This window comes from Candidatus Eremiobacteraceae bacterium, from assembly GCA_035710745.1.
In the GTDB taxonomy this organism is placed as follows: Bacteria; Vulcanimicrobiota; Vulcanimicrobiia; order Eremiobacterales; family Eremiobacteraceae; genus JANWLL01.
In genome coordinates, this window is record DASTCX010000016.1 from 115,343 (window position 1) to 173,013 (window position 57,671).

The 57,671-nt window shown below is 63.8% G+C and carries 46 protein-coding genes (2 of these 46 running past the window's edge); 23 read left to right on the forward strand and 23 right to left on the reverse strand.

Translation table 11 applies throughout. From position 1 onward, the window contains the following. On the reverse strand, positions 1 to 185 hold the 5' end (the start) of the coding sequence (locus VFO25_06260; protein ID HET9342497.1) for a zf-HC2 domain-containing protein. The gene continues 346 nt to the left of window position 1, outside the view; 185 of the gene's 531 nt are visible here — the first part of the coding sequence; the start codon lies at positions 183 to 185; its stop codon lies beyond the left edge, outside the window. Continuing rightward, complete coding sequence (locus VFO25_06265; GenBank protein ID HET9342498.1) at positions 166 to 825, reverse strand: RNA polymerase sigma factor; 660 nt, start codon at positions 823 to 825, stop codon at positions 166 to 168. Before VFO25_06265 ends, VFO25_06260 begins: the two co-directional genes overlap by 20 nt. A 99-nt stretch (positions 826 to 924) precedes the next feature. Here VFO25_06265 and VFO25_06270 point away from each other — a divergent pair, with 99 nt between their 5' ends. The 10 genes from VFO25_06270 (at position 925) to VFO25_06315 (ending at position 14,978) form a co-directional block, all read left to right on the forward strand. Next, positions 925 to 1,455, forward strand: coding sequence for an acyl-CoA thioesterase (locus VFO25_06270; protein ID HET9342499.1), 531 nt, complete (start codon positions 925 to 927; stop codon positions 1,453 to 1,455). Next, the gene (locus VFO25_06275; protein HET9342500.1) at positions 1,452 to 2,339 is read left to right on the forward strand and encodes a DMT family transporter; all 888 of its coding nucleotides are present in this window, start codon (positions 1,452 to 1,454) and stop codon (positions 2,337 to 2,339) included. Before VFO25_06270 ends, VFO25_06275 begins: the two co-directional genes overlap by 4 nt. A gap of 16 nt (positions 2,340 to 2,355) precedes the next feature. Further along, positions 2,356 to 4,371 carry a GDP-mannose 4,6-dehydratase gene (locus tag VFO25_06280; protein HET9342501.1) on the forward strand — a complete coding sequence of 672 codons (2,016 nt, stop codon included), beginning with the start codon at positions 2,356 to 2,358 and terminating at the stop codon, positions 4,369 to 4,371. Further along, complete coding sequence (locus VFO25_06285) at positions 4,371 to 5,339, forward strand: GDP-mannose 4,6-dehydratase (GenBank protein ID HET9342502.1); 969 nt, start codon at positions 4,371 to 4,373, stop codon at positions 5,337 to 5,339. The genes VFO25_06280 and VFO25_06285 overlap by 1 nt, the downstream gene beginning before the upstream one ends. Positions 5,340 to 5,353: 14 nt before the next feature. After that, a complete protein-coding gene (locus tag VFO25_06290) occupies positions 5,354 to 5,977 on the forward strand; it encodes a methyltransferase (GenBank protein HET9342503.1) in 624 nt (207 codons plus the stop codon). 448 nt (positions 5,978 to 6,425) lie between these two features. Next, positions 6,426 to 7,739 carry a hypothetical protein gene (locus tag VFO25_06295; GenBank protein HET9342504.1) on the forward strand — a complete coding sequence of 438 codons (1,314 nt, stop codon included), beginning with the start codon at positions 6,426 to 6,428 and terminating at the stop codon, positions 7,737 to 7,739. Positions 7,740 to 7,754: 15 nt separating this feature from the next. Next, positions 7,755 to 8,972 (forward strand): acyl-CoA dehydrogenase family protein, encoded by a 1,218-nt coding sequence (locus VFO25_06300; GenBank protein ID HET9342505.1) that lies wholly within the window; start codon positions 7,755 to 7,757, stop codon positions 8,970 to 8,972. Between the two features lie 57 nt (positions 8,973 to 9,029). Beyond that, positions 9,030 to 10,193 carry an ADP-forming succinate--CoA ligase subunit beta gene (gene sucC / locus VFO25_06305; protein HET9342506.1) on the forward strand — a complete coding sequence of 388 codons (1,164 nt, stop codon included), beginning with the start codon at positions 9,030 to 9,032 and terminating at the stop codon, positions 10,191 to 10,193. Positions 10,194 to 10,203: 10 nt separating this feature from the next. Further along, positions 10,204 to 11,088 (forward strand): succinate--CoA ligase subunit alpha, encoded by an 885-nt coding sequence (gene sucD, locus VFO25_06310; protein ID HET9342507.1) that lies wholly within the window; start codon positions 10,204 to 10,206, stop codon positions 11,086 to 11,088. A gap of 305 nt (positions 11,089 to 11,393) precedes the next feature. After that, a complete protein-coding gene (locus tag VFO25_06315; protein HET9342508.1) occupies positions 11,394 to 14,978 on the forward strand; it encodes a carboxypeptidase regulatory-like domain-containing protein in 3,585 nt (1,194 codons plus the stop codon). A 99-nt stretch (positions 14,979 to 15,077) separates the two neighbouring features. Here the strand turns inward: VFO25_06315 and VFO25_06320 are convergent, their stop codons facing one another. From VFO25_06320 to VFO25_06330, 3 genes are all read right to left on the reverse strand, one after another. Further along, on the reverse strand, positions 15,078 to 15,263 hold the full coding sequence (locus tag VFO25_06320; GenBank protein HET9342509.1) for a hypothetical protein: 186 nt from the start codon (positions 15,261 to 15,263) through the stop codon (positions 15,078 to 15,080). Next, on the reverse strand, positions 15,260 to 15,847 hold the full coding sequence (locus VFO25_06325) for a hypothetical protein (protein ID HET9342510.1): 588 nt from the start codon (positions 15,845 to 15,847) through the stop codon (positions 15,260 to 15,262). Before VFO25_06325 ends, VFO25_06320 begins: the two co-directional genes overlap by 4 nt. 68 nt (positions 15,848 to 15,915) lie before the next feature. Further along, positions 15,916 to 16,650: a hypothetical protein gene (locus tag VFO25_06330; GenBank protein HET9342511.1), complete on the reverse strand. Its 735-nt coding sequence runs from the start codon at positions 16,648 to 16,650 to the stop codon at positions 15,916 to 15,918. 233 nt (positions 16,651 to 16,883) lie between these two features. Between VFO25_06330 and VFO25_06335 the strand changes: the two genes are divergently transcribed. Then, the gene (locus tag VFO25_06335) at positions 16,884 to 20,183 is read left to right on the forward strand and encodes a TonB-dependent receptor (GenBank protein ID HET9342512.1); all 3,300 of its coding nucleotides are present in this window, start codon (positions 16,884 to 16,886) and stop codon (positions 20,181 to 20,183) included. Positions 20,184 to 20,399: 216 nt separating this feature from the next. After that, positions 20,400 to 21,557: a hypothetical protein gene (locus tag VFO25_06340; GenBank protein HET9342513.1), complete on the forward strand. Its 1,158-nt coding sequence runs from the start codon at positions 20,400 to 20,402 to the stop codon at positions 21,555 to 21,557. 84 nt (positions 21,558 to 21,641) lie between these two features. Here VFO25_06340 and VFO25_06345 read toward each other — a convergent pair whose 3' ends face one another. Beyond that, positions 21,642 to 22,859 (reverse strand): acyl-CoA dehydrogenase family protein, encoded by a 1,218-nt coding sequence (locus tag VFO25_06345; GenBank protein ID HET9342514.1) that lies wholly within the window; start codon positions 22,857 to 22,859, stop codon positions 21,642 to 21,644. Here VFO25_06345 and ftsE point away from each other — a divergent pair. The 7 genes from ftsE to VFO25_06380 all read left to right on the forward strand — a co-directional run bounded on the left by ftsE (position 22,858) and on the right by VFO25_06380 (position 34,270). After that, on the forward strand, positions 22,858 to 23,547 hold the full coding sequence (ftsE, locus tag VFO25_06350) for a cell division ATP-binding protein FtsE (GenBank protein ID HET9342515.1): 690 nt from the start codon (positions 22,858 to 22,860) through the stop codon (positions 23,545 to 23,547). The genes VFO25_06345 and ftsE overlap by 2 nt on opposite strands. Continuing rightward, positions 23,534 to 24,418, forward strand: a complete 885-nt coding sequence (gene ftsX / locus VFO25_06355) for a permease-like cell division protein FtsX (protein ID HET9342516.1) — start codon at positions 23,534 to 23,536, stop codon at positions 24,416 to 24,418. The genes ftsE and ftsX overlap by 14 nt, the downstream gene beginning before the upstream one ends. 2 nt (positions 24,419 to 24,420) lie before the next feature. Further along, complete coding sequence (locus VFO25_06360; GenBank protein ID HET9342517.1) at positions 24,421 to 25,683, forward strand: peptidoglycan DD-metalloendopeptidase family protein; 1,263 nt, start codon at positions 24,421 to 24,423, stop codon at positions 25,681 to 25,683. Positions 25,684 to 25,848: 165 nt separating this feature from the next. Continuing rightward, positions 25,849 to 27,258: a S41 family peptidase gene (locus tag VFO25_06365; GenBank protein ID HET9342518.1), complete on the forward strand. Its 1,410-nt coding sequence runs from the start codon at positions 25,849 to 25,851 to the stop codon at positions 27,256 to 27,258. Positions 27,259 to 27,271: 13 nt separating this feature from the next. Further along, positions 27,272 to 28,609: a S41 family peptidase gene (locus VFO25_06370; protein ID HET9342519.1), complete on the forward strand. Its 1,338-nt coding sequence runs from the start codon at positions 27,272 to 27,274 to the stop codon at positions 28,607 to 28,609. Between the two features lie 202 nt (positions 28,610 to 28,811). Next, positions 28,812 to 30,749: an AMP-binding protein gene (locus tag VFO25_06375; protein ID HET9342520.1), complete on the forward strand. Its 1,938-nt coding sequence runs from the start codon at positions 28,812 to 28,814 to the stop codon at positions 30,747 to 30,749. A gap of 44 nt (positions 30,750 to 30,793) precedes the next feature. Next, positions 30,794 to 34,270 carry a homocysteine S-methyltransferase family protein gene (locus VFO25_06380; protein HET9342521.1) on the forward strand — a complete coding sequence of 1,159 codons (3,477 nt, stop codon included), beginning with the start codon at positions 30,794 to 30,796 and terminating at the stop codon, positions 34,268 to 34,270. Positions 34,271 to 34,430: 160 nt separating this feature from the next. Here VFO25_06380 and VFO25_06385 read toward each other — a convergent pair whose 3' ends face one another. From VFO25_06385 to VFO25_06415, 7 genes are all read right to left on the reverse strand, one after another. Beyond that, on the reverse strand, positions 34,431 to 35,585 hold the full coding sequence (locus tag VFO25_06385; protein ID HET9342522.1) for an acyl-CoA dehydrogenase family protein: 1,155 nt from the start codon (positions 35,583 to 35,585) through the stop codon (positions 34,431 to 34,433). A gap of 79 nt (positions 35,586 to 35,664) precedes the next feature. Beyond that, positions 35,665 to 36,633, reverse strand: a complete 969-nt coding sequence (locus VFO25_06390) for a hypothetical protein (protein HET9342523.1) — start codon at positions 36,631 to 36,633, stop codon at positions 35,665 to 35,667. A 64-nt stretch (positions 36,634 to 36,697) separates the two neighbouring features. Continuing rightward, positions 36,698 to 36,961 (reverse strand): MerR family transcriptional regulator, encoded by a 264-nt coding sequence (locus VFO25_06395; protein ID HET9342524.1) that lies wholly within the window; start codon positions 36,959 to 36,961, stop codon positions 36,698 to 36,700. Beyond that, entirely contained in the window at positions 36,961 to 37,965 is a 1,005-nt protein-coding gene (locus tag VFO25_06400; protein ID HET9342525.1) for a DnaJ C-terminal domain-containing protein, read from the reverse strand. The genes VFO25_06395 and VFO25_06400 overlap by 1 nt, the downstream gene beginning before the upstream one ends. Before the next feature lie 55 nt (positions 37,966 to 38,020). Further along, positions 38,021 to 38,569: a nucleotide exchange factor GrpE gene (locus tag VFO25_06405; protein HET9342526.1), complete on the reverse strand. Its 549-nt coding sequence runs from the start codon at positions 38,567 to 38,569 to the stop codon at positions 38,021 to 38,023. Between the two features lie 7 nt (positions 38,570 to 38,576). After that, positions 38,577 to 40,451: a molecular chaperone DnaK gene (gene dnaK / locus VFO25_06410; GenBank protein ID HET9342527.1), complete on the reverse strand. Its 1,875-nt coding sequence runs from the start codon at positions 40,449 to 40,451 to the stop codon at positions 38,577 to 38,579. A 66-nt stretch (positions 40,452 to 40,517) separates the two neighbouring features. Next, positions 40,518 to 41,717, reverse strand: coding sequence for a trypsin-like peptidase domain-containing protein (locus VFO25_06415; GenBank protein HET9342528.1), 1,200 nt, complete (start codon positions 41,715 to 41,717; stop codon positions 40,518 to 40,520). Between the two features lie 389 nt (positions 41,718 to 42,106). Here VFO25_06415 and VFO25_06420 point away from each other — a divergent pair, with 389 nt between their 5' ends. Further along, positions 42,107 to 44,806 carry a TonB-dependent receptor gene (locus VFO25_06420; protein HET9342529.1) on the forward strand — a complete coding sequence of 900 codons (2,700 nt, stop codon included), beginning with the start codon at positions 42,107 to 42,109 and terminating at the stop codon, positions 44,804 to 44,806. Between the two features lie 72 nt (positions 44,807 to 44,878). On the opposite strand, the gene VFO25_06425 is transcribed toward VFO25_06420, so the two are convergent. The 9 genes from VFO25_06425 to VFO25_06465 are packed head-to-tail and all read right to left on the reverse strand — an operon-like array spanning position 44,879 to position 53,838. Beyond that, entirely contained in the window at positions 44,879 to 45,595 is a 717-nt protein-coding gene (locus tag VFO25_06425) for an ABC transporter ATP-binding protein (GenBank protein HET9342530.1), read from the reverse strand. Next, a complete protein-coding gene (locus tag VFO25_06430; GenBank protein ID HET9342531.1) occupies positions 45,588 to 46,796 on the reverse strand; it encodes an ABC transporter permease in 1,209 nt (402 codons plus the stop codon). The genes VFO25_06425 and VFO25_06430 overlap by 8 nt, the downstream gene beginning before the upstream one ends. Beyond that, complete coding sequence (locus VFO25_06435) at positions 46,789 to 47,988, reverse strand: ABC transporter permease (GenBank protein HET9342532.1); 1,200 nt, start codon at positions 47,986 to 47,988, stop codon at positions 46,789 to 46,791. The genes VFO25_06430 and VFO25_06435 overlap by 8 nt, the downstream gene beginning before the upstream one ends. Beyond that, positions 47,985 to 49,556 (reverse strand): efflux RND transporter periplasmic adaptor subunit, encoded by a 1,572-nt coding sequence (locus tag VFO25_06440; GenBank protein ID HET9342533.1) that lies wholly within the window; start codon positions 49,554 to 49,556, stop codon positions 47,985 to 47,987. The genes VFO25_06435 and VFO25_06440 overlap by 4 nt, the downstream gene beginning before the upstream one ends. Positions 49,557 to 49,558: 2 nt before the next feature. Further along, on the reverse strand, positions 49,559 to 50,893 hold the full coding sequence (locus VFO25_06445) for a TolC family protein (protein HET9342534.1): 1,335 nt from the start codon (positions 50,891 to 50,893) through the stop codon (positions 49,559 to 49,561). Between the two features lie 4 nt (positions 50,894 to 50,897). Next, entirely contained in the window at positions 50,898 to 51,617 is a 720-nt protein-coding gene (locus tag VFO25_06450) for a YIP1 family protein (protein HET9342535.1), read from the reverse strand. 10 nt (positions 51,618 to 51,627) lie between these two features. Next, on the reverse strand, positions 51,628 to 52,353 hold the full coding sequence (locus tag VFO25_06455; protein HET9342536.1) for a hypothetical protein: 726 nt from the start codon (positions 52,351 to 52,353) through the stop codon (positions 51,628 to 51,630). A 4-nt stretch (positions 52,354 to 52,357) separates the two neighbouring features. Continuing rightward, on the reverse strand, positions 52,358 to 53,431 hold the full coding sequence (locus VFO25_06460) for a slipin family protein (GenBank protein ID HET9342537.1): 1,074 nt from the start codon (positions 53,429 to 53,431) through the stop codon (positions 52,358 to 52,360). 26 nt (positions 53,432 to 53,457) lie between these two features. Next, complete coding sequence (locus VFO25_06465) at positions 53,458 to 53,838, reverse strand: GntR family transcriptional regulator (protein HET9342538.1); 381 nt, start codon at positions 53,836 to 53,838, stop codon at positions 53,458 to 53,460. Positions 53,839 to 54,071: 233 nt separating this feature from the next. On the opposite strand from VFO25_06465, the gene VFO25_06470 reads away from it, so the two are divergent. From VFO25_06470 to VFO25_06480, 3 genes are all read left to right on the forward strand, one after another. Beyond that, complete coding sequence (locus tag VFO25_06470) at positions 54,072 to 54,431, forward strand: hypothetical protein (GenBank protein ID HET9342539.1); 360 nt, start codon at positions 54,072 to 54,074, stop codon at positions 54,429 to 54,431. Between the two features lie 69 nt (positions 54,432 to 54,500). After that, positions 54,501 to 56,231 (forward strand): ribonuclease J, encoded by a 1,731-nt coding sequence (locus tag VFO25_06475; GenBank protein HET9342540.1) that lies wholly within the window; start codon positions 54,501 to 54,503, stop codon positions 56,229 to 56,231. A gap of 4 nt (positions 56,232 to 56,235) precedes the next feature. Then, positions 56,236 to 57,135 (forward strand): ABC transporter permease, encoded by a 900-nt coding sequence (locus VFO25_06480; GenBank protein ID HET9342541.1) that lies wholly within the window; start codon positions 56,236 to 56,238, stop codon positions 57,133 to 57,135. Between the two features lie 97 nt (positions 57,136 to 57,232). Here the strand turns inward: VFO25_06480 and VFO25_06485 are convergent, their stop codons facing one another. Then, on the reverse strand, positions 57,233 to 57,671 hold the 3' portion of the coding sequence (locus VFO25_06485) for a hypothetical protein (GenBank protein ID HET9342542.1). 176 nt of this gene lie beyond the right edge of the window; 439 of the gene's 615 nt are visible here — the last part of the coding sequence; its start codon lies beyond the right edge, outside the window — the gene reads right to left on this strand; the stop codon is at positions 57,233 to 57,235.

Below are 57,671 nucleotides of genomic sequence, written 5' to 3' on the forward strand. Positions count from 1 at the left end.
AAGTCCTGCCGCGGCTCGATGCGCGTCAGGCGGACGAGTGACGCTTCGACGGCGTCCAACCGGCTGGCGAATGCGCGGCACGAAGCGCAGCTCGAGAGGTGCGACTCGACGAGGCGGGCGTCGCGCGCCGGCAGTTCGCCGTCGCGGAGCGCTCCTATCCTTGCCTTACATGCAGAGCAGTTCACGGCTGGTGACCTCCGCTTCGAGCGTCGCGTGCGCGGTGTGATCGGCCGAGCCCTCGGCCTCGAGCGCGCGCGCGAGCGCTGCTTTGCCCCTGTGGATGAGCGTCTTGACGTTGCCGAGCGAGACCTGCATCGTGTCGGCTATCTCCTGATATTCCATATGTTTGAAGTAACGCAGCGCGAGCGCGGCTCGCATCTTCTCCGGCACGCGCAACAGCGCGTCGCGGACGCTGCGCTCGTCGTCCGCCGCAAGAGCCATCGCCTCGGGTGCCGCCTCGCGGCGCGTATCCGGCAGGCGCTGGTCGAGCGTCTCGTCTTCGAAGAGATCCTCGGTCTTCGGGCGGCGGCTCTCTTTGCCCAAGTGCGTCCGAGCCACGTTGCGGGCGATCTGATAGAGCCAGGTCGAGAACTTCGCGATGTTCGGGTTGAAGGTCCGTAGGTGCGCGTATGCTCGCATGAAGGTTTCCTGTGCCAGGTCGTTCGCGTCTTCGGCGGACCGGACGCTCGCGAAGATGAAGTTGACTATCCCCCGCTTGTGCCGCTCGACGAGCGGCGCAAAGGCGTTTGCGTCTCCCTTGAGGACGAGCCCGACGAGGGCTTCGTCCGCCACCTGCGCGCCGATCTGAGGACCTCCCGTCTGCACGATATACCTAAATTCTGAAGAAAAGTTGCGCCGCCCGTCGGCTGGGAATCGGCCGTCCCACGACACGGATTCCGCGTCCTTTGGTCGAAAACCCGGCCCATGCACCACAAGCAAAGCACGGACGAGCTGGCCGGAAAGCCTACTTCGCAGTCGGCGACCGTCCTCGCGACGCTCGTCGAGCCATCACAAACGAACGCGATGGGCAACATCCATGGCGGCACGATCATGAAGCTCGCAGATCAAGCGGCCGGAGCGGCAGCGATCCGCCATGCCGGCCGCATCTGTGTGACGGCGAGCATCGATCGCCTCGACTTCTTGAACGCCGTCCACGTCGGCGATCTCGTGACGCTCAAATCGGCGGTGAACTACGTTCATCGGACCTCGATGGAGGTCGGTGTCCACATCGAGGCCGAGAACATGACGACCGGCGTCGTCAAGCACGTCGCGAGCGCGTATCTCATCTTCGTGGCGCTCGACGAGAATTGCAAGCCGGTGACCGTCGCCCCGGTCATCCCGCAGACCGAATCTGAGAAGTTGCGCTACCGGCAAGCCGAGCTGCGCTACAGACAGCGTCAAGAAAACCGCGCGCAGCAGCGCGCACTGCTCGAGGCTCAGCGGACGGCTCGATGACGGCGGGCGCGCGCTACGGCCTGCTGTTCGTTGGAATAGCAGGCTTGTCGCTCGCCGGCGTCTTCTACCGCGCCGCATCCGCGCCGCCTATCGCGATGGTCGCGTGGCGCATGCTCATCGGCGCCGCCGTGCTCCTGCCGGTCACGGCAGTCACATCGGCGATGCATCGCCGCTATCGTATCGCATCGAACGATCTCATCTGGAGCATCGTCTCGGGGACGTGCTTTTGCATCGATCTCGTGTTGTGGGCGATCAGTCTTCGTTATACGTCGATCGCGAGCGCTGCGCTCTTCGTGAGCACGCAGCCGATCTTCGTCGCCGCGTTCTCCACGACGGCACTCGGCGAGCGCCCATCGCGCGCGACGATCGTGGGTATCTCGCTCGGGATCGTGGGCATGGTGGTCGTCGGAGCAGTCGACCTCCGGCTCGCAGGTCATGCGCTCGTCGGCGACCTGCTCGCGGTGAGCGCAGCGTTCGCGGAGACCGCCTATTTATTGATCGGACGTCGCGTCCGCCGTCACGTCGACGCGCCTCGCTACGCGCTCGTCGTCTACACGACATGCGCGGCGTGCTGCTGGATCGCATTGGCCGCGTTGCGCGTGCCGGCATCGATGAGCGGCCACGACATGATGATGGCGCTCGGCGTCGCGCTGTCGGCGACCGTCATCGGGCACACGCTCGTCTCGTTCTCGCTCGGGCACATGCCCGCGCCGGTCGTCGCGGTCTCGTTTCTCGCGCAGCCGCTGCTCGCAGCGTTTTTCGCTTATGCCATCTTGCATCAGTCGATCCCATGGACGACCGCGGCCGGCGGCCTGATAGCGCTCGCGGGGATAGGCATCGTGGCGTACGCGAACGAACGGCAACCGCTCGCCGCGGGCATGTGAACGCGGGGGGAAGTCATTGCAAAAACGCGCGCTCATAACCGGCATCACCGGTCAAGACGGATCGTATCTCGCCGAGCTCTTGCTCGAAAAGGGCTACGACGTCTTCGGCATCACGCGGCGCTCGAGCACGAACTCGTTCGACCGCATCGAGCATATCATCGATCGCATCACGCTGCTGTCGGGCGATCTGCTCGACGAGCATTCGCTCGTCGCCGCCGTGCGGGAATCGCAGCCAGACGAGATCTACAATCTCGCCGCGCAGAGCTTCGTTCCGACGTCGTGGTCGCAGGCCGTTCTCACCGCGGAATTCACGGCCGTCGGCGTGACGCGCATGCTGGAAGCGATGCGCGCGGTCAAACCCGATGCGCGCTTCTATCAGGCATCGAGCAGCGAGATGTTCGGCAAGGTCGTCGAGACGCCGCAGACGGAGAAGACGCCGTTCTATCCTCGCAGTCCGTACGGCGTCGCAAAAGTGTACGGCCATTGGATCACGGTGAACTATCGCGAGTCGTACGGATTGTTCGCGTGCTCAGGAATACTTTTTAACCACGAAAGCTTATCGAGCAACAGCCCGGTTATCATCCGCGAGCGCGGTCTCGTAGACATCCTACCGATCAGCGAAGTGGTGTCGGTGCTGCCAAAGGGACCGGCCTATCAGCGCTTTGATACAAGCGGGCTAGAGGTGTGGGATGGCGACAGCTTCGTTCGAGTTCTGGGTGGAACGGCTTATCATCATGCGCCGCTTAAGCGCAACAAGGACGTTCGCCGGATCGAGGCACGATGCGGGAGCGTGACGACCACCGGCGATCACGTCGTTTTTCTGGACGATGAAGAACGAGCCAATCGCGACGTTCGTCAAGGTGATAGAATGCTGCGAGCTTCGTTGCCGCCGGCGCCCGGCGTTACGACAGTGAGCAGCGAACTTGCTTGGCTCCTAGGGGCTTTCGTCGGCGACGGAAGCGCCTATCTTCAAAGGGGTAACGCTAGGGCCAAATTCGTCAACAATGACTTGTCCCTACGGCGCCGCTTTGCAGAAGCGTGGCAGCGAGTGACCTGCGGATGGTCTTCCGAGGCACGGGGAGTGTCGGGCTTCAGGGCAGGCGCCGTCGTGGGTGCGCTTGCGCTAAACGGAGCGTCGACGTTCGTCCAGTGGTTGCGCGACGAGTGCTACACCGACGACGGATACAAGCGGATACCGCGCATCGTCCTCAACGCCGATGAGCAGACGATGGTCGCGTTTCTCGAGGGGTACAACGCGACGGACGGGCTCAAAGCCGGCAGCCCCCGTTACCAATTCAAGAACTTCAAGACGAACTCGCCGACGCTTGCGATGGGCCTTTGGTGGCTCGCTCGAGTCGCTCTCGATCAGCAGCCGGTGCTCAACGTCGATGTCGGACCACGCGAGCGTCCAGGACCGTTCTACTCCATGAACTTGCGGACGCCGGTAATCTCGAATCAGGGAGCGCACCTCCGGAGGGATCTTGCGGAAGTCAAGCGAGTTGTGTCGATACCCAACTACGACGGTTGGCTCTACGATCTCACGACCGAGTCGGGCAAATTCCACGCCGGCGTCGGCGAGTGCGTCATACATAACTCGCCGCGTCGCGGTCTGGAGTTCGTCACGCGCAAGGTAACCGATGGGGTTGCTCGCATCAAGCTCGGGCTCGCTAAAGAACTACGTATGGGTAACCTCGACGCGCAACGCGATTGGGGTTACGCGCCCGACTACGTACGTGCGATGTGGATGATGCTGCAGCAGCCCGATGCGGACGACTACGTCATCTCGACGGGGCGCACGCACAGCGTGCAGCAGCTCGTCGAGACGGCGTTCTCGCATGTCGGGCTAGACTGGAAGAAACACGTCGTCATCGATCCGAAATTCATCCGCCCTGCCGAAGTGGACATGCTGATCGGCGACGCCACGAAAGCGCGCACGAAGCTCGGGTGGCAGCCCGAGGTGTCCTTCGAACAGCTCGTCGCCATCATGGTCGACGCCGACCTAGCGCGCCTCAAGCAGCAGCATCGAGCCTGATGAAGGCGTTCGTCACCGGCCTCGACGGCTTCGCCGGCCAGTGGCTGGCGCGCGAACTCATAGCGGCCGGAGCCGACGTCGCAGGAGGCTCGCGCGTCGCTCTTCCTTCCTATAGTATTCTGTCGCAGACGGAGGCCGGTGCACTCGGCTGGTTTGGGTTCGAACTGACCGACCGCGAATCCGTTGAGAGAGCTCTGGCCGGCGCACGACCCGACACGGTCTTCCATCTCGCCGCGCAGGCGTCGGTGAGCGAGTCGATCGCCGACCCCGTCGCGACGTACGAGACGAACGTCGTCGGCACCGCGATGCTGCTCGAATCGATCGCGACGGTGACTCCCGACGCGACGGTCGTGTGCGTCGGCTCGGCGGACGCCTACGGACCCGTCAAGCCTGAAGAACTGCCGCTACGCGAAACGGCGGAGCTGCGGCCGACGAATCCGTACGCCGCGAGCAAAACGGCGGCAGAATCGATCGCGATGCAGTACGCCCGCTCCGCGCGGCTCAGAGTCATCGCGACGCGCTCGTTCAACCACACGGGTCCGGGTCAACGCCCCGCGTTCGCGGTCCCGGCGTTCGCGAAGCAGATCGCGGACATCGCCATAGGGTCCGCTCCTCCCGTTCTCCGCGTCGGCAATCTCGATGCGCGTCGCGACTTGTCGGACGTGCGCGATGTCGTGCGCGCGTATCGCCTCCTCGCGGAACGCGGCGAGTCCGGCGTCGCTTACAACGTCTGCAGCGGGTCATCGGTCTCGATGCGCTCCATCGTCGACCGGTTGGTGAGCATCGCCGGTATCAATGTCACGATAGAGATCGACCCGCAGCGCCTGCGCCCGTCGGACACGCCCGAGCTCGTCGGCGACAACAGCCGCCTGTGCGAAATGACCGGCTGGACGCGGCAGATCCCGCTCGAGCAGACGTTGCGCGATGTCTACTCATGGTATGCGGCAAAGGGCACGAACGCTCGTTAGTCAATTCCCGTCGCATGCAGGTCAGATCGGGCGGCTGGCGGACGATCGTCTTCAAGAACCGCGGGGCGCTCCTCGTGCCGGTCGCGCTCGTCTTGCTCATTTTCGGAAGACCGTCGATGCTGAGCGCGCAGATCGGCATCGCCGTCGCCGTGCTCGGCGAAGTGCTGCGTATCTGGGCTGTCGGCTATTCGGGCGAGACGACGCGGGCCGACATCGTCACTGCGCCCGCGCTCGTGACGGCCGGGCCGTACGCCCTGACCCGAAATCCGCTTTACGTGGCGAACGCGATCATCGCGCTCGGGTTCTGGTATGCGTTCGCGGGCGGCATCTCGATCGCCGAAGCGTCGATGACGTTCGTCGTCGTCGTCGCACTCGTCGTCGGCGTGTACGCGATCATCATCCCGCTCGAAGAAGCATACCTCGCCGGCCACTTCGGCGACGCGTATCGCCGCTATGTCGAGACGGTGCCCCGCATCGTACCCACCGGCAGCTCGCTCGCACCGGCTGACCGTTCGGGCACATGGAAGCCCAACGTGATCATGAGAGCGGAGATCATCACGCTCATCTTTTTCATCCTGATGCTGACGATCGTTTACCTCAAGCTCGGCCAGTGGGCTGATTGGGGGATCTACTTCTAGGACGGCTCCAGCGAAAGAGCTCCCGAGCCGGCGCGAGCTCTAAGGCGAAATCGCGGCGGTCGACCGTAAAGGTCGACCGCTCCCCGGGACATTGGGAGGCCAGCGCAAGAATTCCGAATCGTGGGACCATCTCATCAGCCATTGCGAACGCCCGTTGGCTTGCTGGCGGAAGGACCGCGATGCTACCCTTGGAATGCACCCATCCCGCCGGTACGCTTCGGGCCGATTCTGCGGAGATCAGGCGAGCGCCGCCGCCTGAATATCGGCCCAAGCAAGGCAAAAAGTGTGGCGATTTTCGAGAACGCCGGCGGGGAAATGCAACCACGGCCGCTGCCAACAGCGGCCGCTTTTTTTGTTCCCACCAAAGGCGCGTCCGGCGAAGTGCCGTAACGTGCGAAGGTCGAAACATCGCGTTATCACACCGGTCCACAACAGGAGCCTTTCATCCGTGCCCGACACCGTTGTCGTCGCCGCCGTCCGCACGCCGGTCGGCAAGCTCGGCGGCTCGCTCTCATCGCTCGCGGCGACGTCCCTCGGCGGCGAAGCGATCCGGGTCGCCGTCGCGCGCTGCGGCATCGACCCTTCGCAGATCGACCACTCGATCGTCGGCCAAGTCATCCAAGCCGGCGCCGGGCAAGCGCCGCACCGTCAGGTGACCTTCATCGCCGGCCTGCCGAAGACGGTCACATCTGAGACGGTGAACAAAGTATGCGCGTCGGGAACGCTCGCCATCGCGTCGGCGCATCGGTTGATCCAAGCGGGCGCACATCGCTCGATCGTCGCGTCGGGTATGGAAAGCATGTCGCGCGCGCCCTATCTCGTTCCGGAAGCGCGCTTCGGATATCGCATGGGCGACGCGAAGCTCATCGATTCCATGATGAACGATGGCCTTTGGGATGCGTTCCTCCACCAGACGATGGCGCAAGAGAGCGATCGGGTCGCAAGCCACCTCGGACTCGGTCGCGAGCGACAGGATGAATTCGCTCTGCGCAGCCACCATCACGCGGTCGATGCGTTCGAAAATGGACGCCTCGCCGACGAGATGATCCCGCTCAAGGTGGCGTCGAAGGCGCGCGGACGCCTCATCATCGACAAGATCCCCGCGTCGCGCGAGCTCGTCGGCGTCGGCGCGATGCGCATCGATGAAACACCCGACGAGTTCGTCGCCAAGCCTGAGAAGTTCTCGCCGTATCTCGCGGACCCAAGCGCGCCGTTCGCGCTCGTCGATCGCGACGAGGCGCCGCGAAAGGACACCAGCCTCGACGCGCTCGCGAAGCTGAAGCCGCTCAATCCTGGCGGGTCGATCACGGCAGGCAATGCTCCGGGAGTCAATGACGGCGCAGCTGCCCTCGTTCTCGTGTCGTCCGACTTCGCGCGGCAGAACGGTCTTACGCCGCTCGCCAAAGTGCTCGGCCACGCGACCGCCGCCTGGGATCCGCCCTACCTTCCTGTGACGCCCGCGATGGCCGCGGCCAAGCTCCTCGATGAACACAGGCTGCGTGTCGAAGACATCGCGCTCTGGGAGATCAACGAGGCGTTCGCCGCCGTCGCGCTCTCGTCGATCGACCGGCTCGGCCTCGATCAAGAACGGGTCAACGTCGATGGCGGCGCGATCGCGATCGGGCACCCGCTCGGCGCGAGCGGCGCGAGAATCGTCGTCCATCTCATCCATGCCCTGCGCAAGCGCGGCGGCGGACTCGGCGTCGCGGCCATCTGCAGCGGCGGCGGTCAGGGAGATGCCCTGCTCGTCGAGGTCGGTTGAGACTAAGGACGGGCGATGGATTTCGAACTCGGCGAAGAACAGCGCGCCGTCCGTGACATGGTAGCCGTGTTCGCAGCGCGCGAAGTAGCACCGCACGCGAACGACTGGGACCGCGAACACACCTTCCCGGCTGACGTCTTCCGCAAGCTCGGCGAGATCGGTATCATGGGCATGACCGTGTCCGAGCGCTACGGCGGGGCCGCGCTCGACTCGATCAGCGCCGTTCTCGCGATCGAAGAGCTCAGCCGCGCGGACGCAGGTGTCGGCGTCACCGTCTCGGTCCACACGGGCCTAACCTCGCGCATCGTCGAGCTCTTCGGCTCCGAAGCGCAGAAGAAGCACTACCTCCCGCGCATGTGCACCGGGGAATGGCTTGGCGGCTTCGCCCTCACGGAAGCGGATTCCGGAAGCGATGCGGCATCGCTGCGCACGCGCGCCGCGCGCCACGGCGACTGCTACGTCCTCGACGGCACGAAGCAGTGGGTCACGAACGGCGGTCACGCCAGGGTCTTCATCGTGTTCGCGCGCACCGGCGGACCCGGACCGAAAGGCATCTCAGCATTTCTCGTCGACCGCGATACGCCCGGCCTATCGCTCGGGCGCGTCACGGACAAGCTCGGGATCCACTCGTCCGACACGACCGATCTCGTCTTCGAGCACGGCGAAGTCCCGGCGGACGCGCTGCTTGGCGAAGAGAACGGCGGCTACAAGATCGCGCTCGCCACGCTGGGCAACGGCCGGCTCGGAATCGCGGCGCAAGCGGTCGGCATCCTCGCCGCCTGCCTCGATACCTCGCGTGCGTACGCGAAGGACCGCTTCCAGTTCGGCCGCCCGATAGGCGCGTTCCAGGGCATCGCGTTCAAGGTCGCAGACATGGCCGTCGACTTGGACGCCGCGCGGCTGCTGCTCTATCGCGCGGCGTGGCTGAAGGACCGCGGCGTCACATCGATCGACGCGTCGTCGAAGGCCAAACTCTTCGCGTCGACGGCTGCGCGCAAGCACGCCGCCGAGTGCATCCAGATCCTCGGCGGATACGGATACACGACCGAGTTCCCCGCCGAGCGCTACTATCGCGACTCGAAGATCACCGAGATCTACGAGGGCACGTCGGAGGTGCAGCGTATCGTCATCGCTCGCGAGCTCATCGGCCGGCTCGACGAGCGCACCGCGAAAGACCGGCCGGCGCCCCGGCTCACCGACGGCGCGGCGAAGGAGCCCGCCACAAAACACTAGGCCAGACCACGGCGGTCGAGCTAAAGCTCGACCGCTACAAAATAATCGGGAGTGTAAATGAGACTGCTCGAGTATCAAGGCAAAGAATTGTTCGCCCGAGCGGGCATCCCGGTGCCCAAGGGCAAGGTCGCGTCAACGGTCGAGGAAGCGGTTGCGATCATGCACGCGAACCCGGCGCCGTCCGCCGTCAAAGCGCAAGTGCTCATCGGCGGCCGCGGCAAAGCCGGCGGCATCAAGTTCTGCAGCGACGAGCGCGACGTCGTCGAGCCCACGAAGGCGATCCTCGGCATGCGAATCGCGAACGCCCAAGACCCGGTCGGCGAGATCGTCAAGCGCGTCTGGATCGAGCAGCGCATGGACATCGCCAAGGAGTTGTACCTCTCGATAACCGTCGATCGCGCATCGAAGCGCCCTATCATCATGGCGTCTGCGATGGGCGGCATGGACGTCGAAGAGGTCGCTGAGAAGCATCCCGAGGCGATCGCGAAGTATCGCGTCGATCCGTCCGTCGGCTATTGGCCGTTCATCGGCCGCCGGCTCGCCCGCGAAGCGGACCTGCCCAAAGAAGTGAGCAACGAGTTCGCGTCGATCGTCGGCAAGCTCTACGCGCTCTTCTTCGACGTCGGGGCATTGCTCGTCGAGATCAATCCGCTCGCCGTGACCAAAGACGGCAAGCTCGTCGCGTCGGATTCGAAAGTCGACCTCGACGACAATGCGATGTTCCGCCACAAGGAGCTCGCCGCATGGAAGCCCGAGGGCGAACGCGATCCGCTCAAGGAGCGCGCGATCGCGGCCGGCCTTGGTGAGAACAACTACGTCCAGCTCGACGGCGACGTCGGCATCATCGGCAACGGCGCCGGCCTCGTCATGGGCACGCTCGACGCCGTCAAAGCCGCCGGCGGTCAGCCTGCGAACTTCCTCGATATCGGCGGGGGCGCTAAGGCAGACGTCATGCGCGAAGCGGTCAACATCGTCACGTCGAACCCGAAAGTCCGCTCGCTCTTCATCAATATATTCGGCGGCATCACGCGCGGCGACGAAGTCGCGAAAGGACTCGTCGAGGCGTTGGCAGGCGGCGGCTGGGATCGCCGCAAGCTCGTCATACGATTGACGGGCACGAACGAAAAAGAAGGCCGTGAGGTGCTCCGCCAAAACAACATCGAAGCGGTCGAGACCATGAACGAAGGGGCGAAGCACGCGGTCGCCCTCGCACGAGCATAGGAGCAAAATCTTGTCCATCTTCCTCAACGAACGATCGGAAGTCATCGTCCAAGGCATCACCGGACGAGAAGGCCTCTATCACGCCAACCGCATGCGCGCGTACGGCACGAAACTCGTCGGCGGCGTCACGCCGGGCAAGGGCGGCCAGACGGTCGAAGGATTCGCGGTGTTCGACGGGGTCCGCGAAGCGCGCGCGAAGACCGGCGCGAACGTCAGCGTCATCTTCGTGCCTCCGCCGTTCGCCGCAGATGCGATCCTCGAAGCCGCCGACGCCGGCGTCGAACTCGTCATCTGCATCACCGAAGGCATCCCCGTCCACGACATGCTCAAAGTGATGGCGTCCGTTCCGTCGACGACGCGCGTCATCGGTGCGAACTGCCCGGGCGTCGTCACGCCGGGAGTCGCGCTCGCCGGCATCATGCCCGGACACGTGTTCAGCGACGGAAACGTCGGTTTGATCTCGCGCAGCGGCACCCTGACGTACGAGATCGTCGATCAGCTGACGCGGTCGGGAATCGGCCAAAGCACGTGCGTCGGAATCGGCGGCGATCCGATCATCGGCACGGTCTTCGTCGATTGCCTGGAGGCATTCGAACAAGACGGCAAGACCGAAGCGGTGGTCCTCGTCGGTGAGATCGGCGGTACCGATGAAGAAGACGCCGCGCAGCTCGTCGCGGACAAAAAGTTCACAAAACCGCTCGTGACGTTCATAGGCGGCCGTTCGGCTCCAAAAGGGAAGCGGATGGGCCATGCGGGCGCGATCATCACGGGCAGCATGGGCACGCCGGAATCGAAAGTCGCCGCGTTCCAGAAGATCGGCGCGCCCGTCGCCGACAGTCCGGCCGATATCCCCGGACTCGTCGCCCGGGTCTTGAAACAGCCAGCCAAAGCCTGACCGAAGACCGCATTAGCCCTATCGCGCCGGCACCGTCCGGCGCGATGGCATCAATGCGTCATTTCTAGGCCTCGGATCAAGCCATACAAAGGCACGGCAGAACGTCCAACCGCCGTTCCGTCCGAGAGGACAAATGTGAGATTGCCATGAAAATGCCAGCCTGGAAATGCGCATCCGGGCGGATGCTGCATTTTCTACGGTTGTCTCCGGACGGCACACGAGCCGCGGAGAAAATCGTCGCCATTCGCTTCAAGGAGAGGTTTGGAATGCCAAAATTTGGGTTCCTAAGGATCGCTCTCTTGGCGATGCTAGTCGTGCTTTTCCAGGGAACATGGGCACTGGCAGGCACAACCGGCGGCCTCACGGGCTACGTCGTCCAACCGGACGGCACAGCGCTCGCGGATGCCAAGGTCACGGCAGCATCACCTTCTGAGTCGGCCACAGCGACCACTGACGCGAGCGGACACTTCTCGTTCGTCTCGCTCACCCCGGATACGTATACGGTCACGGCCAGCAAAGACGGCTATGACCCGACGAGCCAACCCGGCGTCACGGTCCTCGCGGACTCGACGGCGGTCGCTCGCATCACGCTTCACCCGACCGTCAAGGTCCTCGGCCACGTGACGAGCACGGCGCAAGCCGCACTCGTGAAGGCCGGCACGACGGCTGACGTCTACTCGATCAATTCGACGACGTCGGCGAAGTCGGCGACCCTCGGCGGCGGCGGCAGCCTCGGCCAGGCGTACGGCGCGATCGCGTCGCAGCCCGGCGTCGTGGTACCGCCGGGTCAGAGCGGCTGGTTCCAGACGATCCACATCCGCGGCGGCGACTTCGACCAAGTCGGGTACGAATTCGACGGCGTGCCGGTGTTGCGGTCGTACGACAACTATCCGACGACCTCGGCCTCGACGCTCGGCCAGCAAGAGCTGCAGATCTACACGGGCGGCGCGCCTGCGAACTCCGAGTCGCAGGGTCTTGCCGGCTACATCAACCAGGTCATCAAGAGCGGCACGTATCCTGGGTTCGCGAACCTGAACCTCGGGATCGGCTCGCCGACGATGTACAACAGCATGCAGTTCGAAGCCGGCGGTGCGACGCCGAACCGTAACTTCTCGTACTACGTGGCGTTCGGCAACAGCTCGCAGAACTTCCGCTGGTTCGACAACAACAACGGCGCCGGCATCCAGCAGAAGTTCGGCGCAGCGTTCGCGCAATTGCCCTGCCCAGTGTTACCTGGCACGCCGCAATCGGGCGGTGGCAATCCGAATCTCGCGAACTGCTATGCGACAGGCATTGGCCCCGGCGGGTATGCACTTGGCCCGCCCGTGGACAGCTTCAACGTCGCGCAGGGGTGGGATCATGAGTCGATCATGAACCTTCACTTCGGCATCCCGCATCACAACGATTCGGGTAAAGACGACATCCAGTTGCTCTACGACAACACGTACCTGCACAACACATATTACAGCTCGGCGAGCGACTGGACGGTCCCGGGCAACCCGTTATTCACCAGCTTAAACGGCGGTGGATCGTTCGGGTATCTGAGCGGTCCGGGCATCGGCTGGCAATACCTTGGTAAGGTAGGCCAAGCACTGCCTACGAGCATGACTGCGGCCCAGCTCCAGGCGATGGTCAACCCGGTGTTCTTCGCGTACAACCCGGCGAGCCAAAAGCCGTTTAGCGGCGGCCCGTTCGGGGCGTTCGCTCCGATCCCGACCGACCAGCGCGACGGTACTGCGAACCCCAACTCGATCATCAAGCTGCAGTACCAGCACAACATCGGTACGGATCAGTACATCCGCGTCTACGGCTTCCAGAACTGGTCGGTGTGGCCGCAGACGTGTCCGAACACAGGTTGGACCAACTACTTCGGCTACTGTCCGCTCAACTATTACGTCGACACGTATACGAGCGGCGTGAGCGGCCAGTACGCCAACCAGATCAACGACAAGAACCTCATCAACCTCGAAGTGTCCGATTTCTGGGCTCAGGACTACCGCGCCAACGACACGACGATGCTCAACGACCTCGGTAACTACTTCGGTGGACCCGATCGGCCGTTCGCGTACCTCGTGAACTCAAAGGCGCCGACATCGGGCATCTGCTACGACGGGTCCGGCAACCCGCAGAGCTGCTACTCCGGTCTCGAGGGAACGATCGGACTCAACGCAGCGGGCACCGGAGCTGCGAACCTCACGTTGCCGGCGACATGCGGCACGGGTCCGTGCGAGTGGTTCGTCGCTGAGAACGGCCGACGAGGCGGCGGCAACTTCGCCAAGCCGAACTTCGGCTGGGTGTCGTTGCAAGATCAATGGAAGCCGTCGCAGCAGTTGCTGTTCAACATCGGTGCGCGGTATACACGCTACTTCTACCAGTTGTCCGATACCGGCGGTCCGGCTCGCGACTTCTGGTTCAATGCGTGGAACGCGTCGCACTGCGTGAATCCCGGCGGCGGTCAAGTGCCGTTCAATAACGGCCTCGGCGCCTGCCCGGCCGGCACGATTCGGGCGACGATGACGAACCTTCCGAACGACACCGAGACCTTCACGGATCTCGAGCCTCGTGTCGGCGGGACGTACACGGTCAATCCGGACAACGTCATCCGGTTCAACTACGGCCGCTACAACCAGCCGCCGAACACGGCCTACGAGCAGTACAACCTGCTCCAACAGGACCTCGCGTCCTACGACGCGACCAACTTCTGGCCGATCGGTTTCACGACGACGACGCACCACATCACGCCTCCGACAGCGAACAACTACGACGCTTCGTGGGAGCATCGGTTCGCGGGCAGCGACGTGAGCTTCAAGCTGACGCCGTTCCTGCGCCAAACCCACGGTCAGATCCAGAACTTCTTCTTGGATCAGAAGACCGGCTTCGTCTCAGGCCTCAACGCCGGTAATCAGACGTCGGACGGTGTCGAGTTCGAGCTGAGCAAGGGCGACTTCAACCAGAACGGGCTTTCGGGTCTGTTCTCGTTCACATACACGCACAGCTTCATCCACTACAGCACGCTCGCAAACGGCGGCAGCGTGCTCAGCACCGTCAACGTCGCGATCCAGCAGTACAACTCGTTCACGAGCGCGTGCGCGGGAGCGTTACCGTCGAATAACCCGAACTCGCTTTGCGGCACGTTCGGCGGCGCGAACGCTATCGCCACCGAAGGCAGCGGAATCGCGAACCCGTACTTCAACGCACCGGCGCAGCCGCTCTTCGATCTGACCGGGAACTACGTGCCCTTCAGCACGATTCCGGGCCTTATCGAGACGGCGTCGGGCTCGTACGAGACCCCGACCGCAGCTGCGTTGATCCTCAACTTCAAGCACGACAAGTGGGCGATCACGCCGCAGCTGCAGTTCTTCGGCGGCGGTTATTACGGCTCGCCCTTGAACGCTTACGGAGTCGATCCGTCGGGCTGCGGTTCAGCACTCGGTGGGTCGGTCGCCGGTGATCCGCGGTATCCCTACGGCGGCAGCGGCACTCCGTACGATGCCCTTACGTGCGGCGGAACAATTGCGGTTCCGAACCCGTACACGCACAAGTTCGACAACTTGGGCGCGTTCCGGGGCCCGAACCAGATCCTGTTGCACGCGCAGATCTCGTACGAAGTCTCGCAGCGCGTGACGATGTCGCTCAACCTGGCGAACATCGTCAACCAGTGCTCGGGCGGAACGTCTGAGCCTTGGACGCAAGGCGCTAGCAACAAGGTCTGCGGCTACACGCTGCCGGGCTACAGCGCACCGCTGAAGTATGGCGCATTCGCATCGCAAAGTGCGGGCGGCATCTTCAACCCTGGCTCGTCGCCGCAGTTCCAGTTGCAGTTCCCGTACCAGCAAAACCCGACGGTACAACCGTTCAACGCGTACCTCAACGTCCAGATCAAGCTCTGATCTAGGATTCGCAACAACGCCAGCGGCCGCCGGCTCAATCCGAGCCGGCGGCCGCTGGCTATTTATGGAGCCGTCGACTTTTACGGTCGACCGCCGCGGCTAGCCTGATTTGTCGAGCGAGTCGGACACGCGCTCGAAGTGATAGCGCGATACTTGCTCGGCCGAGGCGGTGTCGCCTGAACCCGAACGTATCTGGACCACGTCGAGCTTGACGGGGACGAGCTTGGGCGCGTTGTAGACTAAGCTGGTCTCGATCGTCAGCGAGCCGTTGCCGATGCCCTTCACCGCTTTCGATGTGGATTGATCGAGACGTTATCGCCGCTCGTCGCCGTGACGGTCGTGTCGGTCTGGAACTCCGTCTTGCCGTACGTCATGTCGGTCGACCACTGCTGCCCCTCGACCAGCGATCGATCCGCGAAGTAGCTCGTGCCGAAGTAGCGCATGAGGCTCGTCATGTCGGCATCATCGGAACCCGATAGCTTCACGAGTTCGCCGTCCGGCCGCACGATGAACGTCGCATCGAACGGCTTGGCGCCGTTCTCGGCGTCGGTATTTTCTTTGACCTCAGCTTTGAGAAAGCCGGTGGAATCGACCTCGAGAACGTCGACCGTCATCGTACCGCGGAAACCTGAGGTCCGCCTTGATGATTCGGGCGGCGCGGCCAGACCAGTGGAGGTCGATTGGACAACGCCACCGCCAAAGCCGTTCTGATCTTGAGGTGATTGATCGGTCGTGTATTCCGTCGACTCGTCGTCCGAGAAGTTGTAGACGATCTCGCGCAGCGGCACCGACGCTTGCGCTTGGCTTGAAGACGAAGTCGCCGAACTGTCGAGCAATAGTCCGGCGACGAGAAAAGCAGCGAACATCATGTGCCCTCCCGAGCGGGCGTTGCAAGAGGGCGGTATATTCGCCGCTGGTAGATTCGCCCCTCGCGCTATTAGCCCGCCGGCTTTTCGAGGGTGTCCGAAACGCGATCGAAGTGATAGTGCACCAAGTGCGTCCCTTCGTCGGCGAACCCGGATCCGCCGCCGCTCGAAACGTCCGAACCAGAGCGCGTCATGATGACGTCGAGGCTGACTGGCACGAGTTTGGCAGCCTCGTATCCGATCTTGCCTTCGATCTCGAATGCGCCGTTGATCACGCCTTTTTCGGCCTTCGTCTCCAGCGATATCGTCGCGACGTCGCCGCTCACGCTTGAAACCGTCGTCGTCGTCTTGTAGTCGATCCCGTCGGATGTCGAATACGACGCCCATTGGTTGCCCTGTTGGAGCGTGTTGTCGCCGAAGTATTTCGTGCCGAGATAGGGCACGATCGTCGCCATATCTTCGTCGACTTTTCCCGCCGTGACGATAAGCTCGCCGTCAGGATGGATGATTATGTCAGCTTCGGTCGGTGCGCGGTAGTTCAGCGCGTTGGTCGAATCCTTGACGTGTGCTTTGAGATAACCATTAGAGGGGTCGACTTGCAAGATATCGATAGTCATCGAGCCGTTATATCCGCCGACCGACGTCGACGTGTCCGTGCCCTGGTCGTAGCTTTGCGCCGTCGTAGTGCCAGTCGAGTTGAGCGAATATTTGTACACGATCTCACGCAAGGGGCCCGCGCTCGGTGAAGCGGTCGGCGCGGGTGGCGATGAGTCGGCGAGAAACGCAGCGAGCATGAATGCGAACATGATTAAGGCCGTCTCCGACAAGGCGAGGCAGTGAAAGACCCAATTTTTCGCGACTTATCCACCACCCCCTCGGCTGGCGTTGCACGCCGCTGGCAGCATATGAGGGAGGGTCTCTTAATCGTTCAAGTGAAAGACTGTCCCGAAGCGTCGTCCGGCAAGACGGCGGCGCTCATCTCGCGCGCGGTGCGTCTCGGAATCCCGCGCGATTCATAGCACCACAATGGAGGAAACCCATGTCGATCAAGGGGCTACTCCGTCTCGCGCTTTTGGCACTTCTCGTCGTCGCCTTCCAGGGAACTTGGGCACTGGCTGGCACGACCGGAAGCATCCAGGGCATCGTGACGGACTCGGATGGCCATCCGATCGCCGGGGCGGCCGTGACGGCGATATCGCCGTCGCAGTCCGCTCATAGCGTAACGGACAGCAAGGGCTTTTTCGCCCTGCTCAATCTCTCGCCCGACACGTATGCCGTCACGGCATCGAAGGACGGCTACGATGCGTCGACCCTGAACGGCCTCACCGTTCAGGCCGACCAAGCGACGCGCGGCGACTTGTCGTTGCGCAGCTCGGCCAAACTGCTCGGTCATGTGACCGCCACCGCGCCGACGTCGGTCGTCAATAAGACCGTCACCGGCGATCTCTACGCGGTCAACTCGCAAGCGATCAACTCGTATCAAGGAAGCTCGGGCGGCGCTGAGACGCTCTACAGCCAGAACGGCGTCGTCGGCTCGCTGCCGGGCGTCGTCCGCACGGTCGGATCGGGCGGCGGCTACTTCGGCCAAGGCACGCTGAGTCTGCGCGGCGGCGCATACGACCAGATCGGCTTCGAGCTCGACGGCGTGCCGCTCAACCGCGGCTTCGACTTCTACAACAGCACGTCGTTCCTCACGAACGGTCTCGCGAGCCTCGAGGTCTACACCGGCGGCGAACCGGCGGACGCAGGCCGCGCGATGTCCGGCTACATCAATCAGGTGATGCAGCGCGGCCGTTATCCCGGCGGCGCGGACTTCACCGTCGTGGCCGGATCACCGACGTTCAATCATACGCTGCAGACCGACGTCTTCGGCGCGACGCCGAACGGCGGCTTCAGCTACTACGTTTCGACGCTCGCCACGAATGCCGGCTACGATTTCAACAACCGGCAGGATAACAACAACCTGACGCTCTCGGTCCCGGCGAACGATCCCGGTTGCGCCGATTTCGCGCAGTTGCAGGCCGGTGACGGCGCACAACAGGCGAACTGGCTCAATTGCGGCCGCGCGAACAACCTGCTTGCGGGCATCTCGCAAGGCACGTACGGTTCGAACATCTACGGCGCGCAGCGCGACACGGTCGCGAATCTGCACTGGCTGTTCGGCCACAACGGCCTGCAGGACGACCTCCAGGCGCTTTATGTCACAGGCAGCACCTTCACGCCGAGCTATGACCAGTACTCGGGTCCGGGCGTCGATCCGGCGTTGTACTGCGAAGAGAGCGCGTGCGCGCTAGGTCCGAACAACCAGATCCTCTGGCCGACCGGCTCGATCTATCGCGGAGCCGTGAACCAGCCGGATACCGGTCCGTCGGAAACGCTTACGTGGCCGACGGCAAACGGATCTCAGGGTGGGATTCCTGCCGGATTCACCGACAACCAGATCACGCAGTACAGCATCGAGAAGCTCGGCTTCACGCGCTCGCTGAGCTCGACGTCGTACGTGCGCCTCTACGGCTATCAGCTCTACTCGTTCTGGACGCTCAACCAGCCGACGGAAGCGATCGTGGGCGGCACGTTCTACCAGCTCCACGATAACGCGACCGGCATCACGCTGAACTACCAGAATCAGCTGAGCTCGACGAACTCGATCAGCTTCGATGCTGACTACACCAAAGACCTGACGCTGCGCTACAACTACGGCAACTACTTCCATCAGCAGCGTACGGCCGGCGAACCCGGTGGTGGCGTCGTCTGCGGCGATCTCGCCGTCTTCTCATCGCTCGGCGCGTGCGGCGGCGCGAACACCAACGTCGCGATCATCCGCGGTCCGTACGGCTACTGGTCGTCGACGACGCCGATCACATCGGACGCGGTCGTCGCCGACACGTGGAAGCCGAGCGATAAGTGGTCGCTCGACATCGGCGCGCGCTACGACCAATTCAAGTTCGCGCTCATGCCGCTGCAGATCACGGGTCCGAACGGCCTTGCGGAACAGGCGCAGAACCAATGGGGCATGTGCCTCCACGGCTACCATTACGGAGCCGGCGAACCGTGCAACGGCTACCTGACAGGCTACGTGGCCGCAGGCACCGGAGGACTGCCGCAAGACCTTCCCGGCGCGGCGAACTGGCAGGACGTCTCGGGCGACCTGACGTTCAACGAGTTCAGCCCGCGCTTCGGCGCGACGTACACGCTGTCGTCGAACGACGTGCTCCGGTTCTCGGTCGGACGCTACGTCCAGCCGCCGAACTCGGCGTTCGAAGAGTACCGCGCGGCGCCGTTCTGGGGTTCCGGCGATACGATCTCGATCCTCAACCGCTACTACGACGGACTCGGCTTCCTCGCGGTGCACAACGTGCAGCCTGAGGACAGTACGAACTACGACCTCTCGTTCGAACACGATTTCTCGAACGGGCTGTCCGCGAAGATCACGCCGTTCTACCGCGACACGCGCGGTCAGATCCTCAACCTGCCCGTCAACCCGCAACAGCCGAGCTTCGTGACCGGGTACAACTTCGGCGTCGCGCACATCAGCGGCGTCGAGTTCCTGGCGCGCAAGAACCGGCTTACCGAGAACGGGCTCTCGGCGACGTTCTCTGCGACGTACACGCAGTCGAAGATCCGATTCACGAAGTCGGCCGCCGGCGTGTCGTTCATCGACCTCATGAACAACAACATCAAGGCCTACAACGCGGACTACGGCACGAAGTACGCGCTGCTCGATCCGAACGGGTACTACTACCCGTCGTATACACAGTCGCCGCTTGCGACTTCGCCGTCGTACACGGTGCCGTTCGTGTTCACGCTGACGCTCGACGAGCGGACGCACGGCTTCGACATCACGCCGACGTTCAATTACCAATCCGGTAATCCGTACGGCGACCCCGCGCTCTTCCCGGATCCGCACTGCAACCCGAATCTCGCGGTGAACCCATCCTCGTGCGTTCCGGTCGGAGTGGGTCAGGTCTACGATGGTGGAGCCGGACCGAATCCATACACGCACACCTTCGACGCTCCCGGTTCGCTCAAAGGCCCGTCGTGGCTGGCGATGAACCTGAGCGTCTCGCACGACCTCGGGACCAACTCGAAGGTGAGCTTCCTCGTGACGAACCTCTTCACGTCTATCCATAACCATGGATATCCGTGGGAGCTGCCGACCGGCGACGGCGTGCTGTCGTACGGCGACAACATCTTCTACAACCTGATCCCGCTCGGCTATAACGGCCTCACGGGGTTCCCGGATCGCACCCAGTACTTCGGCGACAACTACTACCCGTACTCGCCGTCGGCCGTCGCATCGGCACGCGAGTACGTGTTCAGCATCTCGACGAAGATCTAAGCGTCGAGTGACATAACGACGACGTCGGACCGGTCGAGCGCTCGGCCGGTCCGGCGGTTTTTGAGGCAGGGCCTCGATAGCGTAGCGCGGAACCCACGGTAGTCTTGCGCGAGGTGCGGCGCTGACGAAGCTCACGCGCCATTTCTTATGCCCTCGGCGCTTCCGTCAGCCGCACTAGTCCTGGCTCAGTGCTTCGGTAGGAGAACCAGCAACCCGATGAATCCACGCCTTGGCATCGCTTGCCTTGCGGCGTTCGCGGTCACCGCGCTCGTCGTCGCAGGGGTAGGCTGTTCGAAAGGTTACGGCACCGGCACTGTGCCCGTTCCGTCGCCGAGCCCGAGCGGCACGGCAGGCCCCGACACGATCTACGTCCAGAACTCGAACCAGATCCTCGCGGTCCGTAAGTACACGAACGCGGCGAAAGCGAACGGCTTCGTACTTCCGGACGCGCGGCTCGACACGGGCAACATCAGCAATCCGGACGTCGTCTACGATCCCGTCAGCGATACGCTGTGGTTCCCCGAAGCGGGCTCGCCGAACACGAAGATCCTCATGTGGACGGCTGCGTCGACGAAGAACGACGAGAACGCGAACGTCGTCATCCCGTTCCCCAACGGCGAAGGCACCGCGTCGTTCGATCCCGTCCATCATCTCTTGTTCGTCGGCGTCGATACCGGCCCGACGGTCGCCGTTTTCGCGAATCCCGAGACCATGACGGACTCCGCGACGCCCGCCGCGACTATCACGCTCGGCATCACCGATCCCGACGGCAACCGTCCGCAGGAGATGCTCTACGACCCCGGCACCGATCGCCTCTTCGTCAGCGATAACGGCGTCAGCGTCGCCGCGTTCAACAACTTCGGCACGAACGCCGAGAACGCGGTCACGTCGATGACGAACCCGACGATCAACGCCGATCAGACGATGACCGGATTCTTCAGCCCAGACGGCCTCGCGTACGCGCCGCCGCCGAACGACCAGCTGTACGTCGGCGAGCAGCGCAGTCCGGGTGACGTCGTCGTCATCAAAGGCGCGAGCACGTTCAACGGTCCGATCTCCCACTCGCAGATGATCTCCGGACTATCAAAGCCGGGCGGCATGCAGTACGAGAACATCCGTGATCTGCTCTTCATCTACGACACGTCGCCGATCTACGTGCTCAAGAACGCGCTCACGATCCACGGTACGATCAATTCGCTCATCGCGAACGGCAGCGCCCACGTGATCAACGACGGCAGCTCGGTACAGAACGAAGGTTTCGGCATCGCGCTCGTCACCGACCCGATACCCCCGTCTCCCTCGCCGTCGCCGTCGATATCGCCCTCACCGTCGCCGTCGCCGAGCGCCGCGATACTCTTCCATCACCACCACTAGGGGACAACTCCCGAATCTGAGCGCGCGCTCAGGAAACGACCGCGGCGGTCGACCATAAAGGTCGACCGCTCCCGTTCCTTAGGCCTAGAAGCCGAGTTGGCGGCCGATGACCATGCGCTGCACTTCGTTCGTGCCCTCGCCGATCTCGTTCACTTTGCAGTCGCGCCAGTAGCGAGAGACCGGATACTCGTCCATGAACCCATACCCGCCGTGGATCTGGACGGCCGAGTTCGCACAACGACGCGACACTTCACCTGAATAGAGTTTCGCCATCGCGGCGGCCTGCGCGAAGTCGCGGCCTTGATCTTTCAGCCACGCCGCCTTGAGAACCGCGGTCCGCGCGAGGTCGATCTCGACCGCCATATCGACGAGCTGGAACTGCACCGCCTGGAACTTCGAGATCGGCTGTCCGAACTGGCGGCGATCCTTCGCGTAGCGTGCAGACGCGTCGTAGCACGCTTGCGCGAGACCGACAGACAGCGCACCGACGCTGATGCGTCCGCCGTCGAGCGTGTCGAGGAACTGCTTGAATCCGTTGCCGCGCCGTCCGAGGAGATTCTCTTCCGGAACTTGCGCGTTCTGGAACGACAGCTCGCGCGTGTCGGATGCCCGCCAACCCATCTTCTTATACGGCTTCGCTCGCGTGTAGCCCGCCGTGTCTTGAGGCACGATGATGTTCGATATCTCGGGCTTACCGTTCGAACCGGATGCGGTGACGGCTGTGATGGTCACGCCGGCGCTGATCGGCGTGCCGGCGTTTGTGATGAAGCACTTCGTTCCGTTGATCACCCACTCGCCGCTGCTCAGCGCCGCGGTCGTCTTCGTCGCGCCCGCATCGGAGCCGGCTTGCGGCTCGGTAAGACCGAACGCCCACAAGCTTTCGCCGCGTGCGAGGGGCGTAAGGTAGCGTTCCTTTTGCGCCTCGGTGCCGAACATGAAGATCGGCGACGCGCCGAGCGATACGTGCGCGGCCATCGTGATGCCGACCGACGCGTCGCCGCGCCCGATCTCCATCACCGCGAGCGCGTACGATATGGTATCCGCGCCGGCGCCGCCGTAACGCTCTGGAAAAGGGAGACCCAACAGGCCGAGAGCGCCCATTTTCTTGACGACATCGAGCGGAAATTCCGAGTTCGCATCCCAGTGCTCGGCATGCGGCGCGATCTCCGCCTCTGCGAACTCGCGACAGAGTTTTTGCACGTCGAGCTGATCGTTCGTCAGGTCGAAATCCATCGAGGCGGAGCATTGGCCAAGCATCCGAGGGGTCCCCGCCGAACCCGGCGAACCTCGTCTCGCGCGCATGATCGTTTTCCAGAACGTGAGCCTCGTCTATCCGAACGGCGTCCACGCGCTCACGAACGTCGACCTGACGGTTTCTCGCGGCGAGTTCATCTTTTTGGTCGGGAGCACCGGTCAAGGGAAGTCGACGCTGCTCAAGTGCGTCTACCGCGAAGTCTCGCCGACGACCGGCGACGTCAGCGTCGACGGGCGCCTTCTCTCCGGAATGCCGCGCGGTCAGATACCGATGCTCCGCCGCAAAGTCGGCGTCGTGTTCCAAGACTTCCGCCTGCTCCACCAAAAGACGGTCTGGGAGAACGTCGCGTACGCGCTCCAAGTGACGGGCGCCGGTTCGCGCGACGTGCTGCGTCGCGTGCCCCGGATGCTCGACCTCGTCGGCATCGCGCACAAGAGCAAGATGTTCCCGCACGAATTGTCCGGCGGCGAACAGCAGCGTACCGCGATCGCGCGATCGCTCGTCAACAATCCGCTCATCCTCCTGTGCGACGAGCCGACCGGCAACCTCGATCCGGAGACGTCGGGCGAGATCATGGCGCTTCTCGCGCGCATCAACGCCAAGGGCACGACGGTCGTCGTCGCGACGCACAACCAAGCGATCGTCGACCGCATGCGCCGTCGTGTCGTGCGTCTCGTCAACGGACGCATCGCGCACGACGAAGAGCAAGGACGCTACCACGTTGGATTGGGGTAAAGTCCGCTTTTTCTGGGCGGAAGTCGCCCAAAATTTCACGCGCAACCTGACCATGGCCGTGACGGCGATCGGGACCGTCGCGATCGCGATCGTCCTGCTCGGAGTCTTCCTTTTCCTACGGCAATCGTTCGATCTGGCGATCGCGACCGTCGCCGGCCAGATCAGCGTACGCGCGTACCTCAAGGACAGCACGCCCCAAGATGAGATAGACTCGATGATGCAGGCGCTGCGCGCCGATCCGCGCGTCGCGTCGGTCCGTTTCATCGACAAAAAGCACGCGATGGCAGACCTGCGCAAACAGATGCGCGGTCAGATGAACCTCGACGTTATCAACGTCAATCCCCTTCCGGACACGGTCGAGATCGTTCCGCGCGATCCGTACGACGCACCGGCGATCGCGTCGGCCGTCGAGCTGAAGCCGATCGTCGCGAAGGTGAATGATGGCGGCAACGTCACCAACGAGCTGCTCAAGGTCGACGCGGTGTTCAGCGCGGCCGGCCTCGCGATCGTCGCGATGCTCATCCTCGCGACCGTCCTCCTCATCTACAACACGATCCGGCTCACCGTCTTCGCGCGTCAGCGCGAGATCCACATCATGCAGCTCGTCGGCGCGACGCGCTGGACCGTCCGCTGGCCATTCGTGTTCGAAGGCATCCTCTCGGGAGCGATCGGCGCGATCTTCGGTCTCATCGTCTTGTCGATCGCTTACCGTACGCTCGTGCCGAAGATCGAGCTCAATCTTCCTTTCTTGCCGCTCAAGCTCGAGAGCGTCCCCGCAGGGCATCTCGCGCTCGAGCTGCTGCTCGTCGGAACGATCGTCGGGATGCTCGCGAGCCTCGTCTCGGTCGGCCGCTACTTGCGCACGACGTGAGGATGAACCGATTGCGCACGGCGCTCGCCGCCTTGATGGTCGCCGCCGTATTGCCGATCGCGCTCGGCGGCGACCGCGCGATCGCATCGACGCCGACACCGGTGCCGTTGTCGGTCCGGATCAAGCAGAAGCAGGCGATCATCGAGGCGACGCGGCGCAAGCTTGAAGCGAGCCAGCGGAACCTCCATCAAGCGCGCTACAAGGTGCTGACGATCTCGCAGGCGCTCGACGAGACGCAACAGAGCATCGCTCGCGTCGACGACGACCTCACGCACCTCTCCGGCACGATCGGTGCGACCGAGAAGCGCCTCAAGGTGCGTAAGACGCAACTTGCCGCCGTCCAATCGAGCCTCGACCTGCATCGCCAATCGCTCGACTACCGGCTCGTCGACGTCTACGAATACGGACCGACCACGTATCTCGAAGCGCTGCTCGACTCGTCGTCCTTCGTCGACTTCATCCAGCGCTGGGATTACATCCACTACATCATCAAAGCCGACAGCGATCTCATCAACCTCATCAATAAGGATGAGGCCGCGTACGAACGCGTCGTCGCCGCGCTCGAGCAGACGGAGAACCAGCTGAGCGAGCAGCAGCTCGAGCAGCAGCGCGCACGACAGCAGCTCGGCGCGCTCGCCGACGAGCGCCAGCAGCTCCTCTCCGTCGCGCAAGCGCAGCGCAACGTCGTCGCGCAGCAGGTGTACGAGCTCGAGAACCTGACCGCCGCGGAAGAGGCGCGCTTGCAGGCGCTCATAGTCGAGAAACAGCGCGAGGATGCGCTTGCCGTCGAGCACGCGAAACTCGCCGCGTGCCAGGCGCGCAGGGCTGCAGCGGTCGCCGCAGGACTGCCGGCGCCGAAATGCATTCCCGGCCTCGGTGGCCCTGTCCAGTTCGCATGGCCCGTGCGCGGTCCGATCACATCGCCGTTCGGGATGCGCGTCGACCCGGTGACCGGTCAGTATCAGCTCCACTCCGGCATCGACATCGGCGCGGACTACGGCGTGCCGATCACGGCGTCGGCGGACGGAAACGTGATCTACGCCGGATGGTACGGCGGCTACGGCAACGCGATCATCATCGATCACGGCGGCGGCTGGTCGACGCTCTACGCACATTGCTCCGCGATGTACGTCTCGGCTAACCAGCCCGTGCGTCAGGGTCAAGTCATCGGCGCCATCGGCGCGACCGGCTGGGCGACCGGACCGCATCTGCACTTCGAGATCCGCCGCAACGGCGTACCGCTCGACCCGCTCTCTAAGCTTTAGGGGAAAGCGACCGCTCCGGAGGACGCGTGAGCCGCGCTAAACCTTGCGGAGCTTGCTGACGTTACAATAGATATGAGCCAGGCCGCGATTGGGTAGCCCTTGAAATAAAGACCTCTCCCGACCCCGATGCTTGTCCCGCATTCGTGAAAGGAAACCCCGCTTACCGTGCCCGTCAAAGTCCGCATCTTCACCGTCTTCATCCTCGTCGTAGCCGTCCTCGCGGCCGTCTGGTTCGGATACGTCCGTCGATCCGCCGACGAAAACCCGGTGCATCGCATGCTCGTCGCCTACGAGGCGAACGGGTTCGGCAGCGATGGCGCCGACGGCGGCGCTCAGTCGCTCACCGATGAGCAAGACGTCGCCATCCTCGACTACAGCTACGAGAAGCTGCAAGAGTCGTACTACAAACCGGTCGACTCGAGCGTCCTCGTGCACGGCGAACTGAACGGGCTGACCTCATACCTCAAGGCGCAGCATGTCGCCGCCGCATTCGGCGCGGGCGCCGATCCGAGCGAAGACGGCGCCAATTCACTGCTCCGCTCCGCGTTCGCGACGTACGGCGCCAAGTACGGTGACGACAATCTCACCTTCGCGGCCGTCTCGGGCATGCTGAACTCGCTCGGCGACCCGTACACCGTGTTCCTCGATCCGCGCGACAACCGGTCGCTCACCGAGCTCATCGACGGCGGGAACTTCGGCGGCATCGGCATTTACATCGGGCAGGACGACAAGTCGAAGCAGACGGTCATCATCGAGCCGATCACCGGAACGCCCGCCGATCGCGCGGGGCTCAAAGCCGGCGACATCATCGTTTCGGTCGACGGTCACGCGACCAAAGGCCTTCAGCTCGATCCGGTCATGAACCTGATCCGCGGCAAGGCCGGCACGACCGCGCACCTGCTCGTGCAGCGCCAAGGTCAAGCGCCGCATACGTACGCGGTGACGCGCGAAGAGATCCACGTGCCGTCGGTCGCCTACCGGATGCTCGACCAGGATGTCGGCTACATCCAACTGTTCGATTTCGGCGACACGTCGGCTGAAGAAGTGAACACCGCACTTGCCAAGCTTTCGGGTCAAGGTGCGAAAGCGTTCGTCCTCGACCTGCGCAACAACGGCGGCGGGCTGCTGAACGCGGCAGTCGACATCTCATCGAAGTTCATCGCCGACGGCCCGATCGTGTCGATCATCGATCGCAGTGGCCGCATCGAGACGCGCGACGCGAACGGCGACGCGATTTCGCGCAAACCGCTCGTCGTGCTCGTCAACCAGTTCTCGGCGAGCGCCTCGGAGATCACCGCCGGCGCCATCCAAGACACGAAAGTCGGGGCGCTCATCGGCGTCAAGACGTTCGGCAAAGGCGTCGTCCAGACGATCTACCCCTTGCCGGGCTTGAGCGCCATCAAGATCACGACTGCTCGCTACGTGACGCCTGCCGGGCGCGACATCAACAAGAAGGGCATCGTTCCCAACATAGTCGTCCCGATGGATCCGCGGCTCGTCGGCATCCCGACGCGCGACGTCCAGTTGCGAGCCGCCCTCGAGGACATCAAGAAACAGCTCGCGCTCGCGCACTAGAGGTCTTCGACACGTGAAAAGTCGCCGATATACCGCGGCGTTCGCCGCCGCACTGCTCGTCACGGCCCTCGGCTGGGCTGTCTCAGCGAACGCCGACGACGTCAACCGCGCGATGCTCGACTTCGCGTTCTCGCGCGCGCAGACGCAGTTCTATAAGCCGACGTCGGATCAAGCGCTGCTCGACGGCGCCGTCTCCGGCATGCGCCTCGCGGTCGCGGCGAAGCACGGCGACCCGAGCAAACTGCCGGCGCTGCGGTCGCGCAACAATCAGGCCGCCGATACGATCCAGCTCAACGACGAACTGGCCTTCGCATCGGTTCGTTTCGACAAGACGGTGGGCGAGAAAGAGCTCAGCTACGCGGCGATCAAGGGCATGATGGAGTCGCTTCACGACCGGTGGACCGTCTTCATGGACCCGAAAGAATATCGCGGCCTCAACGAGGGGCTCGACGGCGGGAACTTCCCGGGCGTCGGCGTCTTGATCGTCATCGATCAGGCGACGCAATCGCCGCAGGTCGTCCAAACGATCGACGGCGGTCCAGCGGCGAAGGCCGGCGTCGAGACGGGCGACATCTTGACCGCCGTCAACGGCAAACCGACGAAGGGCCTTTCGCTCGATCAAGACAGCGGCTTGCTGCGCGGCAAGGAAGGGACGCCCGTCGATCTGACGGTGTCGCGCAAGAGCAGCGCCGCGCCGCTCACCTTCCATGTCTTGCGCGCGACGATCCATGAGCCGAGCGTCATCGGCACGGTCATCGACGGCGACATCGGCTACGTGCGCGTCTCCGTCTTCGGATCGACCACCGGTCAAGAGATGTCGGACGCGCTGTCGAAGCTCGATGCGCAAGGCGTCAAAGGCTATGTGCTCGACCTGCGCAACAACGGCGGCGGTTATCTCGACGCGGCGATCGACGTCTCGTCGAAGTTCATCCCCGACGGTCCCATCGTCTCGATCGACAGCCGCACGCAGCCGCTGACGACGTTCGATGCGGACGCGACGTCGATCGCGATGCGCCCACTGGCCGTGCTCGTCAACGGATTTACCGCGAGCGCATCGGAGATTACGTCGGGTGCCATCCAGGACTCCGGCGCCGGCGTCATCGTCGGCACGCGCACGTTCGGCAAGGGCGTCGTGCAGACGATCTATCCGATGCCGGACGGCAGCGCCGTGAAGATCACGACCGCGCGCTACCTGACGCCGAAGGGCCGCGACATCAACTCGATCGGTATCGCGCCAGATATCGTCGTGCCGGATGTGAAGCCGAGCGATCTTGGCAACCCGCAGACCGACGCGCAGTTGCAGCGAGCGGCCGCGTATATCGAGTCCAAGATCCCACCCTCTCAATCGTAGAGGCCCTGGCGGTATCCTAGGGAGCGGTCGAGATTTATCTCGACCGCCGCGGCCTTTCCTAAACAAAAAGGGAGCGGTCGAGATTTATCTCGACCGCCGCGGCCTTTCCTAAACAAAAAGGGAGCGGTCGAGATTTATCTCGACCGCCACGGTCTGACCTCAGCCGCGAAGGTCGACCGCCCCCGCCGTTAAACCAATAGGCATGGCGCAACCCGTTTGGTCGCCCACGGCCGAGCATATCGAAAACGCGAACATCACCGCCTTCATGCGATCCGAGAAGATCGGCTCGCTTGAAGCGCTCTGGGATTTCGCTCGCGCCGACATCGCCGGTTTCTACGATCGGCTGCTGCGCTTCATCGGGCTGTCGTGGTTCGAGCCGTACGAGCAGGTCCTCGACCTGACGCGCGGTGCGCCATTCGCGCGGTGGTTCTCGAGCGGCCGATACAACGCGTCGCACAACTGCTTGGACAAATACGTCGACGCAGGCCGCGGCGATAGCGAAGCGCTCGTCTGGGAAGGCGAAGACGGCGCGATCCGCTCGTACACGTTCGCCCAGCTGCTCGCCGAAGTGTGCCGGCTGGCGGGCGCGTTGCGCTCGCTCGGTGTCGAGTCGGGCGACGCGGTCGGCATCTACATGCCGCTGCTTCCCGAGACGGCGATCGCGCTGCTCGCGATCGGTCGCATCGGCGCGATCGCCGTGCCTGCGTTTTCGGGCTACGGCGCGCCCGCGCTCGCGACACGCCTCGCGGATTCCGGCGCGAAGGTGCTCATCACCGCGGACGGCGTGCCGCGCCGCGGCAAGATCGTCGACATGAAGTCGAACGCGGATGCGGCGCTTCGCGATGCGCCGAGCGTGCGCAACGTCGTCGTCGTGCGCAGGACGCGAGCCGACGTGCCGTGGACGCGAGGCCGCGACATCGATTGGGAAGACGCGCTGCGCGATCAGCCGGGAGAACTCGACGCGGTGCGAACGGCCGCTAACGACCCGTATCTCTTGCTCTACACGTCAGGGTCTACCGGAAAGCCGAAAGGCGCGGTCCACGGCCACGCCGGCTTTCCCGTCAAGGTGCAGGTCGACCAATTCCTGTGTTTCGACGTCAAACCGGCCGACCGCATGCTCTGGTTCACCGACATGGGATGGATGATGGGGCCGTTCCTCGTGCTTGGTGCACTCGGTCTCGGCGCGACAATCGTGCTCTACGAGGGGACGCCCGACTATCCGGCGCCCGACCGGCTGTGGAACGTCGTCGCGCGTCATCGCGCGACGCACCTCGGCATCGCGCCGACGGCCATCCGCAGCCTCATGGTGCATGGCGACGACCAGCCGGCGCGCCACGATCTGTCGTCGCTGCGCGTCCTCGGATCGAGCGGCGAGGCGTGGAATCCAGAGCCCTACAAATGGTTCTCGCATCACGTCGGGCGCGACCGCTGCCCGATCATCAACTATTCGGGCGGTACGGAAGTGAGCGGCGGCATCCTCGGCTGTTTTCCGATCCGGCCGCTGGTCCCGTGCGCGTTCCACGGACCTGTTCCCGGCATGGATGCCGACGTCGTCGAGGCGGACGGCCGCTCGGTGCGCGGTGAAGTCGGCGAGCTCGTCATGCGCCAAACGTGGCCGGGCATGACGCAAGGGTTTTGGCATGACGACGAGCGCTATCTCTCGACGTACTGGTCGCGCTTCCCCGACGTCTGGGTGCACGGCGATTGGGCGAGCGTCGACGCTGACGGCTATTGGTACATCCACGGGCGTTCGGACGACACGATCAACGTCGCGGGCAAGCGGGTTGGGCCGGCCGAGTACGAGAGCGCGCTCGTCGCGCATCGCTCGGTGAAGGAAGCCGCCGCGATCGCGGTGCCGGACGACCTCAAAGGCGAATCCGTCGTGTGTCTCGTCATCCTGCGCCCTGGCGAGAAAGAGAGCGAAGACCTCCGCACGGAGCTCGGCCGAACGGTCGCGCAGTCGCTCGGCAAGGCGCTCGCGCCGAAAGCGATCCGCTTCGTCGACGATCTGCCGCGGACGCGTAACGCGAAGATGATGCGTCGAGTCGCGCGAGCGCGCTACCTCAGACGCTCGGAGCTCGGCGATCTGTCTGCCCTCGAGAATCCGGCGTCGCTCGAGGCCATCGACGCAGCGCGATGACTCCGCGTAATCCTTTCCTGACCGCTCTAGACGAGCGCGTGCTCGTGTTCGACGGTTCGATGGGTGCGACGCTTTCCGCGCTCGGGCTCACCGCTGCCGACTACGGCGGCAAGGAAGGCTGCATCGATCACCTATCGCTGACGAAGCCCGAAACGATCCTCGCGCTCCATCGAGGCTTCTTGGACGTCGGCGCGGATGCGCTCGAGACGAATACGTTTCAGGCGTCGCGGCTCAAGCTTGCGGAGTTCGGTCTTGGCGATCAGGTGCGCGAGCATAACATCGCCGCTGCTCGCCTCGCGCGTCGCGCCGTCGAGGAGTTCGAACACGACAATGTAGTAGGCCGAGCGAAGCTCGGCGATCTCTTCGTCGTTGGTTCGTTGGGCCCGACCGGGATGCTGCCATCCGCAGACGACCCGACATTATCGACCATCAGTTATCACGAGCTGTTCGACGTCTATCGCGAGCAGGCGGACGCGTTGCTCGAAGGCGGCGTCGATGCGTTCATCATCGAGACGCAGCAGGATATCTTGGAGACACGCGCTGCGGTGAACGCGTGCGCTGCTGCTGCCGCGGGTCACACCGCCCGCACCGGCGCGCCGCGCGCCGCAGTCATGGCGTCCGTATCGCTCGACACGCGAGGACGCATGTTGCTCGGGACCGATATCGCCGCAGTATGCGCGATCCTCGAAGCGCTGCCGTGCGACGTCGTCGGCCTCAACTGCAGCACCGGGCCGGAATACATGCGCGACGCGATCCGGTACCTGTGCGAGCACTCGTCGAAATTCGTCTCGTGCATCCCGAACGCCGGCATTCCGCGCAACGAGGGCGGTCGCGCCGTCTTCCCGCTCGGGCCCGAGCCGATGCGCGATGAACTCGCTTCGTTCGTCAAAGATTTCGGCGTCAATATCGTCGGCGGATGCTGCGGTACCGGACCCGAACACATCCGGCTGCTCGTCGAAGCGGTGCACGCGTTGAAGCCGCGGACGCCGCGCGCTCATTCCGGCCGCGACGAAGAGGTCGCGAGCGCGATGACCGCGCTGGCGCTGGCGCAAGAACCGCGGCCGATGATCGTCGGCGAACGTCTCAATACGCAAGGGAGCCGCAAGGTGAAGCGGCTTCTGCTCGACGGCGACTTCGACGGTCTCGTCGCCGTCGCGCGCGATCAAGTCGCAGGCGGAGCTCATTGTCTCGACCTCTGCACCGCCCTCACCGAGCGTGAGGGCGAAGACGAGACGATGGCGACGCTCGTCAAGCGTCTCGAGCTCTCGGTCGAAGCGCCGCTCATCATCGACAGCACGGAAGCGAAGGTCATCAAGCGTGCGCTCGAGACGAATCCGGGCCGGGCCGTCATCAACTCGGTGAACCTCGAGAGCGGCCGCAAACGGATCGACGACGTGCTTCCGCTCGCGCTCGAGCACGGCGCCGCAGTCATCGCGCTGACAATCGAGCAGTCGATCGGCATGGCCAAAACGGTCGATGCGAAGGTCAAGGTCGCCCGTCAGATCGAGGCGATCTGCTGCGGCGAGTACGGCTTGCCGCGCGGCCGGCTAGTCTTCGACGTGCTGACGTTCACCCTCGCGACCGGCGAGGCCGAGTTCATCGACGCCGGCGTCAATACTATTGAAGGGATCCGCGCCGTGAAATCGGCGCTGCCTGGCGTGCTCACGGTGCTTGGCGTGAGCAATATCTCGTTCGGCTTGAACGCGGCGGCCCGCGCCGTCGTCAACAGCGTCTTCCTCTACCATTGCGTCGAGGCGGGTCTCGATCTCGCGATCGTCAACCCGAAAGACATCACGCCGTACGCGCTCATCATGCCCGATGAGCGGTCGCTCGCCGAAGACCTCATCTTCAATCGACGGCCCGATGCGCTGGCGCGCGTCATAACGCGGTACGAGGGCGTCCGCGCCGGATCGAGCGACGGCGCGGCAGCAGCGGAGGAAGACGACTCTGCGTTGCCGGTCAACGAACGGATCCACCGGCGGATACTCCATCGACGCAAGGACGGTATCGAAGCGTTGCTCGATGAGGCGCTCAAGATGCAGACGCCGGTCGAACTGCTCAACGGATGCCTGCTCGGTGCGATGAAAGATGTCGGCGACAAATTCGGCGCGGGCGAGCTCATCTTGCCGTTCGTGCTCCAGTCCGCCGAGGTGATGAAGAAGGCCGTCGCCTATCTCGAGCGCTTCCTCGAGAAGGACGATGCGCGGACGAAGGGCGTCGTCGTGCTCGCCACCGTCTTCGGCGACGTCCACGACATCGGGAAGAACCTCGTCCACACGATCCTCGCGAACAACGGCTACACCGTGCACGATCTCGGCAAGCAAGTGCCGCTCCATGCGATCATCGAGAAGGCGACCGAGGTGAACGCCGACGCGATCGGCCTTTCCGCCCTGCTCGTCTCGACGTCGAAGCAGATGCCGCTATGCGTCCAGGAGCTGCATCGCGAAGGCTTGCGCTATCCCGTCATCTGCGGCGGTGCGGCGATCAATCGCGCCTACGTGTCGCGCATCGGGTTCGTCGAGGAAGACCGGTACTACGATCCGGGTGTCTTCTACGCGAAAGATGCCTTCGAAGGGCTCGCGATCATGGATCGCCTCCGCGAACCGGGCGAGCGCGAGCGCCTGCGATCCGAGACGGAATCGGATGCCCGAGCGGCCGTGGCTAAACGGGCGGCGCGGTCGGCGTCGCGTGTCGGAGACGGTGAGGTCGCACGGCGTTCGGGCATCCGTCGGGACGGCGCGATTCCCAAGCCGCCGTTTTGGGGCGCGCGCGAGATGCGCGATATCCGTCTCGCGGACGTCTTCCGATGCATGGATCTGCGTTCACTCTATCGGTTGCAGTGGGGCGCGAAGAGCGCGAAGGGCGAACAGTGGCGCCGTTTGCTTCGCGAGGAGTTTCGTCCGCGGCTTGACCGCATGCGGGCCGAAGCGCTTGAAACGGGCTGGATCGCGCCGCGGGCTTTGTATGGATACTTCCCTGCGGCCGCTGACGGCGACGAACTCGTCATCTTCCAGCCAAACGACGCGACCGTCGAACTCGCGCGCTTCGCTTTCCCGCGGCAGCCCGACAGCCCGTATCTTTGCATCGCCGATTATTTCGCGACGATCGATGGCGAGCGCCGCGACGTCGTCGGCTTCCAGGCCGTCACGGTCGGGTCGCGCGCGTCCGAACGGTATGCGGGATTGCACGAGCGTGGTGAGTACGCGGAAGCGCTTTACGTGCACGGGCTCGGCGTCGAAGCAGCCGAAGGGTTAGCCGAACTCGTCCACCGACGGATCCGCCGCGAGCTCGGGCTCGTGCCGGGGCAGGGGCGCCGCTACTCATGGGGCTATCCGGCGTGCCCGAACGTCGAGGATCACGCGATCTTTTTCAACATCATGCCGTGTGAGAAGATCGGCCTCGAGATGACCGAGGGCTTCGCGCTCGTGCCCGAACAGTCGACGGTGGCAATCGTCGTACACCATCCGGAAGCGACGTACTTCTCCGCCCTCGGCGCCGGCGTCACCGTCGGAGCGATGTAATCTTCGTATTTGGGAGCGGTCGAGCTTTAGCTCGACCGGTGGCGCCTTGAAATGTTGCGGTCGAGGCGGTCGACCGTAAAGGTCGACCGCTCCACTTCAAACGTTTCAGGAAATACCGCGGCGGTCGAGATAAATCTCGACCGCTCCCTATCAACCCTTGCTACTTACCTAGGATTTGGCGGGCGATGACGATGCGCTGGATCTGCTGCGTTCCTTCGTAGATCTGCGTGATCTTCGCATCGCGCATCATGCGCTCGACCGGATACTCGGTCATGTAGCCGTAGCCGCCGAGCAGCTGGACGGCGTCGGTCGACACCTTCATAGCGACGTCGCCGCATTTGAGCTTGCATAGCGCGCCCCAATACGTGACATCGTCGGCGCCTTCGTCGCACTTGCGCGCAGCTTCGTACAGCAGAAGGCGAGCGGACTGCACGTCGAGGTCCATGTCCGCGACCATCCACTGAAGACCTTGCTGCTTCGACAACGGTTTGCCGAACGCGACGCGATCCTTCAGATATGCGGCGGCGAAATCGAGCGCGCCCTGCGCGATGCCAAGGCCTTGCGCTGCGACTCCCGGCCGCGATTTGTCGAGCGTCTTCATCGCGATCTTGAAGCCTTCGCCTTCGGAACCGAGGAGACGATCGACCGGGATGCGGCAGTTGTCGAGCACGACCTCGTTGGTCGGCGAACCCTTGATGCCCATCTTGTGCTCGACCTTGCCGAGCTTGAAGCCGGGATCGTCGGTGCGGCAGATGAACGCGGAGATACCCTTCGGTCCGAGCTCTTTGTCCGTCATCGCGAAGACGATGCAGATGTCGGCGACCGCGACATTCGTGATGAAGACTTTCGTGCCGTTGAGCACGTATGAATCGCCGTCGCGGACGGCCGTCGTCCGCATGTTCGCCGCATCCGAGCCCGACGTCGGCTCGGTGAGCGCGTACGAGGTCATGAGCTCGCCGGTGGCCATCTTGGGCAGATATTTCTTCTTCTGCGCATCGGTGCCCGCGATCATGATCGGCAGCGCGCCAAGTTCCTGTACGGCGATGATCAACGCTGAGGAAGCGCATGCTTTCGCGACCTCCTCGACGACCTTCACATAGATAAGGAAGCTGCCGAGTCCGCCGTACTCTTCAGGGAAGGGCACGCCGAAGAGGTCGTTCTGCGCGAAGAGGTCGCGGATATCTTTCGGATACTCGCCTTTCGCGTCGATCTCGGCGGCCCGCGGCGCGACTTTGTCGCGCACGAGCTTGCGGACCGTGTCCAATATCATCTGCTCGGCTTCGAGCAGCTCGGCATTACGTTCTGGTGCTAGCATGTACGATTTTTCGGGAATCAGAAGGCCGGAGCCTGTCATCCAGGCGCCGGCCTCGCGTCGGTCATTCGTTCGAACCGGTCTAGTGCGCGTTCAACGCTAAGGACAGCTGCTGGCGCGCCCCCACGAGCTCCTGGACGGCCTTCGCCCGGAAGCCGTCGTAGTCGTGCTGATCCTTTTGAAGCATGTCGATCGCACGCTCGACGTAACGGCTCACGTACGAGATGTTCTGATCGCTGTTGAACTGCCCTCGCGTGAAGAACGTCTCGAGGTCTTCATCACCCGGGGCCGCATGGGTCGGGAGCACGCTGTCGCGGTCGCGATCTGAATCGTGTTCGAGCGCAGACGTGAGGTCGGTCTGCGCGTGTTCGATGTCGGTCACTGCCGCCGCGCGGTGACCGTGATAATCGTGCGCGTCATGTTGGAGCATGTCGACCGCGCGGTTGAGGTACAGTCGCGAGTAGCGAAGATTGTCGTCGCTCGCGCCGCCGCCCATCGTGCCGCCGTGCGCCGAGAAGTACTGCAGCGCATCGGTCAGCTGGTCGCGCGCCGCGCCGAGCGCCGCGATCGCCTTCACCCGGAAGCCGCCGTAGTCGTGCGCGTCCTGCTGGAGCATCGTGATCGAACGCTCGACTATCGTCCGCGTGTGCTCGATATTCTCGTTGCTCGCGAACTGGCCGCGTTCGAACGCCGCGATGTCCGTGTCCTGCGGTCTGGCCGTCGTCGGGATGACCCTATCGTCCGGGTCTTTGTCGTACTGGAGCGCGGACGTCAGATCAACCTTCGCGGTGTTCAGGTCGCCGATCGCGGCGACGCGATGTCCGCCGTAGTCGCTCTGGTCGTGCGACAGCATGTCGAGCGAACGTTCGATGTATGCTCGCGTGTAGCGCAGGTTTTGGTCGCTGGTCATATTCGTGTCGGCGGACGCCCTGCCCGTCGACGCGATCAGCGTCGCCAGCGCGGCGACGCCCACGATTGCCGCCTTGAAGTTCATGTCGATATCCTCCGTGCCGTATTGAAACGGATCGCGAATGGCCCTGGGGTTGCCCATGGGAGAAACTCGAATTATCTTGCCCGCTTAGAGGGCGGGCGAAACAGTGGCCGGGGCGCGGGGGTCAGAGGCGACGCTGGAGGTCTTCGATTTCGTCGAGCAGGCGGAGCACGACGTCGACGCCCGCGAGGTTGACGCCGCAGATCGTGGTCAGGCGCTGGATGCTCGAAAGGCGGCCGATATCGTCCACGGTGTAGAAGCGGACCTCGTTTATGACCGTCGGCCGCAATAGACCCGCGCGCTCGTAACGAACGAGCGTTTCGGGCGTGACGTCGAACTGTGCAGCGACCGCGGTGATCGCGTAAAGCTCCTGCGTATTGGAATCCATCAGCGCGCCTTCGCGAGTTCGGCGAGCTCTTTGAAGAGCTCGCGCTCGCGCTCCGTCAGCATCGTCGGGACCTGCGCCGACAATCGCACGTACAAGTCGCCGGACCCGCCGCCCGGCTTCGGCATACCCTTGCCGGGAATGCGCAGCACGCGTCCGTTTTGCGATGCGCTCGGCACCTTGACGTCGATGCGGCCGGTCATCGTCGGCACGGTCACTTCGCCGCCGAGGACGAGCGTGTAGACGCTCACCGGCTGATCGACGTGCAGGTCGTCGCCGCGCCGCTCGAACGCCGGATCGGCGCCGACGCGGGCGATGAGGTAGAGGTCGCCGCTCGGCGCGCCGCCGACGCCAGGGCCGCCCTGGCCCGTGAGCCGGATCCGCTGACCGTCGCGGACGCCGGCCGGAATCGTCACGTCGAGAGTCTTGATCGTCGGAATCGTGCCGGCGCCTCGGCATTGATGACAAAGTTTGTTGTCGACGGTTCCCGTGCCGTGGCAGCGTGGACACACCGTCTCCGTCTGAAGCGAGATCGATCTGACACCGCCGGAGAACGCGTCGCGAAGCGAGAGCGGCAGCTCCGACTCGACGTCGGACCCGCGCATGCCGCGCGTCCTGCGACCGCCTGACGGCGAGCGGCCGAGCCCGCCGAAAAACGTCTGGAAGAACTCGGAGAATCCCGAATCGCCGAGGTCGTCGAAATCGAAATGGACGTCGCCGGCAGACGGTCCGTTCGGTGCCGAATATCGCGCGCCCGGCGCGGTTCGCGCGCGCTGCTGCCAGTCCGAGCCGAGCGAGTCATAGGTCTTGCGCTTTTCGGCGTCACCTAAGACTTCGTAGGCTTCGGAGATGTCTTTGAACTTCTCTTCGGCCTGCTTCTTGCGCGTCGGGTTGACGTCCGGATGCCACTCGCGCGCGAGCTTACGATATGCGGACTTGACCTCTTTGGCGTTCGCCGTCTTCGGCACGCCGAGGATCTTGTAGTAGTCCTTGTATTGTACCGGCATTTATTAAGGCCGCGGCGGTCGAGCTAAAGCTCGACCGCTACATTCAAAGACGGCATTAGTCGCGCTTGGAGACGATCACTTGCGCTGGGCGAAGCACGTCGTCGCCGATGCGATAGCCGCGGCGCGCTTCGTCGAGGACGGTGCTGTCGGGAACCGAGCCGTCGGGGGCGGTGCCGACCGCCTCGGAGACGGCGGGATCGAACGGTTTTCCGAGCGTCTCGATAGCCCGCACGTTTTCACTTTGGAGGACGGCCTCGAACTGCTTGACCGTCGCGAGCAGTCCATCGACGATCTGCTCCGGCGGCGTGCCGCGCGTGCGGAACTGCAGTGCGCGCTGGAGGTTGTCGAGCGCCGGCAGGAGCTTGCGCAAGACCTCGCGGCGTCCGGCATCGGAGCGCGTCTGGTAGTCTCGCTCGGTCCGCCGTTTGTAGTTGTCGAAATCGGCCAGCGCGCGCAAGTAAAGCGCGCGCTGGTCGTCCGCCTGCTTGCGAAGCGCGGCGAGCTCTTCGTCGCGCTTCCCGTCGTCGCTCGGCGCGTCGTCGATGCCGGGCATCGCAGCCCCGGACAGGGAGTCGAACTCGTCGTACGGATTCGTCTCGGCCATGCCGGGCTTAATGCTCCTTGAACTCGGCGTCGATGACGTCGCCTTCGGGCGCGCCGCCCGTCGCGGCGCCCGCGCCCGCCGGTTCACCAGCGCTTCCGTTCGTCGAGCTCGTGCCGTCGCTCGTCGACGTCGAGCCGTCGCCCGCCGAACCCGCCTGTTGGTAGACGACTTGCGCGAGTTTGTACGATGCCTCTTGCAGCGTCTCGGTCGCCTTCTGGATGTCCTCGGGCGAGCCGGTCTTCAGCAGGGAACGCAGGTTGTCGAGCGCCTTCTCCGTGTCGGCCTTCTCGCCGCCGGAGACTTTGTCGCCGACTTCCTTGAGCGTCTTCTCCGTCGTGTAGACGAGGCTGTCGGCGCGATTGCGGATGTCGACCGCCTCGCGCTGCTTGCGATCGTCTTCCGCATGCGACTGCGCCTCGCGCACCATCCGGTCGACCTCGTCTTTGTTGAGGTTGCTCGACGAGGTGATCGCGATGCGCTGCTCTTTGCCGGTGCCGAGATCTTTCGCGCTCACATGCGTGATGCCGTTCGCATCGATGTCGAACGTCACTTCGATCTGCGGCACGTTGCGCGGTGCCGGCGGGATGCCTTCGAGCCGGAAGCGGCCGAGCGTCTTGTTGCCGGCCGCCATCTCGCGCTCTCCTTGGAGAACGTGTATGTCGACCGACGTCTGTCCGTCTTCCGCAGTCGTGAACGTCTGCGACTTGCGCGTCGGTATCGTCGTGTTCCGGTCGATGAGCTTCGTCATGACGCCGCCGAGCGTCTCGAGTCCCATCGAAAGCGGGGTCACGTCGAGCAGCACGACGTCGTGCACTTCGCCCGACAGGACGCCGGCCTGGATCGCCGCGCCGACCGCGACGACTTCATCCGGGTTGACGCCTTGATGCGGATCTTTGTGCGTGAGCGACTTGACGAGCTCGACGATGGCCGGCATGCGCGTCGCGCCGCCGACGAGGACGACTTCGTTCAGGTCTTCGATCTTGAGCTTCGCGTCCGCGATCGCTTGCTCGAACGGCTTGCGGCAACGCTCGGCGAGGTCGGCCGTCAGCGATTCGAACTTCGCGCGTGTCAACGTGTAGTCGAGGTGCTTCGGACCGTTCTGGTCGGCGGTGACGAACGGCAGGTTGATCGACGTCTGGAGCATCGATGACAGCTCGATCTTCGCCTTCTCGGCGGCTTCCGTCAAGCGCTGAAGCGCTTGTCGATCGCCCCCAAGATCGATGCCCTGGTCCTTCTTGAACTCCGCGACGAGCCAATCGACGATACGCTTGTCGTAGTCGTCGCCGCCGAGGTGCGTGTCGCCGTTGGTCGACTTCACTTCGAAGACGCCGTCGCCAACCTCGAGGACGGACACGTCGAACGTGCCGCCGCCGAGATCCCAGACGAGGATCGTCTCGTTGCCTTTCCGGTCGAGTCCGTAGGCGAGCGCGGCGGCGGTCGGCTCGTTGATGATGCGCAGGACGTCGAGACCGGCGATGCGGCCCGCGTCCTTCGTCGCCTGGCGCTGCGCGTCGTTGAAGTACGCGGGCACGGTGATGACCGCTTGCGTCACCTTCTCGCCGAGGAAGGTGCTCGCGTCGTTGACGAGCTTTTGCAAGACCATCGCCGAGATCTCTTGAGGCGTGTAGTTCTTCCCGTCGATCGTCACTTTGTGATCGGTGCCCATATAGCGTTTGATCGACGAGATCGTGCGGTCGGGGTTCGTGATCGCTTGACGCTTCGCCAATTGTCCGACGAGCCGTTCGCCGCTCTTCGTGAATGCGACGACCGACGGCGTGAGCCGGCTGCCTTCCGCATTCGTGATGACCGTCGGCGTCGTGCCCTCCATGAAGGCGACGACCGAGTTGGTCGTGCCGAGGTCGATGCCTACGACTTTTGCCATGTTATTCGATAGCTCCTAATGTGAGATTCCTGGGAGCGGTCGAGATTTATCTCGACCGGCCTTGAGTTAACCTTGTTGTACGCTGAACTGGTTCTCGTCGCCCAGCGTGACGTCGACGGGCTGCAAGTTGCCCTGGCGCCAGACGAGCAGCGAGACCTTCTGTCCGACTTTCATGTTCTTGACGGCGTTCGTCACGTCTTCGGGCTTGTTGACGGCCTGATGGTTCAGCTGGACGATGACATCGCCCGCTTGGAGGCCGACCTGATCGGCCGGGCTTCCAGGAACGACGTTGCCGACGACGACGCCGTTCTTGCCGCCATAGTTGAGGTAGTTGCGGATCTGCGTCGTCAGCGCGCCGAGCTGCACGCCGATGAACGGATGCGTTTTCGCGACATACGTTCCGCTCTGGATCTCCGCGAGGATCGGCTGTGCGTTCGACATCGGTATCGCGAAGCCGATGTTCTGCGCGCCGGCATCGACGACGGCGTTGATGCCGACGACGTGGCCCGTATCATCGATGAGCGGGCCGCCGGAATTGCCGGGGTTGATCGGCGTCGTTATCTGGATCATGTCAGGATAGTGGATCGCCGGGAGGCCTTGGCCGCTGGCGGTGATGCCGGTGCGATGGACGCTCGCGACGATGCCGAAGCTGACGGAGTTCTGAAGTTCGATCGGCTCGCCGATCGCGAGGACGAACTGGCCCTGCTGGAGCTGCTTCGAGTCGCCGATCGGCAGCGCCGGCGGCAGATCATTGCCGTGGATCTTCAAGATCGCGAGGTCGTCTTGGATGTCGGTGCCGACGACTTGCGCATCGACTTTGCGGCCGCTCGCCAGCAGCACTTCGACTTTGTCGGCTTTGAACACGACGTGGCCGTTCGTAGCGACGTACGCCGTGTCGCCGTCGCGCTTGATGACGAAGCCGGAACCGGAGCCCTGCTGCGTGTACGGCTGGCTCTCCGGCATCTGATTGCCGAAGAACTGGCGGAAGAACGGGTCGTTCATGAACGGGAACTGCTGCACGCCGTGCACCGTCGACTTGATGAGGACGACGGATGGCTCTGCGTTCTTCACCGCAGCGATGATGCGCTGTTCGAGGTCGGGATCGCCGACATTGTGGATCGCCGACGCCGAAGCCGTATACGACTGATCGGTCGTGCTGTTGTTGAGTATCTTGCCAGGCACGCAAGCGACGATGACCGCGCCGACGAGCACGCCGAGAAGGCCGACGAGGAGAAATCCGATTGAGGTGCGGGTTGAGGGTTGCATTGCGGGTATCTACTCCTGACGCGTGTTGGGCCGCGCGGTCGCCGGCTCAGGAAGCCGGTGCCGTGGCAGCCGAGGCCCTTATGACTTGTACCTATCTTTGGAGGCGAAGAAAGGTTCCGCTTCCGGGTGGCATACCAATTCTCGTTCCGCGGAACGGGATAGCGACGGGCTAGGCCGCGGGGACGTTCGATTAGCACTATAGCATTGAGAGTGCTAACCGTCAAGAAGCGGGCCGATCCGATTCACGTTAAGGGTCGCACAGGGGTTCCGTAGTACAGGAGCCTTGTTCGCTGCGCAAAACTCTCTTTAGGCGTGTGACATCCGTCACATGTCGCAGTTGGCATTGGGGCGTCCCAGGCGATGACCCGGGGGCCCGAATTGGAGGAGGCATGTTCACTAAGATCCTTCGCGGCGGCTTAGGCGCAGCGGTGGTTCTCGCACTTGTGCTCTGCCAGGAAAATTTGGCACTGGCGGGTTCTACAGGTCAGATCACCGGCCGGGTCGTCGACGCGAGCACGAACGCGCCGATCGCAGGCGCGAACGTCACCGCCGTATCTCCGACGGGGAGCTACAAAGCGGTGACGAGCTCAAACGGCTACTATGCGATGGTCAACATCTATCCTGACACCTATCGCGTCAGCGTGACCGCCGAGGGCTACACGTCGGCGCTTTCGGACGGCAACACAGTCAACCAGGGCTCGACGACCGCCGTCGACTTCACCTTGACGAAGTCAGCGACCGTGCTCGGTCACGTGACCGTTCGCGGCGTGACGACGGTCGTGCAGCCGAGCGTTCCGGCCGACCAGTACGTTCTGACGGCGTCGGCCGCTGATGCGACCAATGGGTCGGGCGGGTCGATGTCGCTCTATCAGACGCCCGGCATCATCGCGACCCTTCCCGGCGTGACGCTCGACGCGGGCGGATACTCGCATATCCGGGGAAGCCGCTTCGACGAAGTCGGCTACGAGTACGACGGCTTGACGACGGTTGAGCCGATCACCGGGACTTTCTCGACGAACCTCGTCGAAGATGGAGCATCGCGGCTTCAAGTCTCGACAGGCGGGTATTCGGCGGACGGCGGCAGCGCGATCTCCGGCGTCGTCAACACGGTTGTCGGCGTCGGAACGTATCCGCCGCGCGGCAGCATTACAGCGCTCATTCAAGCGCCGACGTACTACCACGGCTTGAACTTCGACTACGGAAGCGCGACGCCCGACGGCCGCTTTTCGTGGTACGTCGCGGCGGTCACATGGAACTCCGGTTACGATTGGGGCAACCGCGGCACGTTCTACCCGAGCGTTGAGAACTTCGAGTCGGCGGCCGGCGTCGGCGATCTCGGCAGCGTCGTGCCGAGCCGCGACCAAGTCGTCAACCTCCACTACAAGTTCGGTCAGAATATGGGCTGGGATCTTCAGTATCTCGGCACGACAGGCATCGAGCACTACAACAACATCATATTGCCCGCGTTCTTTCCGAGCAGTAATCCGCTCGACGGGCCGCCCGCAGTGAACCCGCAGCCGTTCAACGGTTACTGCGATAATGGATTCCCGCTGTACCCGGGCCAGACGACATGCAACGAGATACCCCCGCCGGGCTCGACCGAGCACGACGACCAGGGTTACTTCATCGACAAGGTCCAGCTGTCGCACAACTTCTCATCGAACTCGTCGCTTTCGGTCCACTACGCTCGAGTCGGATCGTACGTGACGTTCTGGTTCCCGTTCGGCGGCGGCTCGTTCGACGATTTGTACGAGAACAGGCATTCGGACCAGCAAGAGTTCGAGGGCGACTACACGATCCAGGCCGGATCGGAGCATCTGCTCAAACTCGGCGCCGACCATATCTACAGCACCAACTTCTTGTATGCGCTCTTCGCGTCGGTCCCCGTCGGGAGCGGATTGTTCGGCGAGGGTGAAGTGGTCCCGACGAATAACGGCGACAACTCGTACTGGATTGCCGACACGTTCAAGCCGGGCGATAGGCTGACGGTCGACATCAGCGGGCGGCGCGACACGCGGACGTTCTATAGGGTCGCCGGACCCACGTTCACGGACGCGGCTAACCAGCTGCGCGGCGGCATCGCCTACCAGCTCGGTCAGAACACCGTGCTCCGCGCGACGGACGGCAACTTCGCAAGCCTGCCGAACATGTCGCGCGCAGAGCGGATCTTCACGTTCGCTCCGCCGTTCTTCAACATCAACCAGCCGACGATTACCCGCGAAGCACAGCCGGACGTGCCCGAGAGCCACTCGTACGATTTCCAGATCGAGCAGGACCTCGGCCATGGCCTCGCGTTCAAGGGCGGACCGTTCTGGCGGCGCACCGACAACCTCATCCTGACGTTCCGACAGCCGAATCAGCCGGCTTCGCTGCCGCAAGCGGTTGGCCCGTACGACGTCAACGGGATTGAGACGGAGCTTCAGTTCGACCACGCCGGCGACTTCAGCGGCTACCTCAACTACACGCACACGAGGGCGCTCGCTGCGGTGACGGGCGACTTCGAGCCGTCGTTGCCGCCGGGAGCGCAGTTCTTCAAGGCGTTGTTCCCGGCGTCGTTTGTGCCGCCGAATGCCGCGAATCTCGTCCTCGAGTGGAAGCATGGGAAATGGGATATCAACCCCGTGATCGACTACTCGTCGGGATTCCCATACGGCACGGGTCTATTCACCTACAACAACTTCAACTGCCCGACCGGATCAGGCGTGGGCAACCCGAACGCGCCGTGCGGCGCGATCGTGAAGAATCCGAACGCTTACATCGACACCGACTCGTCTACCGGTCTGTGCGATGGTCCGACGTTCTGCCACAAGCCAATCGACCCGGGCGAGAGCCTGTTTGCCGATGGCCGCGTCTGCTGCACGTCGCTCGTCGCCAACCTCAACATATACTACAACGTAAACCCCCTGACGACGGTCGGCGTCCAGATAGAGAACCTAAACCGCGACTACCGTCCGACCGCGCTCGAGCAAAACTTCACGTTCTTCTCAGGCGGCAACAACGGCTATCTCAACTACGGAACCGATCCGTACTTCGCCAGCGCGATGAACGGGTCCGAGGAGTTCCTATTCACGGTCGTCCAGAAGATCTGACAAAGAGGTTCCCTCAGCAAGAACGGGCCGGCGAGCGATCGCCGGCCCTTTTCTTTTCCTTCGAGCGGTGAACTACCGCGAGGTCGAATCTTCGACGACGAGGCCGTCGCGTAACTTGATGATGCGCTTCGCGTGGCGCGCGATGTCGTCGTCATGGGTCACCATGATGATCGTGCGGCCGCCCTCGTTGAGGCGCCCGAAGAGCGCCATGATCTCCTCGGCCGTCGTCGAGTCGAGATTTCCGGTCGGCTCGTCCGCGAGGAGCACGGCCGGATTGTTCACGAGCGCGCGGGCGATGGCGACGCGTTGTTGCTGGCCGCCCGACAGTTCCTGGGGCTTGTGCTCGAGACGGTCGCCGAGGCCGACTTGCTTGAGGACTTCGGTCGCCTTCGCCTCGCGCGCGGGGTCGCCGGCGTAGAAGAGCGGCAGCGCGACGTTGCGTACCGCCGACGTGCGCGCGAGCAGGTTGAAGCCTTGGAAGATGAAGCCGAGCTTTTGCAGGCGGATCTTCGCGAGGTCGGCGTCGTCGAGCGCCGAGACGTCGACGCCGTCGAGCCGGTAGAGCCCCGTCGTCGGCTTGTCGAGGCAGCCGATGAGGTTCATGAGCGTCGACTTGCCCGAGCCCGACGGGCCCATGATCGCGACGTATTCTCCGGCGTCGATCGAGAACGAGACGCCGCGCAGCGCCGGCACTTTGATGTCGCCGATCGAATACGTCTTCGTCATCTGTTCGATCTCGATGACGCGCCCCGACCGGGTCGACGTCGCTTCCAACATCGCCCTACTCATAGCGCAAGCACTCGATCGGGTTCAAGTACGAAGCGCGTACCGCCGGATAGATTCCGAAGATGATGCCGACGCCGACCGAGAAGGTCAGCGAGACTGCGATGATCGGCAGCCACGAGAACGAGACGACGGTGCCCGTGAGCTGCGCGATGAACGTGTGGATGACGAGTTCGGCCAGGAGCACTCCTCCGATGAGCCCGATCGTTCCGCCGATCGCGCACAGAAGCAGGGCTTCGGTCAGGAACTGCCCGAGGATGTCCGACCGGCTCGCGCCGATCGCCTTGCGGATGCCGATCTCCCTCGTCCGCTCGGTCACCGAGACGAGCATGATGTTCATGATGCCGACGCCGCCGACGAGCAGCGAGATGCCCGCGACGATGCCGATGACTCCGGTGAGAACCGTGAAGACCTTGCTGATGCCGTCGTTGAGCGTCTTGATGTCGCGCTCTTCATACTGCGCACGTTCACCATGGATCTTCTGGAGCGCGGCGATGGCCGCGTTTCCGATGCGCGTCACGTCGCCGGGGCCGCTCGCGATCACCGAAAGTGCGAAGACGTACGTGTACCCGAGTTCCGGTATGAGCGTGTACGGCACGAGCACCGTCACCTGGCCGCTGTTCGTCTGGAGCAGGCCGGTGGACTGCGGCTTTTTTTGCACGCCGACGACGACGTAGTAGCTGCCGTTGAGGCGGACCGCTCGGCCGACCGCCGGCACGCCGTCGCCGAAAAGCTTCGAACGCGCCGAGTCGGACAGAATGCAGACCCGGTGATGCGCGTCGACGTCGTCTTGCGTGAAGCGCCGCCCTTCGGCCAGCGGCGTCGTATCGAACCCGATGCCGGCGCCGGTCGTGAAGACCTGGAGCGTCTCATCGGTGTGCCGCACTCGCGTTTCCATCTGGATCGCGAGCACGGGCTGCACGTCGACCGCGTCCGGCACGAGCAGTTTGACGCGGCGTGCATCTGCGTAGCGTATCGCGGCGTTCTGCGGGTCCGGCTGCTGCTGCTTCGGCACGATCAAAGCGCTCGACTGCGAGTACGGCGACAACAGGTTCTGCACCGACTTCGTCGTCGAATCGCCGACCGCGAGGATCGCGATGACCGCGCCGACCCCGATGATGATGCCGAGCATCGTCAAGAGCGAACGCGTCCGGTTGTTCCAGACGAACTCGACCGCTTCGGCGAAGAACTCGAGGATCTTATTCATGCCGCAGGCACTCGATCGGCTCGAGCTTGCTCGCGCGCACGGCAGGCCAGGTGCCGAAGAAGAGGCCGATCGCGAGCGACGAGCCCAGCGCGAGGGCGATGATCGGCAGCCAGCTGATGCCGGCGGAAACCCCGGCGAAGGTGACGTCCAAGACCGAACTGCCCGCGGCAGCGGCCGCGACGCCGACGATCGTTCCGATGCCGCCGCCGATAAGCGTGATCGCGACGGCTTCGGTGAGGAACTGCCAGAGGATGTCGCCGCGCGACGCGCCGATCGCCTTGCGGATCCCGATCTCGCGCGTCCGCTCCATGACCGATACGAGCATGATGTTCATGACGCCGATGCCGCCGACGACGAGCGCGATCGCGCCGATCGCCGAGATGCCGATCGCGACGAACGCGATGACTTGGAGGAACGTCGCGCCTTGCTGCGAGCTATCGAAGGATTGGAAGGTGGCGTTCGGATGGAGGCGCTTGAGAACGGCCTCGGCGTCGTCGATCGCCTGTGCGGAGGTCGACCCAGGAGCGGCGTAGAGCTGAAGGCCTTGGATCTGCGAATCCGGCAGCCGGTGATACGTCGTGTAGGGGATGTTCAGCGCGTCGCTGCCGCCGATGACCGAGTTGAAGACTCCGGCGCTGATGTTCGCATAGACCCCGACGACGAGAAAGCGGCGCCCCGCGATGCGCACGTACTTGCCGAGCGCAGGCGCGTTGCCGAACAGCTTCTGTTTGAGCCCCCAGTAGAGGTTGCAGACGGCGCGCGCGCCGTCGACGTCATCCGAATTGAAGCGTCGCCCCTCGGCCATCACGAGCTTGTCGGTCACGTAGTCGGTGTCCGAAGCGAGTTCGTAGACGTCTTTCGAATGGCCGTTGCGCACCGAATAGTAGTTATCGTAGACGGGGAACACTTTCGCGCAGCGCGTGCACGCCGCCAAGACGTTTTGGTAGTCGCTCCACGTGACCTGAACCGCGTTGACGCGGCGCGAGCTTTGATCGGGGAACAAGAACAGTCCCTGATCGCCGAAAACGCCGAGCGTCTGTCCTATCGACGACTTCGCGCTTTGCCCGAGCGCGAAGATCGAGATGACGGCAGCGGTGCCGATGACGATGCCGATCATCGTGAGCACCGACCGCGCCCTATTCGCCCAGAGCGTGTTGAGCGCCGCGAGGAAGTACTCGCCGAAGAACTTCACGGGCCGCTGCTGCCCGTCGGGGCCGGCGACGCGGCCGTCGCGTTCACTTTCGAGCCGTCTTTGAGCGAAGAGACGTTCGTCGTGGCGACGATGTCGCCGGACTTCAGGCCTTTCGAGATCGCGACGTCAGTGTCGTTCTTGATGCCCTCCGTCACCTGCGTCTTCTTGGCCGCGGTGCCGCTGACGACGAACGCGTAGTGCTTGGCGCCGTCGTCGAGGATCGCGCTCAGCGGCACGACGAGTGCGTTCGACGCCTTACCCGTGACGATGTCGACGTCGCACGACATGCCGTCGCGCAGGAACGGATACGTCTTGCTCAGGGCGATCGTCGTCTCGACGTTTTTCGCCGAATTGCCCGCCTGGTTTTGGGCGACGACGACCGGCGCGATGCGCACGACGGTGCCGACGAGCGAGTAGCCCGGGAAGTCCTCTCCGGTGATGAAGGCGTGCTGCCCGAGTTTGACGCTGATGACGTCCTGCTCGTCGACTTGCGCCTTGACGACCATCGGTCCGCTGCCGGCGATGGTGAAAAGCGTTTGGCCGGGCGTCACCTGATCGCCGACCGAGAGATCCGCCGTGCCGCCGAGCGGCGAGGTGACGTTGCCGAGCGTCTGGACGACGCCGCCGAACGGCGCACGGACCTCGGTGTCCGCGAGCTGTTCCTCATCGTATTGCAGCTGGGCTGCGGCGGACGCTTCGCCGGCCTGCGCCGACGCGACGTCGACCGCCGCGGTGTTCTGACCCGCTTGGATCTGCGCTGCGGAAAGCGCGGCCCGAGCGCTGTCGACGGCGTGACGGTCGGCGGCGATCTTCGCATCTTGTTGACCGACGCTGTCGTTCAATTGCTGCTTCGTCAGCGTGTATTGGCGCAGCGCCGAATCGTACGCCGCTTGCGCCTGTTCGTATGCCGCTTGGTCCTTGTTCAATTGCAGATGCGCGATCGCGTCCATCTTGTAGAGCGCGACGTCGCCGTCGTATTGCTCTTTCGCCGTGCGAAGATTCGTCTCGGCGTCCTTGAGCTGCGACACTTGCTGCGCGAGCTGCGACTGGCCGGAAAGCCCGAGCGAAGCGAAACCCGCCGCGGAGACCTGGCCTTCGCGCTTCGCGTTGATGTCGGATTGCAGCTGCGATTGCGCGGACAGCAAGTTCTCTTGGGCTTGCGCCACGCTCTGCACGTTCGTATCGCCCGCGACCGCAGCCGTCTGCTGCGCTTTCCTGAGCGCCGCGAGCGCTTGCGCCTCGGCGGCTTCGTCCGCGCTCACCTTTGCCGAGACCGCTCGATCGTCGAGCTTCATCAAGAGGTCGCCCGCGCGCACGCGGCCGCCTTCGCGGACGAGGATGCGCTCGATCGTCGAGGCGGTTTGCGCCGCGATCGTCGCCGTCTGCGGCAGCGACAACGTTCCGTTCTCGGGCAGCTTGTTGACGAGCGTGCCCGGTTTCACTGCGACCGTCGTGACCGCGACCGGAGCCGGCCCGTGCTTCGCGACGACGCTGATGATGATGATCAGCACGATAGCGCCGCCGACGATAGCCGGGCCGAACCACTTGGGCCTTTGTTTAAGGTCCATATTCACTCCACCAGCGTTCCGGTCGCGAATTTGAGGCGGTCGGCGGCGAGCGCGTAAGCGACTTGCGCGTCGAGCAGCTGTTTCGCGGCCTGTAGATACGTCTGTTCCGCAGTCGTCACGTCGATCTGGCTGCCGAGTCCGACCTTGTACTGTACTTGTGCGATTTTCGCCGCTTGCAAGGCGACGCTCGCGTTCTGCGTCGCGAGCCCCAAGTTTTGATCGTCGACGATGAGGCGGCGCACCGCCTGATCGACGTCGATCATCGCTTGGCGCTTCGCCGTGCTGTACGCGGCGGTCTGCGAATCGATGTTCGCATGCGCGCCGTTGTGTTGCGCGTGCAGCGATCCCCAGTCGAGGAGCGGCAGCAAAAGTTGCGACGTCAATCCGATCGTATAGAAGTGCGTGGGACCGCAATGCGGATCGAACTGGTGGATCTGACACGTCGCTTCGTTGAATGGAAATGCGGTCGGGATCACCTGGTTTCCCCACGCGCCCTGGAGCGCGACGGTCGGCCGGTTCGGCGCGTCGATGAGCCCGTTTTCGAGCACCGCGATGTCGAGAGCGTCTTTCGCGATGGCGAGTTCAGGACTGTGCGCCAACGCGACCGCGTCGAGCGCTTGTTGATCGGTCGACGGCATCGGCGGCGCCGGTATAGAGGCGGGCACGGCGAACGCCTGCGACGTATCTGCGCCGATCGTCTGCGAAAGATTCTCCCGCGCATCCTCGGCGTCGGCCGTCGCGGACGCGAGACTCTCTTCGCTCGTCGTGCGCTGCACTTGTGCCTTGAGCCGGTCGATGCCGGCGACGAGGCCGGACTTATAGTTCGCGTCGGCTATCGCGTAGAGCGCCTGCTGATACCCGAGGTCCGCCTTTGCAAGGCCGACGAGCTGGACGTCCTGGGCATACACGTAGAACGACGTCTCGACGTTGAGCAGGGTCTGCTCTTTGACGAACCGATAGTTCTGCTGCGCTTGATCGTACGCGTGCCGCGCAGCGTCCGCCGTCAACTCGTTCTGGAGGTTGAAGACCGACTGCGAACCGGCGACCTCCGCGGTGTTCTGCGAGACGTTCGGCTGGACCGGAACGCCGATCTGCGCGAAGTTGCCCGCATAGTTGGCAGAGCGCGACATCGAGCTTTGGGCGATACCCTGGATGTTCGGCAGTTGCGCAGAGCGATCGGAAGCGAGCGTCGCCCCGGCTTGCACCCATTGCGCCTTCGCCGCGAGCACTTGCTCGTTGTGCGACTCCGCGAACTGGACCGCTTGAGCGAGCGTCATCGGCGCGGCGGCCGCCGGGGCGGCCGCCAACATCGTCGCTGCGAGAGCGAAAGCTAGCACGCACCTACCTCGCGACGGCTGAAGCGAGGCCGGCGCCGATGAGGCTGTAGACGACGACCGTCACGATGGCGGCGCCGCGTTTCATCGAAAGCGTGCGTTCGAGGCCGATGACGGCGACGACGTACAACCACAGGTAGTCGAGGTTGTACGTGTTGAGGAACGTGGCGAGCTTCACGTTGTCGTGAAAGAACATGCCGAGCGACGGCAACGCGTACTGATCGAGCGGCGACGAGATCGCATCGGGTCCGCGCGCCGCGAGGATGACGGCATTGACGAGCGCGCCGACGAACGCGATGATCCCGAGGTTCACCGAAACGACCCACGCCAGACTGAACTTCGCTCCGGCTCCGCTGATAGCGCCGCCGATCGCATACACGACGGCCGAGATCACCCAGATGAGCCATGTAACGATGAGCACGCCGACGATCGCGAAGACCGGGATGATCCCCGCCGTCGATCCCATCGCTTGACGGGCCTGGGCTTGTTGATCGGCGCTCATCGTCGACAATTGCTGCTGCTGAGCGATGTGGGCGACTTTCATGATCTCGGGCATCGAGATCAATGTCGCGGCGAGGAGCAGGACGATGCCGATCAGCGCCGCCCAACCCCAGGTCGGCGTTTCGCGAAGCTGGTCGAACGCCGTTGCAGGCGACCACAGTATGGAGAGGTAGGCTGAGAGGCCGTTGGACTTCTGCGGTGCCGCGGTCGTTGTCGAAGCCATCATGCTTCCTTTCTCAGTTGGTGCGCACGCGGGCGATCGTCACTTGTTGGGTCGGGACGTCGACCTCGTCGACGACGAGCGACGTCGGATCATACCAGACGACGAACTCGGTGTTGCCGCTCTGAGATGAGCCGTCGACCGTCAAAGGGACGTCGGGAGCCGGTAGTCCGGGCGGGCGCGGCGGCGTCGCGGTTGCGTTGATCGTGCAGTAGAACGTCTCGGCACCAGACGGCGCATAGACGGTGAATATGTTCAGCGCCTGCGCGCGTATTTGAGCAGGAAGGAAGAGAAAGCCGGTCGCCAATGCGCCGTCGACGACGACCATTCGCGTCGTGCCGGTTTCGACCCGGAAGTCGGTGGAGCCGGGGACCGTATCGACCGTGAACCGTGCGCCGCCCGAGTAGAAGGCGACACGTGCCGTGACGGCCACGTCGGACGTCACCGGAAAGGTCGATACGTAGGCGGTGGGCGACAGATCGCCGGCGTCGAGCGATTCGTCGACCGTTTCGGTGACGCCGCCGAACGTCTCGACCTCGTGGATCGTGATGCTCGGCGCTGCGCGCTTCACGGTCACGATCGTGCTGCCGACGCCGGCGCCTCCGCGAGTGACCGAGTACTTGTACGATCCGTCGCTAGGCGCGAGGGCGGCCGCCAGGGCGTTCGTCGAAGCGGTCGCCAAGGCGAGCGCGCACGCGAGCAAGCCGAACACGAGTACCTTTGCCATCCGTGACTGGGTCATCGAGCTAACCTCCGGCAGCGATCGTTGCGGCGATGGTGCCCGCATTCTCCGCGGCGCTACGCGACGCTTGCGCGCCGGAGCCGGGTGCGCTGGGCGTGCCCGAGCTCGACGATGACGAGGTGCCGCCGCTTTCAGGTTGGTTCGGGCCGATGCGTCCGCCGAGTGCGGCGAGACCTGTGATGGCGCCAAGGCCCATCGTCTCGACGGCGGTGCTCGGCACGACGATCATCGCGCCTTTCTCCTTGAGGCCTTCGTAGAGCATGTTCATCGCACGCAAGTGGAGTGCGATCTCGTTGCCGGCATAGTTCTTCGCCGCTTCGAGGAACGACAGCGAGATCTCGCGCTCGGCGTCGCCGAGGATGACGCGCGCTTGCCGTTCCCGCTCGGCCTGCGCTTGCCGCGACATCGCATCCTGCAGATTGTCGGGGATCTTGATGTCGCGGATCTCGACCGACTGCACGGTGACGCCCCACGGTGTCGTCCGCCCGTCGATCGTGTGTTGCAGTTTCTCGTCGACCGCCTGGCGATTCGATAGCAGATCGGCGAGCGTCGTCGTTCCGATGATATCGCGCAGTGCGGTCTGCGCCGCCCATCCAATGGCATCGCGGTACGATGCGACTTCGAGCGACGCTTTCTTCGCATCCCATGCGACCCAGAAGAGAACCGCGTCGACGTCGACCGGCACGGTGTCTTTCGTCAGGCTCTCTTCGGCCGTGAACGTGCTCGTCTGCACGCGCTGGTCGATCCAGGCCGCGATCGTGTCGATCGCGGGTATGAGGAGGAAGATCCCCGGGCCGGCGACGGTGCGGAAGTGGCCGAAGCGGAGGACGACGACTTTCTCCCACGCTTGCGCGATCTGGAGCGTCACGAGCACGACGATCGCGACGACCACACCGATGATGACGGGAAATCCGCTGTCGGTGACCGTCGTCATCGTCACGCCCGCGGCAAAGGCGATCACGGCGATGAGCCACGATAAAGGGTTGCCGAAATGGACGGCCGTCGGGCCCGCCACGGTGGCGCCGGACGGTCCGGACGTGGGAGCGCCGCTCTTCGTACTCGCTGTGACTATGGGCATGATGCTTTCATCCTCCTTAGGATGTGCTAACTCTGGTCCTCGCGCGCGACGCGCGAGATCGTCTCGATGAGCTCATCTGCTTTGAACCCGAACGCTTTGGCCTCGCCGAGCGCGCGGCGCGAGATGTCTCGGATGCGCGTGCGCTGCGCCGCGACGTCCGAGGCTTGTCGTCGCCTGTCGCTGATGAAGGTGCCTCGGCCTCGACGGCTCGTGAGCACGCCCTCACGCTCGAGATCGGAGTACGCCCGGTTGACTGTATTCGGATTGATCTCGAGGTCGACGGCGACTTCGCGCACGGTCGGAAGCTGATCGCCGGGCGATAGCTCGCCTCGAGCGATCGCGTGAAGCACTTGCTCTTTGATCTGGAGGTATACCGGGACGCCGCTTGCGCCGTCGAGGTGGAACATTCTTTGAATTTCGTTCGTGTGTCCTATTGTCCTAGTTGTTTAATACAATGATAGCGGAGAGGAAGCGCCTTGTCAAGCGAAACTCTCGGGTGATGTGGGCCTTCGAGATGTATCTCGTCGCGGTCGCGGCCGCTCTTGCCTTAACCGGACCTTCACCTCGACCGTTCGAGAAGCACCGGCGACACACGACCCGGACTCGCTCGCGGGCCGTCGCCGGTCGAGTGACGTGGGATTTGCTCAAGCTCGGCCTGCGCCACGACCTGCTTCGCGACTTCCTGGTCGAGACGAAGTCTGAACGGCCGGCATTTATCGATAGGCACTTGGTGGACGCAGGCCAAGGTCTGCGGATCGGACCGACTTCAGTCGACGTCGACTTCTTAGGAGCGCCGATCGTCCGGGCGCGCGTCGTCAATGAAACCGATCGCTATGTGGATGCGCTCGTCGTCGTCTCGGTCGAAGATGCGAATGGTGGATCGGCGCACGCGTCAACGTGGATCGAGCGGCTCGCGCCGCATGCCGATCGAGCAGTCGAGCTGTTCTGTCCGAACGCGCTCGCACCGGCGTCCGTCCACTGGTACGTGACGCCTCTGTAACACTCGCTACGTCGCATCGCACGAGGCATCGCGCAAGGCTTGTGCGTGATGCCCGCGTAACATCTACACGTGCTTCACGAGTATTTTCCACCGTCGGTCCAATCCGGCGAATCGTCTACCGTTCCCAAACCGCCTTCCGAGCCCTACCTGCGCGCGATCCCGCTAGGCGGCTGCGGCGAAGTCGGGCGCAACATGACCGCCTACGAGACGAACGACGATATCGTCGTCGTGGATGCCGGCGTCCAATTCCCCGAAGAAGAGATGCTGGGCGTCGACCTCGTCATCAACGATCTTTCGTATCTGCTCGAGCGGAAGAAGAAAGTCCGGGCGCTGCTCCTCACCCACGCGCACGAAGATCACGTCGGCGGCGTGCCATATTTCCTCGCGCAGCTCGACGTGCCCGTATACGGCACCGACGTGACGCTTGCGCTCCTGCGCGGCAAGCTGAAAGAGCATAAGCTCGTCGGCCGAACCGAGACGATCGTCGTCGAGCCGGGCGACGAGGTCCAGCTCGGATCGATGACCGCGCGCTTCATCCACATCACGCACTCGATCTTCGGCAATTGTTCGCTTGCACTGCGTACGCCGCTCGGCGTCGTCGTCCACACGGGCGACTTCAAGTTCGACCAGACTCCGATCGACGGACGCCCGACCGACATGGCGACCTTCGCGCGCTATGGGGACGAAGGCGTCCTTCTGCTCGCGTCCGACTCGACGAACGCAGAGATCCCTGGCCACACGCCGTCCGAGCGTGTCGTCGGCGAGACGTTCGCGGATATCTTCGCACGCTGCGAGGGGCGCATCATCGTGACGATGTTCGCCTCGAACGTCCCCCGTCTTCAGCAGACGGTCGACGCCGCAGCGCGACACGACCGAAAGGTCTGTTTCGTCGGACGAAGCATGATGAACGTCGCGAACATCGCGATCGAGCACGGCTATCTGCGGCTCGAACATGGCCAACAGATCCGCGAACACGAGCTCGACGCATATCCGCCCGACCGCATCGTCATCTGCACGACCGGAAGCCAAGGCGAACCCACATCGGCGCTCGTCCGGATGGCGGCGCGCGACCACAAGCGCGTTCGCCTCGTCCGCGGCGATACGGTCATCGTGTCGGCGACGCCGATCCCGGGCAACGAACGAAGCGTCGGCCGGACCATCAACAACCTCTTCAAGCTCGGGGTGAACGTCATCTATGGAAAAGAGCGGATGGCGCACGTCTCCGGCCACGGTTGCCAAGAAGAGCTGCTTCTCATGCTCAACCTGACGCGGCCGAAATATTTCATGCCCGTGCATGGCGAATATCGCATGCTCGTCCAACATGCGCGCTTGGCGCAGAAGACGGGCATCGAACCGGCCGACGTCTACGTCGTCGAGAACGGCGACGTGCTCCAGTTCACGCGCTCGGGCGTCGAACGCGTCGGGAAGACCTTTGGCGGGCCCGTCTTCGTCGACGGCCTCGGGGTCGGCGACGTCGGCCAAGTCGTGCTCCGCGACCGGCGCCATCTTTCCGAGGACGGCATGATCATCTTGACGGTGACGATCGATTCGTCGGACGGAAAGGTGCTGGCGGGTCCGGATGTGACGTCGCGCGGTTTCACGTACGATTCGACGACCGACGGCGACGGCATCATCGACGAGGTCAAGCGTCGTGCGGCGGAGATCATCGAGGACGGCGCACGCCGCGGGCTGACCGAATGGACCGCGATCCGCGAGCACCTGCACAAAGGAGTGCAGAAGTTCGTTTTCGACCGGACGAAGCGCCGGCCGATGATCTTGCCCGTCGTCATGGAGGTCTAGGGCCTTGGCGGTCGCCGCGCCGGCGTTCGCCACAAGCGAAGCGGGCGTCGCGCGCATCGGCGTTTGGCACGACACGTGGCGGCGCTTTCGGCGGAGCGCGTCGGCGATGGTCGGCCTCGTCCTCGTCGCGGTGATCGTCGTCGCGGCTCTTGCCGCGCCCGTGCTTTCGGGGCACGTCGATCCGCTCGCGCAAAATCTCAGCGCGACGACCTTGCCGCCATCGGTCCATCACCTCGCGGGAACGGACAAGCTCGGCCGCGACATCTTCGTGCGCTTGTTGGCCGGTGCGCGTCTATCGCTCGAGATCGGATTCGTCTCGGTCGGCATCGGCCTGGTGACCGGCACGACGCTCGGCGTCATCTCCGGATTCTGGGGCGGCGCCGTCGACTCGATCATCATGGCCGCCGTCGACGTCATGCTCGCGTTCCCGAGCATCATCCTCGCGATCGCGATCTCCGCGATCCTCGACCAGCGAGTCGGCGACGTCGTGAAGCTGTTCTTCGCGGTCGGCATCGTCGGCATTCCGGTCTACGCCCGGATCGCGCGAGCGTCCGTGCTCCACGTCAAGCATCTCGAGTATGTCGAAGCCGCGCGGGCCATCGGCAACGCGGCTCCAGCGATCCTCTTGAAGTACGTCCTGCCGAACATACTCGCGCCGCTCGTCGTGCAGGCGACGCTCGGCGTCGGCACGGCGGAACTCGATTCCGCCGGATTGTCGTTCCTCGGGCTCGGGATCCAGCCGCCGACCGCCGAGTGGGGTTCGATGCTGAACGACGCCCGCGACTACTGGCTCAACGCGCCGTGGGCGCTCGTCTTCCCCGGCATCGCGATCTCGCTGACGGTTCTGGGCTTCAACCTGCTCGGCGACGGCATCCGCGACGCGCTCGACCCCCGCTCGGCCTAGCCTAGGAAAAAGGGAGCGGTCGAGATTTATCTCAGAAAAAAGGGAGCGGTCGAGATTTATCTCGACCGCCGCGGTCTTGCACCGTCGCGAAAAGCGTTCAGAGCTTCAGCACCATATCCACCGGCCGAGTCGTCGGCGCGAACGGTGGATGCACGAGGATACCGTCCGCCGCGACGTCGTCATCGATCTCGAAGACATCGAGATACGTCACGGTCTGGCCGGGCGACACATCCGTCTGATTCAAGTCGTGGCCGGCAGTGTCGTAGAACTGGCCGTCGTTGACATGCACACCACCCTTGACCATACTTGTTTGGACGTCGTACATCGCGACCTGCGCGGCTGTGAGGTTTTTCAATTGCATCGTCGCCATCACGAAATGCGCACCCGGATCGGGAGCATTCCCCTGAAACGACATCGATTTCTTGACCGAGACAAGCCGGACCGCGACCGTCCCATCGCTCGCGAATCCGCCGCCGACTCGATCGACCATGTGCTGCTGCGAGTAGCGGTCGCCGGCGCTCGCATACAGCGTGCGC

Bases quoted from the DNA above. Each gene is read 5' to 3' on its own strand.
- VFO25_06270 (HET9342499.1), top strand. From the start codon at position 925: ATGCACCACAAGCAAAGCACGGACGAGCTGGCCGGAAAGCCTACTTCG.
- VFO25_06275 (HET9342500.1), top strand. From the start codon at position 1,452: ATGACGGCGGGCGCGCGCTACGGCCTGCTGTTCGTTGGAATAGCAGGC.
- VFO25_06285 (HET9342502.1), top strand. From the start codon at position 4,371: ATGAAGGCGTTCGTCACCGGCCTCGACGGCTTCGCCGGCCAGTGGCTG.
- VFO25_06290 (HET9342503.1), top strand. From the start codon at position 5,354: ATGCAGGTCAGATCGGGCGGCTGGCGGACGATCGTCTTCAAGAACCGC.
- VFO25_06300 (HET9342505.1), top strand. From the start codon at position 7,755: ATGGATTTCGAACTCGGCGAAGAACAGCGCGCCGTCCGTGACATGGTA.
- sucC (HET9342506.1), top strand. From the start codon at position 9,030: ATGAGACTGCTCGAGTATCAAGGCAAAGAATTGTTCGCCCGAGCGGGC.
- VFO25_06315 (HET9342508.1), top strand. From the start codon at position 11,394: ATGCTAGTCGTGCTTTTCCAGGGAACATGGGCACTGGCAGGCACAACC.
- VFO25_06325 (HET9342510.1), bottom strand. From the start codon at position 15,847: ATGATGTTCGCTGCTTTTCTCGTCGCCGGACTATTGCTCGACAGTTCG.
- VFO25_06330 (HET9342511.1), bottom strand. From the start codon at position 16,650: ATGTTCGCATTCATGCTCGCTGCGTTTCTCGCCGACTCATCGCCACCC.
- VFO25_06335 (HET9342512.1), top strand. From the start codon at position 16,884: ATGTCGATCAAGGGGCTACTCCGTCTCGCGCTTTTGGCACTTCTCGTC.
- VFO25_06340 (HET9342513.1), top strand. From the start codon at position 20,400: ATGAATCCACGCCTTGGCATCGCTTGCCTTGCGGCGTTCGCGGTCACC.
- ftsE (HET9342515.1), top strand. From the start codon at position 22,858: ATGATCGTTTTCCAGAACGTGAGCCTCGTCTATCCGAACGGCGTCCAC.
- VFO25_06345 (HET9342514.1), bottom strand. From the start codon at position 22,859: ATGCGCGCGAGACGAGGTTCGCCGGGTTCGGCGGGGACCCCTCGGATG.
- VFO25_06360 (HET9342517.1), top strand. From the start codon at position 24,421: ATGAACCGATTGCGCACGGCGCTCGCCGCCTTGATGGTCGCCGCCGTA.
- VFO25_06375 (HET9342520.1), top strand. From the start codon at position 28,812: ATGGCGCAACCCGTTTGGTCGCCCACGGCCGAGCATATCGAAAACGCG.
- VFO25_06385 (HET9342522.1), bottom strand. From the start codon at position 35,585: ATGCTAGCACCAGAACGTAATGCCGAGCTGCTCGAAGCCGAGCAGATG.
- VFO25_06390 (HET9342523.1), bottom strand. From the start codon at position 36,633: ATGGGCAACCCCAGGGCCATTCGCGATCCGTTTCAATACGGCACGGAG.
- VFO25_06395 (HET9342524.1), bottom strand. From the start codon at position 36,961: ATGGATTCCAATACGCAGGAGCTTTACGCGATCACCGCGGTCGCTGCA.
- VFO25_06400 (HET9342525.1), bottom strand. From the start codon at position 37,965: ATGCCGGTACAATACAAGGACTACTACAAGATCCTCGGCGTGCCGAAG.
- VFO25_06405 (HET9342526.1), bottom strand. From the start codon at position 38,569: ATGGCCGAGACGAATCCGTACGACGAGTTCGACTCCCTGTCCGGGGCT.
- dnaK (HET9342527.1), bottom strand. From the start codon at position 40,451: ATGGCAAAAGTCGTAGGCATCGACCTCGGCACGACCAACTCGGTCGTC.
- VFO25_06415 (HET9342528.1), bottom strand. From the start codon at position 41,717: ATGCAACCCTCAACCCGCACCTCAATCGGATTTCTCCTCGTCGGCCTT.
- VFO25_06420 (HET9342529.1), top strand. From the start codon at position 42,107: ATGTTCACTAAGATCCTTCGCGGCGGCTTAGGCGCAGCGGTGGTTCTC.
- VFO25_06425 (HET9342530.1), bottom strand. From the start codon at position 45,595: ATGAGTAGGGCGATGTTGGAAGCGACGTCGACCCGGTCGGGGCGCGTC.
- VFO25_06430 (HET9342531.1), bottom strand. From the start codon at position 46,796: ATGAATAAGATCCTCGAGTTCTTCGCCGAAGCGGTCGAGTTCGTCTGG.
- VFO25_06440 (HET9342533.1), bottom strand. From the start codon at position 49,556: ATGGACCTTAAACAAAGGCCCAAGTGGTTCGGCCCGGCTATCGTCGGC.
- VFO25_06450 (HET9342535.1), bottom strand. From the start codon at position 51,617: ATGATGGCTTCGACAACGACCGCGGCACCGCAGAAGTCCAACGGCCTC.
- VFO25_06455 (HET9342536.1), bottom strand. From the start codon at position 52,353: ATGACCCAGTCACGGATGGCAAAGGTACTCGTGTTCGGCTTGCTCGCG.
- VFO25_06460 (HET9342537.1), bottom strand. From the start codon at position 53,431: ATGCCCATAGTCACAGCGAGTACGAAGAGCGGCGCTCCCACGTCCGGA.
- VFO25_06465 (HET9342538.1), bottom strand. From the start codon at position 53,838: ATGTTCCACCTCGACGGCGCAAGCGGCGTCCCGGTATACCTCCAGATC.